We start from the raw sequence: 57,671 nt of genomic DNA on the forward strand, positions 1-57,671 counted from the left end.
TGTTCGTCCCACCATTCCTTTAGCCAGTGAAACATGATTATAACTCCACTTTTTCTGACTCATCAGCATGCCCCATCGTTAACCATAATCAGTAAGGAAAAATCATCAATGTAGGACAATGATAGCCCTTCTTTCCCCCCTTCTTACTTTAGAAGAAATCTTCTCTCAGATTATGGTGTTCCTGGCTCCGAAAACTTGGCTGACTTGTTGCTCTCAATATCGGCAAGATCATCTAAACTTCTGGTTCTTTTGAGCAAACCAAATCTCCCTAGATTGGGACTTACTCTTGCTGCATCTATACAATGAAGACCAAAGTCCGCGAGGACTTCCATTTGTTCTGGGGGTAGTTTCAATCTGTTTCTACTAAATTGATAATATGTCTTCTTTGCTTTGACTGAGTAAGTACTATCTGTTTGCATTTGCTGATTAATAAATTCTTTAATAACCGTAGGCAGCGGTTGGTCTACCAAAAGACAAGCACCCACAATAATATCGCGAAATTTCTTGCCACAACTACTTGTAATAGTATCGATAAAAAGTGTGCGATTGAGTGGATCCCTAACTTCACTTAACGAGAGTTGATGAGTTTCACCCTCCACTGTTGCTAGAGTGCGCAAACTACCTTCAGCATTCGAACGTTTTTCATTTTGTAATTCTCTGCGAGCTGTCAAATGCTTTGCCAGGGGTCCCAATTCGTCCTTACCAAGGCGAGCATAATTGCAAGCTACTAGTGCATCAACGGCTTGAGAGACAAGTGCCGTAAACTGCTCATCATTTAAAATGTGCTTTGGGTCTTCTTGATCAAAATTCAATAATTCACTCCATTTCTTTTGCTCGGCAACAGCTATAGCCACAGCCACTTGTGCGTGGATAAGGGATGTTGCCTTAATCTCAACAAGACTAAGGGTATCCCGAATGCCCTTCGCTGCATCAAGTTGCTCTTGGAGTTTCATTATTTCAATCTGAATATTTTCATCGTCTTCCGCTTCTGCCAGATTAGAAAGATCGTCTTGGCATGCATGAAGTTGTTTTTCTATCACAGGTATTTGACGAACTTTTTCAGGAAGCGCACTCCAAACCCATTGCTCAAAGAGTCGGTCAATGGTAGCTAGTTTACATTCATGAAAATAGAGTTCTAATTGTCTATCTTGCTCCTCTTTTGCGTCTAAATATTTAACCATAGGAAATTTAGCATGCCATGCCTTAAGCAGCTCATCCCCTGCGATAACTGCTTGTTCACTAGTTTCAGGCAGGGCTGTAAGGATGTATCCGATACCTGTTGGTCCACTATTATCGATAGCAACAATTAAAGAACGACAATCCCGGGCAGAAGCTCTCATGCCCGCTAACGTATCTTTATCAAATAATCGCAATTGTTTACCGCTGTTAAGAAAAAATGTAGGGGTCTCGGGGATGGTTTGAAGCACAGGGTCAACCAGAGCATCAACTTTGGCAAATAAACGCGTTGTATCTTTAATCTCTCTTTTTTGCTGCATATCAAATCCTCCAGTGAAACGACAGGTTATAGAGCACCCTGCGAGAAACTTATCTTTACTTACTAAAAATAGGCATAAATATGTCAAAAAATGGGGCTGAAAGGTAAGTAGATTTACATCTTAGCAGGTTTTAAAATTTAGAACAGAGCACGGTCTACTGTGGCTAAGCTCAACTTCTACCCGTTCTTGCTTATCAAAACACTGGATGGATGGGCACCCAATAAATATTCCGATTTTAACAAACAAGCTATTGATATGTTGTAATAAATAGAGATGTATATTTTAGTTAGATAAAGGGCGTTTCTTCACTACCCTGTGTTTCTATTTCCAACGAATAAAAAACAAAAAAGTAATTATGTTATTTTTTTCTAGGTTTATTTTAAATGGTCTTTAGAGAGTAAATTGGAAAATGTAATTTAATTAATTAGATTGATTTAATATAACGCATGACAAATATGATAGAATAATCCTCTTTTAACAAAATAGCGATGTATCGACGTGAAATCTACTGAGGATCCTACTTTTCCTGCAAGTATGGATAGGCTTTCTTTTTGTTCTTTGCCCTTGCGTGAGGAATTATTAACCAATATTTCTTCATTAAACTATAAAAATACGACACCCATCCAAGCGCAAAGTTTGCCTATTATGCTTAATGGGAGTGATCTCATCGCTCAATCTAAAACAGGTAGTGGAAAAACGGCTGCCTTTGGATTAGCACTATTGAATCTTTTGAAAGTAGAACTCTTTGCCGTCCAAGCTTTGGTTCTATGTCCAACACGTGAATTAGCCGAGCAAGTTAGCCAAGCCTTGCGACGCTTTGCTCGTCTTTTGCCAAATGTCAAAATTCTTAATCTATCAGGCGGTATGCCCATGAAACCGCAGCTTGATTCGCTAAGACATGGAGCCCACATAATTGTAGGAACTCCGGGGCGAGTACAAAAACATTTGACTAAAGAATCTCTGTCATTGCGTCATTTACGCATGTTGATTTTGGATGAGGCTGACAGAATGCTAGACATGGGTTTTTTTGATGCAATAAAAGAAGTCCTTTCTTTTTGTCCTCAAAAACGACAAACCTTGTTGTTTTCGGCAACTTATCCAGCGCAAATTAAACAACTTTCCAGCGAATTTCTGCACGATCCCAAACACATAATCATAGAAGAGCTTGAAAACAATCTTGATATTGAGCAATGTTTTTATGAGGTTTCAAATCAGGCCAACAAATTTTCGCTATTAAAGGCGCTATTAGTCCATCACCAAGCGAGTTCAACCCTCATTTTTTGTAATACTAAAGAACAAACCACGCAATTAACTAACCTGCTAAATAAAGAAGGTTTTAGTGCCATACCATTACATGGAGACTTGGAACAAATTGAGCGCGATCAAGCAATGATCCGATTCGTTAATCAAAGTTGCTCGATTTTGGTGGCTACTGATGTGGCAGCTCGAGGTTTGGATATCAAAGAATTACCCATGGTTATCAATTATGAACTTTCTTTTGAACATGATGTTCATATTCATCGTATAGGGCGTACTGGACGTGCGGGTAATAGTGGGATCGCATTAAGTATAACTACCCCCTCCGATGCCGAACGAATTTGTTTGATTGAACAGCATTTGGCAGAACCGTTGCGTTGGGGAAATATAAATACATTAACCAATTCTAACATCACGATAAAATTACCTCTCATGGTGACTTTATGTCTTAGCGCAGGAAAAAAGGATAAAATTAGTCCGGGTGATATTCTGGGTGCTTTAACAAAAGACGCAGGCATAGTGGGAGATAAAATTGGTAAAATCAATATTTCTGCACTTTATTCCTATGTGGCAATAGAACGAAGTCAAGCCGATAAAGCATTTCGCTATTTTCAAAATGGAAAATTGAAAGGACGACGAGTGGGTGTGAAACGACTCCAATAATCGATCGTTTTTTTCCTATCAGGCTAAAAAGTAGCTCTCGTTATAAGTTTAATTTTAATCCAATCTAGGACAGCAATAATATTATGCAAACAGGTACAGTAAATCGTTTCAACAAAATTAAAGGTTATGGTTTCATCACTGCGGATACTGATGGTAAGGAAGTATTTGTTCATTTTTCTCAAGTTCAAACACAAGGCTATAAGGAATTAAAAGACGGACAACGTGTTAGTTATATTTTAGAACATGGTGACAGAGGTGAATTTGCAACTCAGGTGAAGGTAATTGATTAAGTAGTTTTTAGAAGAAGACGACCAAAAGAGGCTGTGTACATGTTAGAAATTCGCAAGTTAAGTATGGGGTTTGGTAAAAAATCCTTATTTCAAGATGTTGATTTGATATTATTACCTACCAACCGGTATGGAATCGTGGGAGCAAATGGGACTGGTAAATCAACTTTTTTAAAAATTTTAGCAGGTGAAGAATCTTCTATCAATGGCACTGTTGAAAAAGCAAAAAGCCTTAACATTGGCATTTTAAAACAAGATCATTTCCGTTATGAGGAAGATCGCCTCATAGATGTGGTAATTCAGGGAAATAGTATCTTATGGGCAGCACTGACTGAAAAAGATAAATTATATACAAGCGAAAATTTCACCGAAGAAGATGGATATCGTCTCAGTGAATTAGAAGAAATTATAATGCAACAAGAAGGGTATGAAGCAGAATCCACCGCCAAAAATTTATTACTTGGGTTAGGTATCGCCGAAAAATACCATTATGGCCCTCTGATGGCTTTATCGGGAGGCTATAAATTACGTGTCTTACTTGCGCAAGTTCTTTTTCAAAAGCCCGATATTATGTTGCTTGATGAACCGACCAACCATTTAGATATTGTATCCATTGCATGGTTAGAACAATTCTTAAAAACATTCTTTACTGGTTTGCTAATTTTTATTTCGCATGACCGGGGTTTTCTCAATAATGTTTCTACCCATATCCTTGATATTGATTACGACACAATTCTTAATTATCCAGGAAACTACGATAAATTTGTGAAAGCTAAAGAGGAAAGGCTTTTTCTGAAACAATGTGAATTAAAAAATCAAGAAAAGAAAATTGAGGCCATGCAAACCTTTGTTGATCGTTTTGGAGCAAAAGCGAGTAAAGCAAGTCAAGCAGCTTCCCGGCAAAAAATGATTGATAAAATTCAGTTAGTAGAAATAAAGGACTCAAATATTTTTAAGCCTTTTTTTAATTTCCAACAAAAAAAGCCTACTGGTAAATCGGTAATTAACGTTTCGGATATCCATAAACACTTTAATGAAAAAATATTATTGAGGGGTGCAACATTCGCTCTAAATCGTGGTGATAAATGTGCAATTATCGGCCCAAATGGCATTGGTAAATCAACGCTATTAAAAATTTTATTAGATGAACTTAAACCCGATCAAGGTCAATTTGAATGGAGTGAAGCTGTAAATGTGGGCTATTTTTCTCAAGATTACCGTACGCAATTAGACCCGGGACAAACCGTTTTGCAATGGCTTGAAGATCATGTTGTTGCATCATCACAAGATATAAGAAAAGTATTAGGTCAAGTGCTCTTTCGCGGCTCCGATGTTGATAAAAAAATTGCTATGTTAAGCGGTGGAGAATCGGCCAGATTAGTAATGGCGAAACTCATTTTAGAAAAACACAATTGCCTTATACTGGATGAGCCGACAAATCACTTAGATCTGGAATCCATAGACGCATTAATCGAATCGCTACAAGCATTTCCTGGCACTGTACTATTTGTTAGTCATAACCGCCATTTTATAGATAGTATCTCAACACGCGTTTTGGTTTTAACTGAACAATACGGCGCACAGAATTACTTAGGAAATTATAAAGATTATTTAGAGCAATTTGGGAAGGATTATCTTACTAAAGCATAACCTTTAATCGAATTGCCCACATCGTTTTCTTTTAAATTACTCAAATTTTACGGGAACTATCTACCCTTGCTAATTACCACAACATACCGTCTAAAGAAATCTATACTTTTTAAGCTGAAATAATAAAGCTAAAGATTAAAAATACTTTGTAGTGACAAAGGTTCTGCGATTATTATCTCCTTTTCAACACGAGATAATTGTTTGATGTAGCGCTCTATTTTCAAAGCTTTTGCTTTACCCTCAGAAACTTCCCATGTTTGAGAAATTTTAATTGGTTTAAAACTACGCGTATATTTACACTTACTACTTCCATCCACATGAGATTTAAACCGCTTATCTAAGTTATTCGTTATTCCAGTGTAGTAAGTATTATTTGCACAAAGCAAAATATAAACCCAGTAAGATGCACTATCATTTCTGGTACTCATTTAGTGTCTGTCACTATAAGTCCTTAGTGTCTAATTAAGTGATTAATCAGACTTATTAATGCTTGTTGAGAGGGAGAGTCTATCACCAAACTCTTTCAATGTTAGTTTCTCACTAATAAGAGTTAACTACATTTTAATGTATCAGTTTTCATCCCATTCTTTTTAACAGAATAAATAATTATCTTATATATTGATGGGGCTGCTAGATGCTTACATCATAATATTGGTATATAATAAATATTTCCGTTAACTATGAAGCCTTCTGACGTAATGTTTCTACCGCTTGCAAATCTTCCTCTTGAACTAAACATTCTAATTACCCAATTTTGTCTAAAAATGACTGGTTCTCCCTTCGGCTAGTCAATTCAGCATGGAAATCTATAGTAAGCGCCGCAGCAACAGCTCACCTCGACTCTATACAACAAGATCAGTTATCTCAATTAATGTCTACCGACTATGAATTTCTTTTACAAAAATTAATAGAAGAAGTTAAGCGCCTTCGAAAGCAGTCGAATAGAGGAACCGTGAGAGATACAGAGGAAAAATTACAATTAATAGGTACGTCTATTCAAAATTTGCAGGAACCACTCGCTAAATTCTTATTACTCAAGGAGCAATTAGAAAATATAGACCTAGCTTTATCTAAGAAATATAGTTCTATCCACTCATTTTTTGCGAAAGAAATGGGCAGAAATAGCAATTATAAGCCACTGAAAGATATTATTAAGCCTGTACTTGAGACTTGCACTAATTTTAGTGAATCCCCTTGGTTTCAAAAAATGTTAATTTGCATTAAATTGTGCCCTGAACATCAAGTAAGTCAATCATTTAATCAAGCCATTTTGAAAGTGGCAGAACGAAAGGAAAGTATGGCTAATGTGGAGGTTAAAAAACATAATTCTAACATAATTAACATGTTCCCAAGCTTTTCTTCTGAAGAAAAAAGTATATCTATACCAGTAGACCTAAACCTCTCTCTTTTTTCAATACCGAAAATTACAATTACACCTGAATTAAAGCCCAATAGAAGTATAAAGCGAAATCCTTAATAAAAATCTTACCTAGGCTAGCGCATAGAAGTAAGATTTGATTATACGATTAGACTTAAGCGACTGAATTTAATTAAAAGACTTTACTTACTAATTCCGCAACAAGAGATAATCTTATTTGAATCCGATATGAATAAAAACAAACCGCATTCTTATGTAAAATTTTAGAATCTATTTTAAATAATTCATTAAAAATCATGCCTATTTCTTTAGAAGCTTGACTAAGAATATTATGATTATTCCCATCAATTAATTCATTAGCCACCAAAGGCTCCAATCCATCCAATGCTAAGAAGGCAAAGAGGCAAGAATCATTAATAGCTATCATCCTGTGCTACTCCAATAATTCTTGAATTGTTTTTAAAGGCAGAAATAATTTAAATTTGTTTTCTGGGAATGCTATGAACCCATAATGCTTATAAAATTTTATAGCATTATTATCTTTAGCCTGAACTATTATGGTATTAATTCCAATTTGCTTACTTACTGCTAAACTTCGCTTTAAAGCATCGACTAAAAGTAACCCCCCTAAGCCTTTCCCTTTATATTTTTCATCTACTGCCAATCTTCCCAATAAAACTCCAGGTACTAGTGGATATTTGGGCAATCTTTTTATTAAATCTTCCGGTAATTCTCCAGGAAATACTCCTATTGTTGAAATTGAGTAATACCCTAAAACGGTATTTCCAACTTGCTCAGTTAAAACATAAGTGGCAGACATATTTTTTTTTATGTCTTGGCTTGCTTGTGTCTGAAGATAGCGATCGAGTTCAATCCTTCCGCAAGAAAAATTTTTCCTATTATGTTTACCCAGTTGCTCAATTACATATTCTTCTTGTTCTTCTGTCATTTAGATTTAACATCCTTCTTATATCGTTTAGCGGCTTTCATCAAATTTTCACTGGGCTTAGGTGGATTTAATAAAGCGTGAATAAAAATAGCTCTATCAGCTTCCGATAATTTAAGTTGTTCATATTCCTCAATTACACGTCGTGCTGCTTCATAAGCTGAGTTCACGACAAAATCAGTAAGACTAATACCTCTAAGAGTGGCGGCATTTTTTAAAACTGATTTTTTTTCAGAGCTAATCCTAGCCTCCAATCGTCCGACTTCTTTTGAATGTTTAGATAAATGTACCATCGTTTGTATCTCCTATTTATATTTTATATTATACGGCAAATTGCCGTATTATCAAATTCTAACCTATAATTATATTTATAAGTGCCTAAATTTTTTATGAGGTTTCGTATGGCAAGAAAACGGCAACATTATCTCCCGACAACATATTTAAAGGGATTTTGCAATCAAAAAGGAATGCTGTGGACATATGATAAGCAAAAATATGATAACCCCTGGGAATGTAAACCAGAGAAAACCGCATTTGAAAAGTATTTATATAACTTTGAAGACACCAGCACTGAAAATCGAGAAATAATAGAAAAATATTTTGCAGAAGAAATAGAGGGGCCTGCTGCTGAACCTCTTGAAAATTTAAGAAATAAAATCTTTCCAGATAAGGATAGCCGGCAAAAGTTGGCGTTATTTTTTGGATTTTTACTAACTCGCTCTCCTATGCAACTTGCGAAATTGAAAAACCAAGCCGACCTTGAATTTGATGCGTTTATAAGGGCATGTACTACAGATAAAGAATATTTTGCGGAAGGTTATAAGAAAACTGGAATAACAGCCTCAAATGAAGAAATTGAAGAAGATAGATTGGCAATCCTCAATGGTGAGATATCTCTATATATTAATCGAAATAGTTCTTTAAATAACATGATGGCACTAGGCTTTATCTTTTCAGAATATTTTGTTGACATGAAGTGGGCTCTGATTGAATCTGTCGAAAATGCATATATTACTACAGATAATTTATTAAACATTTTAAACCATTCCAATCTGGAGCATCGGTTTGCAAATCTTTAACTTGAGCAAGTGGGTCACCTGCTAATAATGGGCGATGTTGATGAAGCCATCGGCCAACATGCCGAATTGTTGCCATCGTTCGATTAATTGAAGTGGCTTTATAAGGTTTTCCAGTTTTTTCAGAAACAGTTTTGCATAAATGTTTTTGAAAATGTTTGCTAACAGCCGGTGTCCAACTATCCACCAAATCATGCCCTACTTCCATTTGAAAGAAATTTATAAATTTGGACAAGTCTTTCATTTTGGCTTGTTCAGTTTTTTCAGGAGCCCCTTTCACATGTACTGAGTAATAATAAGACAACCAGGCTGATAGTGAATTTGTATCAAAATGAACATCAAGGGATGAAAAATCTTATCTATCACAAACCAAACTTTCGATTTTTCGAAATTTGCTCATCCAGTAAATTCATAGGGTCTCATTTTTATTTTTTCACCATTACACCCTGTTTGTGATGGATAAGGTACGCTATCTAGCTCAAATAATTATTTGAACTTTATATATTGAATTTACTAAATACAAATGAAGAAATTATGATTATTCCCTTGTCTCAATGCTCCCTTGTGTGTAGGCTTTGCCACATTTATAGTGTTTATAAAAGTTCTTAGAATGCAGTCAAACCATTTCTTTAAAAATAAAAAAGCTGATACTCCAATTATCGGGCGACACTCAAGAAAATCTGAATTAAAAAAAGAAAAATTAAAGCAAATCAATCGTTCTCTTTCATTTGATAGTTTTTTTACCAAAGCATTAGAAGAACCTAACTATAACGATAGTAGTTCAACTCACCCTATCGAAAACAGTTCTACTCATTGCGAGGATCCTTTTAATCACGATTGGGTAAATGTTATGTGGGGTTGGGCTAATGGTAAATTTTAGCCTGAGATGGCTTTCGCTGATTGATGCACAGGAAGTATATAATGGAAAAATTGATAAGTATCCAATTTAACTGAAAATTTTACTGCCAAATGTGTTTCAGACAATAAAGGATTTAAACTTGATATTAAAAAGTATCCGTTTTTTACCAGCAACAATTTCTGATATCCAAGACATATTGGAGTTAATGAAACGATCTAGATCACACTATCATCCAGGTAAAGAAGATTATATTAATGATTTTTGTTAACATTTGGGGACCACGAGCATATTATGTTGAAGATCATATATTAATCAAAGCACTCTTTTGTAATCAGTTTATTGAAATCATTGGCATGAGAGGGCCGACTATAAAGAGAGACTATGCAGAACTCGATCTCTTATTTCTTGACAGTCAATTTGTAGGAAAAGGGTATGGGCGTTTATTATGGAATGAAGTTATAAATACTTCCAAAAATCAAGACTGGAGGTTTTTTCGTTTTATTTCTGACAATATTCCCCAAATCATAGGGTTCTATAAATACATGGGGGCAAAACAAGTTGGTGAAATTAGTCTAATTACGGGAAATTTTCCAATTATGGAATTCTGGATTTAACGAACACAGGAATATATAAAATTAACTAATACGATAACTTTTTGCTTAGAGGCGGAACTATTTATTGATGGTAATGTAACCATCCCCTAAATAGTTGTATTCCTGATTAGAGTTCTCCAAGTTAAACTACCACTAAGGAGAACGAAGATGAAAAAATCGCGTTAGCGATTTCATCAGCTTAAAAGAATTCTGTGGTCTTATGGTCAAATAATACATCTGGGAACTACTGCCATTTTACAGTGTAGAAATAATTCTTCCAGCGTAATTCAGCAGTAGTGCTCTCTGATATTGAGGTCACTCCTGCAGGAGTCCCGGTATAAATTATATCACCCGCTTTTAAGGGAAAAAATTGGCTGATATAAACCAATAAATCTTCTGGGTACATCATCATATCCGTCCCTTTTGCGCATTGCCGGAGGGTTCCATCAAGGAGTAATTGGAATTCAGCACTCATATATTCATTAAATTGTTCATAGGGAATCCAAGGTCCAATAATAGCAGCATCTTTAAACACTTTTGATGTAGTCCATGGATGGCCTTGTTTTTTTAACTTTGCTTGACGTGCTCTTAGAGTCATTTCAAGACCAAGAGTTATATCTGCAATAGCGTTTCTCGCGTCTTCAATTGTCATTTTGTATCCATCCTGAGCTAGACGAAGCGCAATTTCGCATTCTGGTTGCACCTCAGTGTCTTCATGAGGGAAACCAACCTGGATTTGTTCTCCCCAACCAGAGACTTGTCTAAGAACACTCGCTGGTTTTAAGAAGAGTACCGGTTTTTCTGGTACTTCATCACCAAGCTCTTTGGCATGTTCAAGATAATTTTTTCCTACACAAATTATTTTATCAAAAGACATAAATTTTTACCTTACGGATTAAGGATTAACTATTAATAAACTTATAGGTAAATGAACTTTTATCATATTTTAATAACCCTATCTAGATTAAATCTTGACAAAGAAATGACTCACATCCTCAAAATTTAGAAAAATACAAAAGATAAAAGTTATCTCCATTTAAAACATCATTAGCATTAACTGCATTAGAAATTACGGCACATAAACGTTATTCATTTAGAGCTAAACAAAAATATGATGGTTGAAGTAAAACTTCAAACATCAAAAAATTTAACTTTTAAATAAATTTTTATAAACTCAGTTAGAAAATGAAATCCGTTTCAAAAGATAAGCAGCTCTATAGGCTTTTCCCACACATCCAATGACAATAGAAATGAAATGCCCAAATTCTAGAGGTTTGTGATAAAAAGGGTACGTTATATGTCTCAAATAAAAATTTTCATTAGTCTTAATTTAATTAGATTACCCGCCATCTATCACTTCACACCCACCTTTACCCTACGGAGGCGACACGAGAAATAAATCCATTTGCAATAATATCGAACCAACACTTCATAGCCTGACATCCATAGATCTTTCGACGCAAATTTCGTCTATTAAGGAAATTTTATGCTCCCTCAAATTCAAGATGAGGATTTAAAGCCTTCCATGTTTGCCCTCGAGATTAGAACACGCTCACAATTGATGCGACTCTAAATTCATGCTCCATAAATAGTTAAAATAAACCCTATTTGTATATATCTTAACCTTTTCTTAAGCTAACTATGCCAAAATAAACTCATGACATACCCCATGGAATAAAATCATGTTAGGGAAATATGAAATCAGTGCAAAAACATTAGAAAATAAGTATCAAAAATTTTGGTCCCCTGCAGATTCAGTCTTTGAAAACACCAAAAGGGTGTTAGAAAATTTTTGCGCCCGAGAGCTGTTAAAATGGGCCCCATCCATGTTTCAACGCGTGGGAAAACATCGTGGAGAACATGAAGTCCAACTCGTACAAAAAATTTTGAGAAATAGTTCAATATCCACCGCTGAAGAGCTAATACATGCTATTAATAAAGAGGTTAAGCTTTATGAGCCCGATAGTTCTTTGTTGCGCAGGATGCAATTTATTTGTAATAAATTGAATTTGCCTTATCAAATTAAAGCCGAAGAAAAAGGCATTTCTTTAGAGATTGAGGTTTCCAAAGCATTAGATGAGCACCTAAGTAATTCAATGCAAATCAATAACCCAGTAAGTTTATTGGATATTAATAATCCCGTGAGTAAAGAAGCTGCGTTATCCTCCACCTTATTAAACTCTTATAAAAAATATCCCTTATTAGACCAATATTCGGATCCTTCGACGGTTAGACAAGAAAATGATGATTATCAACAGGTAACCATTACGAAGGATCCTAATAATCTAGTAGATGGTGTGAACTACTTGTATGTAATAACAGAAAGTGGTGAAACCTGGTTTGCCCCACAATTTAGCAAGTCAAAAAAACTGACACACGGCGGGTTAATTCGTAAAGCGCTCAATATATCCGAGCATATGCCTACTCCGCCTGTTCTTGCAGGAGGAGCTGTCGTAAAGTATCAGAACAATTTTTTTATGAATCTGGCAAGTGGTCATTTCACACCCGAGGTGGAAGCCTATTTCCCCACTGCAGAAATTTTATTTAATAAACTTGGAAAAGATTTCACTATAAGTGTACAGATGCATCATTATAAGAGTTTAAGAGTGGATAGTTGCGATCAATTGGGTTTTGTTCAAGTAGCGAATACGCGCTCTTTTAAACTGGAACTCTTAGACTATATTGGTAATGAGTACAATTCTCCTGTAAATCGTGACATAGCAGTGAAATTATTTAACGCTATTAATATTGCCGGTGAGAAGTTTGATGCAGACGCCAACTTTGATAGGGAAGAATTACAAGGCTTGTTTAATGATGAAAAATTAATTGCTATTGTTCAACGCTATAAAGATTTCTGTCCTGAAATGATTCAAGAATTTAATCCTGATGATTCACCTACCCGTAAGTTTGGTTAAACAGGATTAGCACTGTCTATAAAATGATGTTCTAATTGAAAATGTGACGCCAAGTGATCCCCCAACGCCTGAATACCATAGCGTTCAGTGGCATGATGACCGCAAGCAAAATAGTGGATCCCTAATTCCTTTGCTTGATAATAGGTCCGTTCTGAAATTTCCCCACTAATGTAAGCATCTACACCCAGTTTACTGGCTTCCTCAATAAAATCCTGTGCCGCACCACTACACCAGGCAACGGATTGAATTAACTTGTTTGAGCCTTCTATGAATAAAGGTGCCCTATTCAACTTTGCCTGCAATTGCAGTAAAAATTCATTCGTAGCTTTAGGTTCATCAAGTTTACCCGACCAGAGAAGATTCGGTGTTTTACCAACATCATGCATTCTACAGGATTTAATATTGAAAAGTTTTGCCAAACAAGCGTTGTTTCCAATTTCAGGATGACAATCAAGTGGTAAATGATAAGCAAAAAGAGAAATATTTTCGCGAAGCAATTTGGCAATTCGCTGTCGTTTCATGCCAGTGATTACAGGCTCTTCACCTCGCCAAAAATACCCATGATGAACCAGTAAAACGTCCGCATGTAATAAAATTGCATGGTCTATTACTTCTGCAGAAGCAGTAACCGCCGAACAGATACGTTTAATGTTTTCCCTACCTTCAATCTGCACACCATTAGGGGCATAATCATTAAAATTATTGCACCCTAAAAATTCGTGCAGATAATGGGCGAGCTTATCACGCAAATTCACCGCGCGGAGGCCCTCTTAATATCGGCACCTAGCATCGATAATTTTTCTTCGATTCGCTCATATCCCCTATCCACATGGTAAACACGCTCAACAGACGTTTCCCCTTCAGCAGCGAGTCCTGCCAAAATTAAACTTGCAGAAGCACGTAAATCTGTGGCCATTACGGGAGCACCGGTTAATTTTTCAATCCCGGTAATCATTGCAGTATTACCATTCAATTGAATTTGAGCACCCATCCGTTGTAATTCCTGCACGTGCATAAAACGATTCTCAAAAATATTTTCAATAACCGATGAGGTACCGTCAGCAATAGTATTTAATGCCATAAATTGCGCTTGCATATCTGTGGGAAATGCAGGATAGGGTGCCGTCGAAATATTTACAGCTTGCGGACGAAGCCCATGCATGTTCAATGTGACCCAATCTTCTCCAATGGACAACTCTGCCCCTGCTTCTTCGAATTTGCATAACATCGACAACAAATTATCAGGTTTCACACGACGCACCGTTACTTTACCTCGAGTGATAGCGCCAGCAGTAAGATAAGTACCCGCTTCAATGCGATCTGGCATGACGGAATAAGCGCCCCCTGAGAGAGCAGGAACGCCTTCTACTTCGATAGTACCGCTACCAGCGCCAGTAATCTTAGCGCCCATATGATTCAGAAAATTAGCCAAATCAACGACTTCGGGTTCCCGTGCAGCATTTTTAATAAGGGTTTTACCTTCGGCAAGAACAGCTGCCATTAATACGTTTTCTGTACCGGTAACCGTAACTGAGTCAAATACCAGCGTTTTTCCTTGCAAACGTCCTTTTTTACAACGCGCCTTAATATAACCATTTTTTACTGTTATATCAGCACCCATTGCTTTCAATGCTTTAAGGTGTAAATCCACTGGTCGTGTACCAATGGCACAACCTCCTGGCAGGGAGACATCAGCTTGGCCAAAACGTGCTAATAAAGGCCCCAATACCACAATTGAAGCACGCATGGTTTTTACTAATTCATAAGGAGCTACATATTCATTAACCTGTGAAGCATCGACCTGTACATTCATTTTTTCATCAACAGTCAACTGGGCGCCTAGTTGCCCTAAAAGCTCCATCATCGTGGTAACATCTTTAAGATGGGGCACATTAGCAATGGTTACATTGTCGCTCGCAAGAAGTGTGGCCGCCATGATAGGTAATGCTGCATTCTTTGCTCCGGAAATAGTAACTTCTCCTTGCAAAGCCTTACCACCATTGATAATTAACTTATCCACGATTTTTCTCCCACTCTTCCTTTGTAAAAGTCTTCATACTGACAGCATGCAGACTACCGGATGTAATGTACTCTTTAAGTTTTCCATAAACCCATTGCTGCCTTGCCACCTTCGATTTCCCCAAAAATGCATCAGAAACAATAGTAAGTTGATAGTGGTAACCATCTCCTCCCACTTGAACAAAATCAACTTCTCCCGTTTCAGCAAGGCGTTTTTCTAATACCTCATTACTAATCATACAACTTATTCTCACTTTGCGTTTAATTCGTGTTTATTGAGTATGGCTTCTACCCCACAAAACTCTGCCAATGCATGAACCGCCTTGGGGACTCCTTCAATCTGGCAAATTTTGTTTTTTTGCGTACTTAATCTTTTAGCTTCAATTAACAGAGCAAGACCTGCACTATCACAGTGCGTTACTTCACTTAAATCAAATTTTATAACCTTCCCCCTCGCATCACGAAAATATTTAACTAACCGATCACGATCAGCCTGAACGGTTGAAAATGTCATCTCAGAGGACGGTTTGAATGCTTTGATTTCCACTTAAGCCGCCTTTTTTCCTGGTTGAGCACGCAATTGCCTGATAATTTCTTGCATGCTTGAATTTCTTAATGCTTCAGCAAATTGTGAACGGAAGCTTTGTAATAAACTGACTCCTTCCACGCTTAAGTCATAGATTTTCCAGTTGCCATTTTTAGAAACCAAACTATAACTTAAGGGTATATTTTGACCATTTGAGCGAATGATGACACTATTTACACGCAAAAACCGGTTTTCAAGAGAGCCACGGATCGGCAGAAATTTAATCTTTTCATCGGTATATTCAGCCAAAGGGGTCGCATAAGTACGAATCACCAGTTGAGTAAACTCTTGTGCGAATTGCTGTCTTTCACTGGGGGTGGCTTTATTCCAGGCTTGCCTGCCCAATACAGAACGGGACATTCCACTGACATCCACATTTGGCAAAAGATAACGCTGCACTGCTTGATGGATGATGCGGGGATTATTCTTTAGGTTTGCCTTGTTGTCTTTTAAAGTATCTATGATCTGATTTGCTGTATGCTCAAGCATTGGCAAGGGAGAGGACTGCGCCCACAACAATTGGGTAAGAGATAATATTCCTATAACAATTATCGATTTGATTGCTCTCATGGTTTATCCTATTTTTTATTAATATTGAACAAAAGTTGTCCTATTAAATTCTCAAGAATAACAGCTTCTTGTGTCTTAGCTATAACATCCCCTTCACGAAGATAAGGATGATCCTGCCCGTCATCTTCGAATCCAGGTACAATGCTAATGTAATTAGAACCTATTAATCCCTCAGTTAAAATACGGGCGGAAGTATCTTCGTAGGGAATCGGTTTATCATTGCGTAACAGCATGGTTACTCTGGCATTTAACTCACCAGGTTGCAGTTCAATATTGGTAACTTCTCCAATTCTTACCCCCGCCACAGTGACTGGCGCTCTTACTTTTAAACCGCCTATATCTGTAAATTCAGCGGTAACATGATAACCTTTGTTGGAAACTAATGTAGTAACCCCGCTTACTTTCATTACCAAAACCAATAAGGCAAATAAACCTAGCAACATAAAAATTCCTACGCTTATATCGATGTAACGTTGCCTATTATTCATTTACCAACCTCCAATCATCATAGCGGTCAAAATAAAGTCAAGTCCCAGCACTGCCAATGAAGAGTAAACGACGGTCCGTGTTGTTGCCTGACTAATACCTTCCGCGGTAGCAATACAATTAAAACCTTGAAATACGGCTATCCATACCACCACAAATGCAAATACAACACTTTTAATGATGCCGCTTAGCATGTCTAAGCGAAAATCAACAGCGGCTTGCATGTTAGACCAAAAACTGCCGGCATCAACACCTAACCAATCCACACCGACAAAATAACCGCCATAAATGGCAACAGCAGTAAAAATTAATGCCAAAAGCGGCAAAGAAATTAAACCTGCCAGAAAACGCGGATAAATCACCCTACCTAGAGGATCTACCCCCATCATATCCATACTTGCCAACTGCTCCGTTGCCTTCATTAAACCAATTTCTGCCGTTAACGCTGAGCCAGCGCGTCCTGCAAATAATAAAGCACTGATTACCGGACCAAGCTCCCTACCAATACTTAGCGCTAAAAGCTGTCCGAGCTGGCTGCTGGCTCCAAATTTTTGCAGTGTATTATACCCTTGCAAACCAATAACCATGCCAACAAATAACGCCGAAACAACAATTATCAAGCAAGATAAAACGCCAACAAAGTGAAGCTGTCTTTTTAAATCAGGCCAAAGTCTCGGCAAATCAGGGTTCCTGAAAAACATGCGTAGCAAAAAGGCTCCTGATTGGCCCATTGTTTGTAAATTTATTACGCCGCGTTGCCCTATGCGAGCTAACGTATCAAGCATCGAGTAACTCCTCTGTATAAGGACGTGCCGGATAATGGAACGGCACGACGCCATCAGCCTCGCCATGCATAAATTGTCTGACTTGGGGTTGGTCTGAATTTTTTAATTCAAGAGGCGTGCCATGTCCAATGACTCGTCCGCCGGCAATCAAATAAATGTAGTCGGAAATCGAACAGGTCTCTTCAACATCATGAGAAACGATAATCGTGGTCGTTTGTAAAAGCTGATTTAATCGCTTGATTAAACGAACAAGCACGCCCATGGAAATAGGATCTTGACCTGTAAAAGGCTCATCATACATCATTAATTCAGGGTCTAGCGCAATAGTACGGGCCAAAGCCACGCGTCTTGCCATACCGCCTGAGAGTTCATCCGGCATCAACTGCGCTGCCCCTCGCAACCCAACAGCTTCAAGTTTCATCAGCACCACATCACGAAGCATGGCTTCATTAAGATTGGTATGCTCCCGCAATGGGAACGCGACATTATCAAAAACTGACAAATCGGTAAAGAGTGCGCTGCTTTGAAATAACAATCCCATTTTGCGACGCGCGAGGTACAGCTCTTTTCTAGATAGCTTGTGGATATTAGCTCCGTCTACAAGGATAGAGCCTTCTTGCGGATTAAGCTGCGCCCCTATTAAGCGTAGGAGCGTTGTTTTACCACTACCACTAGGTCCCATGATAGCGGTAATTTTTCCTTGCTCCACTGTCATATTAATACCATCAAAAATACAACGTTCACCTCGAGCAAAGGTAAGATTAGTGATTTGCACCAAATTATTTTGCATGTATTTTTTACCGGCAAATAAGTGAAAAAGATAATTATACTTGATACGTATTATTTTGCGAATTAAATAAGGTACTCAAAGAGAGGAGGCTATTTGAGTCATAACAATTCCTTAATACTGCTTGGATATAATTATTATTAATCCTCGCGCAATGGTTTAAGTATGAAACATCTATATCAATTTCTAAAGACCTTCGCCCGGCTACCGGGTAAATTTGAAACCAATGAGGATAATAACCAGGCACAAGAATTATATTACTTCCTTGAATTGGGAACTACCTTCTTAAACTCAATTACGTCTACAGTGTCATTTGGAAGTTCACAAATACAAGAATTTGATAAATATTTTGAAGAATATGCAACCCATCTTTTGGGATTATCTCCAACCGTAAAAGGCCCAAGAACCTATCAATTACTGACAAAGGGCTTGGAAAATTTGGCGCTTGACTTAATCGAACTGCAACAATTAATTGCTAAGAAACAGACACAAGAATTAAGTAAACAGCCGCCTAATCCAAAAGAATTAGAGAATCTAGATAAGCAACAGAAACGTGTTGAATTGCTTGAAAGGAATCTAGCAGAGTTCCGAGGTAACGTGAAGGAAGAGGTTCGGTTATTTGAAGAAAAATTCCCAGATGCCACCTATCCCAATAAACCTTTAACAAAGGCCCAACCAGTCGACTTAAAATTTGGCACCAGAACGGATTCCATAGGACTAGACCCTTTTAATTTGAGAAGTTTCGCTGAGCAAGACATAGGGGAAAGATTAAAGCTACAGGCATTATTAGAAGAGCATACCAAGGCAGCGGGCTCTGACAATATACCTCACATCTTTCATACCATTTGGCTTGGCAGCGAATGGCCAGCAATGGGTATGCGCGAAATACCTCTATTAAGTAATGAGAAGGGCCCTTATATATTAAAGCAACTTGAAGCGAATGTTTCCTCAGTTAAAGAAACAAATCCCGATGCCTGCCATCTATTGTGGACTGATCGTGAAGACATTCCAGAGGCCATGCAAAATTGGTGCTCAAGCCGTAATATCGATATTGTTCAAATTCATAAAATTTTCCCGTTGAAGGGAGATAAGCTTGAACAGGAGCTCTATGCTATCTATCTGAATGAGAAATCAAGACAAAGTTATGCCGCAGCCGCAGATGTGTTAAGACTTATGATTTTAAGAACGTTTGAAGGGATTTATTTGGATGTAGACATTAAAGTAAGAGAACAACTAGGCGAAATCGCTGCAAAACATGGAATTCGCCTCAACATGGGACGGGTGGCCTATGCAGGTAAAGGAGTGAATCAAAAAGGATTATGCAATAATGATATTATGATGGCTAATGCGAATGGCAAAGAACTATTAGAGTCTTTTTGCCAGGAGCTAATTAATAATTATCATAAAACGTATGCAGAGATTTTTAAAGATAATGTTCCAGTAGATAATACTGTTATACGCTATGCAAAGTCTTTCAAAGATATCATCTATTATTTTCTTTTTAAAATGACTCCCGTTTTAACGACTGGCCCTGGTATCGTACTAGGGTATTTTAATAAAACCAAGGATAGTATCCCCTTTGAGGAGCATGCGCTTGACAGTAAGCCGTTTTATATGGAAAACATCCAAACTTGGATTTTTACAGAGAATGATTTGTATCACAAAAAGAATTTGGAATTTTATTTTGAAAATCGCGAATCTGCCATTAAACACATCATCACTTATGTTTTGCACGATCTAAGAAGAGAACCTCGTGCTCTTCGTTTAGACTATTATCAAACTGCTATCAAAAAATATGATATTGGTGATGAAATTCTTAAAGCGCTAATTACCCATGCTCCCGAGGCATTAAAACAAGTTGAACACATACAGGCATTTGGTGAAATGTGTCCGAATAGCACCGATAATGTATTGGCTGCCATTGATCAAGGAATATTTGAAAAATTAGATTCCAAAGCGTTCCAGCCTAAACTTAGCCCATCATCAGGGAAAGAGGAAAAATCAGAAGAAGAATCAGAAACTAAAATTTTTAATGAAAAAAAGGAATTTCTTGTAACGTTAAAGGACGAGGTAATGAAGTCCCATTGGAATACAAGGGGAAGAGATTTTCGTCTCTTGTATCGAATTGTCCCGGATGGAATTCAAAGCTTACGCAATATCTTAATTAAACTACCTGCAAAAGAAGAAAAAAATGATAATAAATTAATCGAAACGCTCTTTGAGCAGGTAGAGCATGTGCTAAAGCAAAAGCAGCAAGAATATAAAGGACCTGGTCGAAGACAAAAAGAAACTCGTGAATTTTACCAAGAAAAATACAACGAATGCCAAACTATTGTGTCAAAAGAAGGAAAAAGCCCTATTCTACTTTTACCCTAGGGCTAACCGAATTATTATACTCGTCAATTTCTACATGGCTTCAGTCAAGAATTGTACCTATTTTGCCACTAACTATGTTACACTCTTTCCCCTGTTCAAATGACACTAGAGAACATGAATTTTTGCAAATTAGGTCTTGCAGTCATTGAAACCGAAGCACAGGCAGTACTTGATTTAACGCAGCGTATTGATCAACGTTTCGAAACCGCTTGCGAGCTTTTACTGGCCTGCAAAGGGCGTGTTGTAGTAACCGGTATGGGTAAATCAGGGCATATTGGAAATAAAATTGCTGCAACCTTTGCCAGTACGGGTACTCCAGCCTTTTTTATGCATCCCGGTGAAGCCAGCCATGGGGACTTAGGGATGATTACACGGCAAGACACTGTACTTGCGATTTCCAACTCTGGTTTTACCCATGAAATTGTGACCCTGCTTCCCCTGTTGAAACGTTTGGAAGTTCCACTCATTACCTTAACCGGCAATCCGGAATCGGCCATTGCCAAATCAGCAGATGTAAACCTTGATATCAGTATTCGCCAGGAAGCTTGTCCTTTAGGTCTTGCCCCTACAACAAGCACTACTGTCTCCTTGGTCATGGGAGATGCTTTGGCTATTGCGCTATTGCAGGCAAGAGGTTTTAGTGCTGAAGATTTTGCCTTGGCCCATCCAGGCGGGGCTTTAGGTAGGCGTTTATTACTTCGTATTGATGAGCTATGGCATGAGGGTGATGGATTACCTTTGGTTAACGAGCAAGCAACCATTAGTGAAGCACTGATTGAAGTCACCGCAAAAAAGTTAGGGATGACTTGTGTAGTAGATACTCGCGGGTATCTTGCCGGAGTCTATACAGATGGGGACGTCAGAAGAACCTTAACGCAAAATTTTGACATTAATACAACCCCGCTGGCTGTAGTGATGAGTAAAAACTGCAAGACCATCAAAAAAGGGCTTTTAGCGGCTGAAGCATTGGCTATGATGCAAAAATACAGTATTACCTCTTTAGTGGTAGTTGATGATGATAATCGGCCAATAGCTGTTGTACATTTACATGATTTATTGCGTGCTGGTGTTTTTTAATACCCTGTTGCAATTAAATAGATGGGTTTTAGGTAAGAAAATGAATGAATTAATTGAAAAAGCAAAAAAAATTAAATGTCTAATCTGCGACGTTGATGGTGTTCTAACCGACGGTCTTTTGTATGTTGATAATTTCGGCAATGAATTGAAAACTTTTCATGTCCAAGATGGTATGGGGTTGAAGTTATTAATGTCAGCAGGTATTGAGGTGGCAATCATTACTACTTCAGTGAATGCAGTGATAGATCACCGCATGAAACAACTGGGTGTTCAACATTATTTTACAGGTCAGGTAGATAAACGAAATGCCTTTGAACAGCTCAAACAACGCCTGGGTTTTGAGGATAAAGAATTTGCCTATGTTGGCGATGACTTACCTGATTTACCCATTATACAACAAGTTGGCTTGGGGGTGGCTGTAGCAAATGCAGTTCGTCAGGTTAAAGAGTATGCAGCCTGGCAAACAGAGCAAACCGGAGGCCGTGGTGCCGTACGTGAAGTTTGTGAATTAATTTTAAACGCTCAAAATAAACAAGAAATCGCACTTACAAGGTATTTATCCTCATGAATGCAGCGAAACAAGCAGCCTGGTTATTCTGTGCCCTGATAGTACTTGCCTGCTCCGGATGGTATTTTGCAGGCTCAACTACCATTGTTAAACTTGATGATAAAACGCTGTCACAATCACCAGATACCCTCGTAACCAATTTGACAGTACGCCGTTTTGATGAAAAAGGTAAGTTAATTAACTATCTATACACACCGCAAATGCAGCATATTCCAGCTGAAAATACCAATTTGTTAAAAACCCCCAAAATAATAATCACCCAACCTGGACAACCCGCGTGGCAAATTAGTTCTGAACACGCAAAAGCAATCCATGGCAGTGAACAAATTACATTTATCCGTCATGTCGTTGTACACCAAAACAAAGGTGAACGGTCGCAAGAAAGTACGATGAAAACGGAGAAATTACTGTATTTTACAAAAGAAAAATTAGCAACCACTGATCTGGCAGTCAGTTTTGAACAACCAGGAAGCATAGTACATTCACAAGGGATGAAAGCTTATCTGGCGGATAAACGTGTGCAACTGAGTAAAGCCCATGCAACCTATGAACCCAAGCACGGTTAGGATAATCCATATACTCCTTGTTGTTATTCTGGTTTTTATTACAAGACTTGGTTTTGCAATGCCTGATGATCGGGAAAAAATCGCTGAATTATCCGCCGATTCTGCCGATTTAAATCAACAAACCCATCACGGCGAATACATTGGTAACGTTGAGTTTGATCAGGGCACATCTCACCTGCGAGCTGCCAGGGCAATTACTGAGGGTAATCAGCAAAATAAGTTGATCCTTGCGATTGCTTTTGGTGATGGCAAAGAACAGGCCCATTTTTGGACCCAAACAGCGCTTGATAAACCCCCATTACATGCTTACGCAGACACCATTCGTTACTACCCTGAACGTCATTTGGTAGAATTGATTGGAAATGCCCGGGTGACCCAGGGCGACAACTCCTTTACTGGTCCAAAGATTAGTTATGATACAGAAAAACAACACGTCATCTCTAAAGGTAACCCTAAGAATCGTACCACGATTGTCATTCATCCCGAGAAAAAAGCATGAGTGAATTGTTAGCAAAACATTTAAAGAAATCATTTAAAACACGAACTGTTGTTAACGATGTCAGTATTAAGATCCGTAGTGGCGAATGCGTGGGGTTATTGGGTCCTAATGGTGCCGGAAAAACAACTTGTTTTTATATGATCGTAGGCCTGCAATCTTGCGATGAAGGACAAATTATTCTTAATAACCAAGATATTACCAAATCACCGATGCACCAGCGTGCACGATTGGGAATCGGTTATTTACCGCAAGAAGCTTCCGTATTCCGAAAAATGTCTGTGTCCGATAATATTTTATCCATCCTACAACTTCGGAAAGATTTGGATGACCAAGGGCGCCAAACCAAGCTGCAAGAGTTAATGCAGGAATTCCACATTTCACACATTCAGAAAAGCCTTGGTATGAGCCTTTCTGGTGGCGAGCGGCGACGCGTTGAGATTGCACGTGCCCTTGCTATTGAACCCAATTTTATTTTGCTGGATGAACCTTTCGCAGGGGTTGACCCTATTTCTGTTCTGGACATTAAAAAAATTATACTTCATTTATGTGATAAGGGCATAGGCGTATTAATTACTGATCATAATGTGCGCGAAACTCTCGATATTTGTGAGCGGGCATATATTGTCAGCCAAGGAAAAATTCTTTGCGAAGGAACTCCTGAAACAATTTTAGGCAATCAGCAAGTCAGAGCTGTTTATTTGGGAGAAGAGTTTTCTTTATAAGATGTACTTCTCTTGCCATTAGGTTTTATCCATGAAAATTAAAATTGAATTTAATAATATTACTCTGCCTCCTTTTTCTACCTCCGGCGACTTGTTCCTGTCTCGTATACACATCTCTGAAAACCCAGTTCAGCTCTACTTTCCGACGTCCCGCGGCTTGACCGCGGGATCCAGTGTTTTAGCGCAAAATCCCTGGACCCCGCGGTCAAGCCGCGGGGCATCGGCAGAAATGTGTATAAGATTAAGCGACTTGGCCGCGGGCTCCAGAAATCTTGCCATATCACTGGATTCCGCGGATAAACCGCGGAACGTAGGCGTTAAGATTTTTTTCATCCTATCTCATACTCCCTCCCGTGACTTGTTCCTGACTCTTCTACACATCTCTGAAAACCTGGTCCAGCTTTGCTTTCCGACGCCCCGCGGCTTTGTCCGCGGGATCCAGAAGCACTGCGCTAAATCACTGGACCTCCGCCGACAAAGCCGCGGGGCGTCGGCAGAGAGAGGTGATCAAAGAGACAGCGACTTGTTCGCAGGATCTTGCCTTTTTTATAAATTAATATACCCAGACAATCATGCTCCTCATTATCGATAACTATGACTCGTTTACTTACAATCTGGTTCAATATTTTCAAATTTTAAACCAGGACGTTTTAGTCTATGCCAATGATTGCATTACACTGGATGAAATCCAAGCGCTTAAACCGCAATACCTTGTTATTTCTCCAGGCCCGAAAGGGCCACAGGATGCAGGTATCTCATTAGCAATTATTGAACGGTTTTATCAACAAATACCTATTCTGGGAATCTGCCTCGGCCATCAGTGTTTAGCCTATGCATTTGGCGCCGCAATTGTACGCGCCCCAATAATTATGCATGGTAAAACATCTCCAATTATCCATCATAAACAAGGACTTTTTCGTAACATCCCTAGTCCTTTTCATGCAACTCGTTATCATTCATTAACGATAGAACCCTCAACCTTACCCTCTTGTTTTTCTATTGATGCATGGGCTGAAGACACTATAATGGCTATTTCTCATCGTCAATATCCACTTTATGGGCTACAATTCCATCCGGAAGCCATATTAAGTGAACATGGTTTGCAATTATTAACCCATTTTTTAGAGCAACATGAATACCAATAAACTTTTTGAACAATTAATTGCTCGTGAAAATTTATCAACCTCACAAATGCAGAGTATCATGCAGGCTTGCATGCAAGGCGAATTGTCCGATGTACAAATCGCTACTTTTCTTGCATTAATGCGGGCAAAAGGTGAAACAGTCGAAGAATTAACTGCTGCCGCTACCGTTATGATGGAATTGGCCCATCATATTGATCTGGGAGATGATCTGATTGATATAGTAGGGACAGGCGGTGATGGCAAAAATACATTTAATGTCTCAACCATCAGTAGCTTTGTGGTCGCTGCTGCTGGTGTAAACGTGGCAAAACATGGCAACCGCTCCGTCTCCAGCCGTAGTGGAAGCGCCGATTTATTGCTGCATGCCGGATTTGAACTTAAGCTTAGCGATGGCCAGCTTAAAGAATGTATGCGTCAATGTCATGTGAGCTTTTTATTTGCCCCACATTTTCATCAGGCAATGCAATATGCGCGCAATGCTCGACAACAACTCGGTATTCGTACTCTATTTAACCTCCTCGGACCCTTAGTAAATCCAGCGCGTGTTAAAAAGCAAGTTGTAGGAGTGTTTGCAAAACACTGGCTTGAGCCCTTGGCTAAAGTACTGGTAAATCTTGGTAGTCAACGGGTTCTTGTTATTAACTCACGTGACGGTATGGATGAAGTGAGCATTTCAGCTGTTACTGACATTGTTGAATATCAAAATGGTCAGTATAAGCAGTGGAGTATTAATCCCAATGACTATGGCTGCTATCACCCCACTCTCGATAAAATAATCGTGGACTCTCCAGCCCAAAGCCTTACCTTGGCTAAAGAAGTATTCGAGGGCCAACAAGGCCCCGCCCGAGATATTGTTTTATTAAATGCAGCGCTTGCCCTTTATTGTGCTAACCCTAACGTAAGTTTTAATGAGGCCATTATGAAAGCTAAACAAACCATTGATAGTGGTGAAGCTGGTCGTCGATTTGAGCAATTAAAAAATTTAACTCATAGGGCAAAAAATGAGCATTCTTCATAAAATTAGTGAACATAAAAAACTGGAAATTACAAAAGCAAAGCAACAGATGCCTTTAGGAATCTTAATAAACCAGGAAATAGCTTCCATTAGAGATTTCATTGCACCTCTTAAAGCCAATAAACCCGCTATCATTGCTGAAATTAAAAAAGCATCACCCAGTAAGGGAGTCATTCGTGATGATTTCAATGTCGCTGAAATTGCCACAATCTATCAAAACAATGGCGCGAGTTGCTTGTCTGTCCTTACCGATGTTAATTTTTTTCAAGGCGATCCATCCTACATAGCTGTGGCTAAAAATAATTCGCAATTGCCGGTATTACGCAAAGATTTTATTATTGATCCTTATCAAATTTATGAGAGTCGTTTTTTAGGTGCCGATTGTATTTTATTGATTGTTGCCTTACTTGATGATTACCAACTAAAGGATTATTGTCAGTTAGCACAGGAGCTTGGCATGGCGGTTTTAGTTGAAAGCCATACCGATGAAGAGTTGCAGCGTGCCCTTAAACTTCCTACACCCCTCATGGGTATTAATAATCGCAGTTTACATAGCTTTACCACAGATATCCGTACCAGTATTGAATTAGCCCGCTCTCTCCCATCTGATAAAATTTTGATTACGGAAAGCGGCATTAATACCCATGAAGATATACAATGTATGTTAGACCATGGAATTCACTGTTTTCTGATTGGTGAGAGTTTAATGAGAGCGCCTGATATTGGAAGGAAGTTACGGGAGTTTTTAGCAGAATAACTAAATTGATTTATTGTTGTCGAATAAGAGTATTGGGTCGCTTTCGACCCAATACTCGAGCGAATCTCTCTAGTTTTGGATAAATACACTTCACCTTTAAAAGATTTATTTATTCAATGATTATCTAAAAAGTCTTTCTTAAACTGCCCTATTATTTGTATTACTGTGCTAAATTTAGCATAATGGCCAGCCTTTTTTTTCTTTTAGAGAGAGTATGACCGAGAACAAAATAACCGTTGAGCTCTTAAAACAACTAGTTAGCAAAGCGGAGCTTTGTCAGGAAGGTAATACAGCGAATTATATTCCTGAATTGGCAAATGTTAACGAAGACATTACTGCTATAGCAGTCCATCCTCTAAATGGCGAACCAATAGCTTTCAGTAACCAACCATTAGCGCCCGTCACTCTACAAAGTACGGGTAAAATGATTACGCTCATTGGACTACTTGAAGAATTTGGCGCCAACCAACTGTTTGAATGGGTTAAGGTAGAGCCCTCCGGGGATGATTTTGCCTCCATCACCCGTCTTGAGCAATTTGGTCCTAAGCCTTCAAATCCGATGCTTAACGCTGGGGCAATTACATTATGTTCCCATATTCCAGGGATTGGTGAGCAACAATTTGCCTGGCTGGAACAATGGGTATTAAAGCTTTTTAATCAAAAACTTAGTATTAACCCACTTGTTTTTGCTTCCGAGAAACGCACCGGCGATCGCAATCGTTCCCTCGCTTACTTATTAAAAAGCAGAAAGAATTTGGGGGCTGGGATAAATGAAACGCTCGATCTTTATTTCACACTTTGTTCTTATGAAGCCATGCTTGAACAAATGCTTTATTTACCTACGCTTCTTGCTAATGCAGGCAAGGACTTGGTAACAGGCGAGCAGGTTATCTCGGTGGAAACTTGTAAAATCACACTAGCTATTATGGCTACTTGTGGTTTGTACGATGAAACAGGAACCCATATGGTTAAAACAGGTATGCCCGCCAAAAGCGGGGTTTCTGGTTATACTATTGCAGTAGTTCCCGGGAAAGCAGGGATCGTTGTCTTGAGTCCACGAGTGAACTCCAAAGGAAATAGTATTCGCGGAGAAATTATGCTTGAAGAATTATCCAAAGCCACGAATTGGCATTTTGCATTGCCGCACTGCTAGAAGAAAATTTGTCTCTACGTCATTAACCACAATAACAGGTCGCTGACAAAGTCTTGAATGGATGCAAGACCACCTCCCCTTAGTCTTTGTTAAACGCTAAAGTTTTTGCTAAATTTCCTATTCTTTGTCATATTTTGGTGAATTTGCATATACTGTAAACTATGAATTCCACGTATTCCAACAACCTCGCATGGGCCCATCCTTTAGTCCAAGAATGGTTTGTCAAGAAATTCACTAAAGCAACCGAACCCCAAGAACAAGGTTGGCCCCAAATTTTAGCAGGCAAAACCACGTTGATTTCTGCGCCAACCGGTTCAGGGAAAACTTTTGCTGCGTTTCTGGTTTGTATTGATCAACTGGTTCGTCAGTCCATTGACAAAACGTTAACGGATCAAACACAAGTTTTATATGTCTCTCCCTTAAAAGCACTCACAAACGATGTGCAAAAAAATCTTCTGGGCCCTTTGGATGAAATTATGACGCTTGGTAAAGAGCAAGGTTATAATATGGATGAAATTCAAATCGCTGTACGAACCGGCGATACTTTGGCTCGTGAAAGACAAGCCATGTTGAAAAAGCCTCCTCATATTTTGGTAACCACTCCAGAATCTTTTTATCTATTGCTAACCGCAGAAAAGAGCCGCGCCATTCTTAAAGACATAAAGACAGTAATCGTGGATGAAATTCATGCGCTTGCAAACAATAAGCGAGGCACCCATTTATCATTATCACTGGAGCGGCTTGAGGCACTTACTTTAAGTTCACCTGTTCGGATTGGTTTATCAGCAACACAAAAACCCATTGAGCTTGTTGCAAATTTTCTTGCCGGCAATAATCGTGCTCAACCTGTCATTGTTAATATTGGACATATCCGTAAACTTGAGCTTTACATTGAAGTCCCCTCTAGCGAGCTAGCACCCGTGGCGTCCAATGAGTTGTGGGATGAAATTTATGATCGATTGGCCCTTCTTGCTCGACAAAACCGTTCCACTTTAATTTTTGTTAATACAAGGCGTCTGGCAGAAAGAGTAGCCCATCATTTGGCTGAACGTTTGGGACAAGAGCTTGTAGCCGCCCACCATGGAAGTCTATCGCGCAAATTACGATTAGCTGCCGAGACTCGATTAAAAAATGGTGAATTAAAAGCACTTGTAGCCACCGCTTCTTTAGAATTAGGCATTGATATTGGGGCTATTGACTTAGTTTGTCTGATAGGTTCCCCCCGTTCCATTTCAGTTGCATTACAACGCATTGGCCGTGCCGGTCACTGGCATGGTGGGCTATCGAAAGGTAAAATTTTTGCCACTACCCGCAACGAACTTTTGGAATGTGCAGCACTAGTTCGAGCCATACGTGAAAAGGAATTAGATCAGCTTATCATTCCTGAAACCCCTTTGGATATTCTCGCACAACAAATTATTGCCACTTGTGCAACGGAGGAGTGGCAGGAAGATCAACTGTTTGAATTAATAAAGCAAGCTTTCCCTTATAGAAATCTTACACGCGAGCAATATAATGAAATTTTAGAAATGCTGTCTGAAGGGATTGCTGGTGCACGTGGCCGCTATGGTGCTTATCTTTTTCGCGACCGGCTTAATGGCATGGTCAAAGGTCGACGCGGTAGTCGTTTAACAGCCATCACCAGCGGTGGGGCCATTCCTGAAAACGGTTTATTTACAGTCGTTGCCGAACCTAATGAAGTGATGGTGGGAACACTCGATGAGGATTTTGCTGTTGAAAGTAATCGAGGCGATATCATATTACTTGGCACTACTTCATGGAAAATCAAGCAAATAGAAAGTGCTAAAGGCCGCGTATTGGTTGAAGACGCACATGGTGCACCCCCCAGTGTTCCATTTTGGCGGGGTGAAGCACCATCTAGAACGGATGAGCTCTCACTACAGGTTTCTGATTTACGCAAAACAATTCATGAAATGCTTCCTCTGACGTTATCTCCTACGGAGGAAGTTGCTAAACAACCAGATACTTTACAGGCAATTAACTGGTTAAAAATGCATTGCGGGGTCAACGATGCCGGTGCCGAACAATTAATAGAATATATTTTAGAAGGACGTACGGTTTTAGGATGCGTTCCAACACAGGAAATAGTGATTGCGGAACGTTTTTTTGATGAATCAGGAGGTATGCAGCTCATTATTCACTCCCCTTTCGGCGCACGGATAAATAAAGCTTGGGGTTTGGCATTAAGAAAAAGGTTTTGTCGTTCGTTTAATTTTGAACTACAAGCAGCGGCAACGGATGATGGCATTAACATTTCACTAGCAGAACAACACAGCTTTCCATTAGCCGATGTCTTTAATTTTCTGCATCCTAACACGATAGTCGATGTGCTAACCCAGGCTGTTTTACAATCCCCTTTGTTTACTACACGTTGGCGCTGGGTAGCAACAAGGGCATTAGCCTTGGTTCGTTTTCGTAACGGACGGAAAGTTCCTCCTAATATTCTGCGGATGCTTTCTGATGATCTGTTAGCCGCAGTTTTTCCCGATGCTGCCGCCTGTCAGGATAATCTTGCCGGACATGATATTGAACTACCGAAACATCCTTTAATTATCGAAACGATGAAAGATGCCTTAACTGAAGCACTTGATATCGAAGGTTTTACTAAACTTCTTCAGGATATGATAAAAGGGACCATTCAGTGTTTGGCTGTCGATACACCAGTCCCATCGGTGTTTTCACATGAAATACTGAATGCCAACCCCTATGCATTTCTTGACGATGCCCCATTGGAAGAAAGAAGAGCACGAGCTGTCGAAATGCGACGAGTCCTGCCTGATTCGCTGTTACGCGAAGTGGGCGCTTTAGATCCTGTAGCGATTTCTGAAGTGCAAAAACAAGCATGGCCTGATGTTAGAAATGCTGATGAATTACATGATACTTTACAAAGTTTGACTACACTGCCTACCGATGTTCACTTTAGTGAACACCAAACTGTCCCTCCCGAATGGAAAATTTTTTTTGAACAATTAACAGCCTGTGGTCGAGCAGGCAAGGCTACAGCTGATAATAAAACATTCTGGATTGCTACTGAAAAAAAACAAAGCTTCCTTAAAATTTATCCCAATGCAGTTTTTTCCATACCGCTAGTTGATATTGAAGAAAAAATAGCTGGGCGTGAAGAAACAATTACCCATATGGTGAGAGGGTGGATGCAACATATCGGTCCTGTGAGCGCCATTGAATTAGCATCAACCTTGGGACTTAAACAAACTGAAATAGAACAAGCATTGATTACTCTTGAATCCGCAGGCTCTATTCTTCGCGGGCACTTTAGAGTTAACCATTCAGAGCTGGAATGGTGCGATCGTCGTTTACTGGCGAGAATCCACCATTTAACCTTGGGCAAATTACGCAAGGAAATAGAACCGGTGAGTCCTAGCCAGTTTATGGAGTGGTTAACTGCCTGGCAACATATCATGCCAGGAACACAGTTAAATGGTGAACCAGGGTTATTGGAAATTATCAAACAAATGCAAGGTTATGAAATCCCTGCTAATGCCTGGGAGAAGCAAATTTTTACCAAACGCATAAAAGACTACACTTCAGATATGCTGGATCGACTTTGTTTAATGGGTATTGTGGGTTGGGGACGGTTATCGCCACATCCAGCACTGTCAGGACAGGATATTTCAGAAAATGATTCTTTAAAACCCAAACGGGTCATCCCCACCAGCGTTGCGCCCATAACCTTTTTTGTTCGTGAAGAGGCGGACTGGATGCCTATAAGACTCCATCTGGAGGAAGAGACAATACCTGTTTTAAGTGCTGTCGCCCAAACTATTTATTTGTTCTTAAAAGAAAATGGAGCCTCATTTTTTGTTGATATTGTTCAAGGGATCAATCATTTAAAAGCTGAAATAGAAAGAGGCCTATGGGAATTAGTCTCAGCCGGTTTGATAACAGCAGATGGTTTTGACAATTTGCGAGCCTTAATCGATCCTCACCGGCGCTTAGGCAAAAGAAGCCGTAGTGTATTCAGGCAATCAACAGGTAGATGGTCCCTACTAAAATTCCGAAAAACCACCGATAAAGATAAAAGGCTTGAGGCCATATGCCGGGTCTTGCTAAAACGATATGGCATATGCTTCCGAGAGTTGCTGGCCAGGGAAAAAATTCTTCCTTCCTGGCGAGAGCTGCTAATTGGTTTTCGTCGCCTTGAAGCACAAGGAGAAATTAGGGGTGGTCGCTTTGTAAGTGGCTTTCTTGGCGAGCAATTTGCACTATCTTATGCGGTTGATTCTATACGCAGCATGAAAAGGAAATCCCCAAATGAACATAATATCAGCATTTCCGCGGTAGACCCACTTAATTTGATAGGAATTGTCTTGCCCGGTGAACGTATCCCTGCCTTTTCTGGAAAACATGTTATCTTAAAAAACGGGTTACCGTCATGAAAAAAGCCTTGTATTGAGGTCTGTAGTTTTTTCATCTTACTTTTATTGATAAAATAACAGTTTCGCCTTTAAGTGGGTTATGTATGCATCAAGATTTACCAGCCCTTACCGTCAGCCAACTTAATCGGCAAATTCGTTTTTGGCTGGAAAACGACGTTGGTGAGGTAGCGGTTCTTGGTGAATTATCAAATTTAAGCAAGCCAAACTCCGGCCATTTTTACTTTACCTTAAAAGATGCCTCAGCACAGTTACGGTGTGTTTACTTCCGCAACTATCATTCCCTGGAGAGCCGACATTTTAAAGATGGCCAACAGGTTTTAGCCCAGGGGAAATTAAGCCTCTATGAAGCACGGGGTGACTATCAGCTGATTGTTCACTCGTTAAGCGATGCGGGGCTGGGGGAACTTTATCGCCAGTTTGAGGCATTAAAAGCAAAACTGCAGTCCCAAGGATTATTTGACGCTGGAAGAAAGAAAGAAGTTCCTCGTTTTCCTTCTATTATTGGCGTCATTACCTCGTCAACTGGTGCCGCACTACAAGACATTCTTACCACATTGGCAAGACGCTATCCTCTTGCCACTGTAAAAGTATATGCAAGTGAGGTACAAGGCAAAGAAGCCTCAAAGCAACTTATTAGGGCGATTGACAAAGCCAATCATGATAACCAGGTAGATGTACTTATTCTAGCCAGAGGGGGCGGCAGTATTGAGGATTTGTGGGCTTTTAATAATGAGCAGTTGGCATTGGCCATCAGCAATAGTCAAATTCCTATTGTTACAGGCATTGGACATGAAACCGATTTTACCATTGCTGATTTTGTCGCAGACTTAAGGGCTGCTACCCCCACAGCAGCCGCTGAGGCCGTTACCCCAAACCAATTGGAATTAATAACGGCATTGCAATTATTGGAACGTCGCGCAATTTCCCTGATGGGTCAATTTACCCAGCATAAACAACTTCTTTTATCCAGTAAAATGGCCAAAATTTTATCCCCGCAACAGCTGATTGCCAAACACTGGCAAGCTATCGATTTTTTAGAGCGCCAACTTTACCAATCCATGCAGCATTTATTAAAAAAGAACAAGAACAAACTGGCTTTATTGTTTGCTAAATTACAGATCAATAGTCCTCAGGTTGTATTAAGGCAACTTCAAAATCAATTATTTTCCCTTGAGCAACAACTAACAAATCTCATGAGAGCGAGGCTAGCCGGTTTAAAACAAATTTTTAGCGCCAAACTGGCAACATTGCATGCGGTAAGTCCATTAGCTACACTGGATAGGGGATATGCGATTGCCACAGTAGATAAAAAAATCATCTACGATAGTTCTCAGGTAAATCCAGGTGACCTCATTGATGTACGCTTGGCCCACGGCAGTCTAAATTGCGAAATCATCAACATAAAAGGATAAGCTATGAAGGATTATTCTAAATTTTTTCGTTTAACTTGTTTTGCTTTATTGTTATTAGCTAATAATCTGTTTGCGAATTCCTTACCGGAAAACCATGCAGTAAACGGGGGCATTACTATTATTCCGGTTGACATTAAGCAAAAGCCCGAGGTTTATTACGATAATAAAAAAATTGCGGTGGTTCCCAGCACTAAACCCAATCAATGGCTACTAATTGTTGGCATACCCCTGGATAAAACACAACCAGTTCAAGAACTCATAATGAAAAAACCCCATCAGATGTCAATTCCTTTCCACATGACGGATAAGCATTATGCGACTCAATATTTAACGATTAAAGACAATCGCCTGGTTAATCCCTCTGCTGAAGAACAGGCGAGGATTGATAAAGAAAACAAAGAAATGCAAGCCTTATATGCCCAATATACCGCTGCAAATCCATTCTCTGCAAAATTCGCAGCTCCTGCACACGGCCCCATTACCAGCCTGTTTGGGTTAAAGCGTTTCTACAATAAGCAACCACGTCCCCCTCATTCAGGTTTAGATATTGGCGCACCGGCTGATACCTCTGTTCATGTCATTGCCGATGGTAATGTGGTCAGTGCTAAAGATTATTTTTTTACAGGCAATACGGTCATTGTTGACCATGGAATGGGCTTATTTTCTTTATATGCCCATTTGAAAGAAATGAACGTGAAAGTCGGTGATCATTTACAGCAAGGTCAACAGGTGGGAACTGTAGGAAAGACTGGACGTGCCACAGGCCCGCATTTACATTGGTCAATGGTTCTGAATCAAACATTGGTAGACCCTCTTCTTTTTGTGCCCGTGCGAATCATTACCGCTTTACCAGCAGCCAGTAACACTGCCCAGAAAACAACACAAAAAAATGAACTAACTACTCGTTAAGATGTGGAATTGAATATGCTTGAGGAAATTAATCGCAGCTTGAACATTATCATTCAACAGACGCAAGCCAATATGAATATTCTCATCATAATTCTGGGTATTCCTTGGCTAGTCTATTTTATTAACCTTTTTTTAAATAACCGCCTGCTTTATCTTGGCATTATTCCACGACGTTTTTATGGGCTTCCTGGTATTGTGTTTGCACCTTTATTGCATGCCAATTTTAATCACTTATTCTTTAATTCAATCCCCTTGGTCGTATTAAGTAATTTTATCCTGATCAATGGACTACTTTACTTTTTATACGTGACCTTATTCATTACGCTTTTAAGTGGCTTTTTAATTTGGTGTTTTGCTAAACCCGGTATTCATCTTGGGGCCAGTTCATTAATTACCGGTTATTGGGGATTGTTAGTCAGCGATATTTTGCAACAGGGCACTGTTACAGCAATTATTCTGGGTATCATTAGCTTATATTATTTTGCTGGAATTTTTTTAGGAATTTTTCCTAGCAAAAAAGGTGTTTCTTGGGAAGGCCATCTATTCGGACTAGTAGCCGGCTTAGCCACCAATTACCTTTTGCGTTTTTTTGGAATCGTCTAAAGTTCAAATTTAGAACCTAAACGATTTAATTTTGCATTGTGGTAAACTGTTTGTGCAATACTTATATCTTGAATTGCAAGTCCTACTGATTTAAAAACAGTGAGTCTTTTTTTGTAGTAAGTGGTATTTTTTGTAAGCATATGCCCTAATTCTTTTAGCCGTGTTTTTGTGAGTGCTTTATTGGCAATAGCATGAATAATCTCACCAGCCTCAGCTAACGCTGCTTCCTTTTGATCGACAATCACTAACGCTTTTGCTAATACATTGTTAGCAATTTCCCGCATTTCTTTTGTATGGGAACCAATGGCATTGATATGAACATTAGAACCAATATCTTGCAAATATATCAAAGGCTCCGTACTATTCGTTGCCGTACAAATTATGTCTGCCTCCGCTACCGCCTGTTTTATATCCTTACAAACCTTTACTTCAAAATGTTCGCTTATTGTGTCTGCAAACTGTGTCGCTCTTTCCCTATTACGAGAATATATAGAAACTTTCTCGATATCCCGCACTGTTGCCATCGCTTCCAGTTGAGTTACAGCTTGAACACCAGAACCAATAACTGCCAAATGTTTAGCATCCTCTCGCGCAAGGTATTTTGTTGCAAGACCTGAGACAGCCCCTGTTCGCAGGGCAGTTAAATAAGTCCCTTCCATAATAGCCTCTACTGCCCCGGTGGCCGCATCTAAAAGCAAAATAGTTCCATAAATACTGGGGAGATTTTTTTTTGCATTATTTGGAAAAAAAGAAACAACCTTTAATCCCAATGCCTCCAGATTGGGTAAATACGCAGGCATTGTTAATGTTAAAGCATTTTGATTCTGGATTGGGATGGGGGTTCTCATTGGCATGATCACTTCTTGTTTTGCCAATTGCTTAAAAGCGATTTCCATTGTGTCTATCGCTTCTTTCATGGAAATACATTCTTTAATGTCTTCCAGTTTTAATAAAGTTAGTGCCATACATCCTCCTAAACACCTATATCAAGCTTATACTATTTTCATAATTTTTTACCAAGTTCTTAAAAATAATCGCAAAATACAAAATCCTGCCATCTATTTACAGTTGTAGAAGAACCGTTCGTTGATAGTTCAACTAATCTTCGTGAGTATTGTAAACCCCCCATATTAGAGGCATCCTAAATTAGAGTTCATTGGCTGATTGTGATCCTCTCCCCAAAACTGATCCGGTATTAATTAGAAAAACCGGCACCTAACTGATGCTATAATTATAAAATTTCATCTTAGAGTTTAAAACATGATAAATCCAGATATCGAACTGAGCAGATCATTTCTTAAATCTGTTTTGTTGCCTGCACTTGAAGATCAAAGTTGTATTAAAAATCAAATGTATTTGAATATGGTCACTAGAAATCCGGCCGATGAAGATGAAGATGAAGATGAAGTTACAACAAAGAATGAGGAAGCCCGCGCAGGATGTAATGAACTTTTCTCCATGGGAAAAAATACAAAATCAGGCAATTATTTTGTCAGCTTAAATTTGGTGGGCCTACTCGTAAGCGCTGAGGATACCCCCCCCTTTTTTATAACAATTATTTCAAGAACAAATGATGCTCATCTGCTCCTTGATCGTGAATTAGATACAATAGCTAAGGAGTTTAAATGTGATTTTGAACATGATCTTAAATCCTACGAAGGCTATGAGTTTCAAAATTGGGTGAGCAAGATTCCCCTGGATATAGTGCATATTAATTTTTTAAAGCAACTGTTTAATGATAATGTCCATGTCTTGACCTTACTTGATACGGTAGCCTCCAAACTCTTCGTTTTCCAGGCCAAAAATAATGGATTTCGAACATTAATGGAGGTTCTTAAGAATATACAAAAAGCAAAAGAAATAAATAATATTGTTGAAATACAGCCCGAGACGCTATGTTTTAAAAACTCATCGCTGACTAAAATCGAATTTGAAAATATTACTGCAGAGGACTTAGGAGCACTTATATCGGAAAATGCCTATGTTTCAATGTTAATGTCTAAAGAAAATTATTTATTATTAAAGGAATATTTTCAACAGCTATCAAAACCTGATGTCATCAGAGTGGTCTCCGAAGAGCCGTTTATTGTTGAATTAAAATTTGTCAAAGTTAATGAAGCAAACCAAGTCATCATTGAGGATTTTTTTTATCAAGCCCCGCTTATGTCTGGTGTAAGTACAGCTCTGAACGAGCAGATAGATAATTTAACATCTATTTTTACCCAATTTTATGAGGCATCTGATAAAAAATTACTGCAGTTTTATAAAAAGCAATTTCAAGAACATGAAGCAAATAGTTTGATCACATTAAGTGCTTGCAAAAAGCCCCACATTTTTAATGGCGGTTACCAGATGGAGGTGGGGCTATATAAAATTCAATGTCAAGTCGATTACTTCATTTATGATCAAAGGGAATTTGGTGCGGAAGAAAGAATTTTAAAACTGGCAGGAGTTAAAATTCCTGAGGATATTCTGCGAGAAAGTGGCGATACGCTCTTAGCAAGAATGATGGGCGAGGCCGCTTTTAGGAGGGTAGTTACTCTTGATAAAGATAAGCCACCGATATACGCCGGTTGGGATTATGGACTTTGTTTTGTTGATTTGAATTTAGAAGTGAAAAAAATCTATTCTGATAGGGGCAAAGATCTTAAAAATGATGATCTCGCTTTGGCAATTCCCATAAAAAATTTAACGCTTTATTTTCTGCTGCGATATTTAGATACACTACAGCTTAACCAGGAAAATAATGCATTTCACGAGATTCTAAAATTAACGAGCAACTTTATCATTGATAATCAACTTGCATTGCCAGCTGACTATCACGAAATGTTTTTTGATTCTGCTTTAATTCCTCCTGAATATAAAGAGAAGATTCAACTAACTTATCAACAATTGCTTCAAGAGCAAGTACAGACACGTGAAGAATACATAAAGTTAGTGCAGGAAGAGGATAAGGAATGTGAATTTATTGATCTTAGTAGCAGCGACGATGATGAAGTAATAATGCTTATCGAGGACGATGAAAGTGACGAAGAAATAGAATCTGCTAAAGAATCGGATAATTCTCAAACAGTAAGCGGTAGGACACTTTTTAACAATAGAAAAAGCTCTAAAAATTCCACACCAGAAGATGTGGACGACGATCAATTTTCACCACCATAAAGGAGAGCATACTAAACTTAGTCCAAAATTGAATAGGAAATTGATGGGATTAATCAAAAATATGGACCAAGAACCATACGGCTTCCCGCTGAAGAATTTCAAAACATAGTCGAATTAAATGAATAATAGTTACAGCGACACCGCTAGAACTCATCCAAACAAATCCCTATGAAGGCCTGTTGACGATAATCTTAAAATTATATGCGCTCATCTTTAATGACTTTATAAATTAACAACCAGTCATGGACAATGGGGTATTTACGATAACCACTCTAACTTATAGAAATTTTTATAATCGATTTCCAAGATGATTTTCTGGCACCATACTCTGATGAAGAATAGCAATGATTAGTATTGAGTCTGGTATAGTAATGTAATAGATTGCATGACTACCATATAGAAACCGATAAATATCTTTTAAATCATCAGAACAGTTTTTTCCCATCAATGGCATTTCTGAAAGCAGCTGTAATGTTTTTTTTAACTCTTCCAGATAACTCAATGACTGTTTTGATCCCCAATGCTCTAAGATAAAACGTCGAATTTGAATAAGATCTTGTTGTGCTTGAGTTGTAAATTGATACGGGGGCATTATTAGTCAAATTTTCCATTTAATAAATCATCGAAAAATACATCCCCATCAATCATTCGACCAGCAGCAATATCTTCTTTTGCCTGTTCCACACGAATTTTCAAATATTGCATTTTGAGGGACTCTAAATTTAGGTAATCGTCAACAGATAATACTACGGCAACAGCTTTACCATTTCGATTAATTTGCACGGGTTCCCGCTGTACTTTAAGAAGTAGATCGCCAAAATGGGTCTTTGCTTCATTGGCTGATAATGATTCCATAAAAAACTCGATTATTTCGTTCGATATAATCATTATAGACGAATTAACAGATAATTTCATTAGGTTAAATCATTTTTTATGTTTTCAAATAATGATGAAGCCATTGCCCAACATGTCGAATGGTTGCCATCGTTCGATTAATAGAAGTAGCTTTATTTAATAGCAGTGAATTTAAAACATTCAAACAAATAACCCAAGGATTTAGAGCCTCTTTTGAAAAGAAGCTCATGCAAAAAAAATTAAATTACAATTTGTATTTCAATTAAAGAGTAAATGAGCTTTGATTTCTTGCTTTTTCTACCTGAGCATTTTCAATTATTTCGCTTAGCTTTCTTTGAACATCTTTAGCAGGTTGTAAATCACTTAATAAGAATTTCTCTTGCGTTAAAGGATTAGTTCTATAACCTTCTTTATCTACTTTCAAGTTAGTTAAGGTATCTAAATCAAATAAATCACCGTCTAATCTAACGGGCTTGTTAACAATTTTATGATTATAGGAATCTCTAAATTGTTCTAATTGTTTATTATCAATATTAAGCGCTGCTAATAGAGAAGTATTCGATTCCTGCTTGTCTAAAATGTTAATAAAAGATTTTAGTGCTGGACTAAATTCATTATTGACTAAAACAGCTGGTAAAAACTCAAGTTCTAAATTTACGCCACGCTGAATCCGAGATGTGTATTCATATTGAGAATTGGCCATAGTGATAAAGGCATCATTACCTAATTTCTTTAAATAAGAAAGAGGGTCATTCTTACCTTGTTTATATAAGGCCAGCATGATTTCTTTAGCAGCATAAGTATTGTCAAGGTATAAATGACGAGTAGTGGGATCTAAATCTAAAAAAGTTTGTAATGGATTTAAGAATTTTATTTTCTGGAAGAAATTAATAAGTTCGAATGAACTATAGTGATTATCTATTATTAGTTGACGGTTTTGTGGATCTATAGAAAAGAAAGTTACAAATGGATCTCTATGACCTAGCTTTAATAAAGACTTCATTACTTCAAAGCAATTATAATGATTGTTCACAAGCACATTATTCTGCTCAGGGGTAAGCGCTATAAACTTAGTAAATGCATTTTGATACCCCAATTTCGCAAAGCCTTTTATAACCTCTAACGAATTATAATAATTATTAAGGAGATCTGTTAATTTCGATGCTTCTATTGAAAGTAGTAATGGAAGGGCATCTTGATAACCAATTTTTATTAATCCTTTTAAACATTCACCTGCATTATAAGCATTTTCTAATAAAGTATTTAAATAAGTGGGCTCTATATTTTTTAAAGTAGTAAGCGGCGATTTATACCCTAATTGATTAAAAATTTTTACTAATTCTTTAATGTTACTTGCTTTTTTTACAAGTGTTACCAATTGGTCTTCTTCCCAATCTTGCAAGTCTTGTAAAGCATCTGCATGGCCGTGCTGCTTACAAGAAGATATTAATTTAGCAAAATCAGAAGCATTGTTTATGATAGCTAATTTTACTTTTTCTGAATTAAATCTATCTAAAGAAATATTATTTTTTACTAAAATTGCGCGAGCATAGCTGCGATATAATTCAGAGTCTTTTGCTTTATCAGAACAAATGCTCCAGAAAGTCTCCCGCGTTGACTGTGGCATATTCACTACAGCATTAGGGTCATCTAGAGAATATCGGTGCCCATCGATTTCTAATAGATTAGTGGAGCGATTTTCGTTAAATGTTATAGACGAGCCATTAGAAAAGACCACACTTGTTTGTCTTGAAGTATTAAAGAACCTTGTATCACTTAGTAGTTTTAATATGTCAGCCGTATTAGTAGCCATAGTGCTCTTCTCCAATTCTTATAGTTCTAATTAGGTGAGCTATGGATTTTATCTTAATTCTGCTCAACTAGAATAGAGTAATCATTTGATTTAAATTTAATATTTAAAAGTAATAGGTTCCCAGGCGCCATGAGAAATATAATTAACTTCATCACTGCCTGGCCATGGTGGCGAAACCACTGGCTTAAAGGCATTGAAAAAACATGGCATGGTTTAGTAAATCCAGGTATTTTAATCCCTGATGAAATCATCACATTAACGGATATTACCAACCAAGAGATAAAAGCCTCATCGCCATTGAAGAAAACACACATCACAGAAAAAATTACTTAGTCTTTAATAACTGGTGTTTTCTTGGAGAAATCTCAGTCACTCTATAGTATACTATTGCCCCTGATGTTTAGAGGTATATTCGTTTCTATGGTCAATTTCGTACTCGATCTTCCAAAGATCGAAAAGAAACAAGCTTGGGGCCAATTATATGGCTGCAGTCTTCCCTTGGCTATTGCTGAATTCTGTCAACAAAAAACAGGGATTACGCTTTTAGTTGCCCCTGATAATTTAAGTGCAGGACAATTATTAGACGAATTAGCTTTTTTTCTAAATCCAGAAAACGCGCCTGAATTATTATTTTTCCCCGATTGGGAAACACTGCCTTATGATCAATTCTCCCCCCACCAGGATATTATTTCTGAACGTTTGGCTTGCCTAAGCCGTTTACAACAAGTTTCTAATGCCATTGTTATAAGCTCTGTCAATACGCTCATGCATCGCCTATGCCCCCCGCAATTTTTGCATCATCATGCGCTGGTATTGAAGGAAGGACAGACCCTGAATTTAGAGCTTTTTCGCCACCAACTCCAGGAAGCAGGTTATCATTGTGTTAATAAGGTATTGGAACATGGAGAATTTGCTATTCGGGGGGCAATTATTGACGTTTACCCCATGGGTAGTACAACTCCTTTTCGCATTGAGTTATTTGACGATGTGATTGATAGCCTCCGTCTGTTCGATACCGAAACACAACGTACTATTACTAAAATTAGTGATATTGAACTATTGCCAGCACGCGAATTTCCGCTCAATGAACAAAGTATCACCCTATTCCGGCGGGCCTTTAGAGAACAATTTTCTGGCAATCCCAGTCAATGCCCTGTTTATGAAGCAGTCAGTGATGCACAGTATCCATCTGGAATCGAGTATTATTTGCCTTTGTTTTTCGAACAAACCGCCACTTTTTTTGACTATTTACCCCAAGAAGCAAGCATCTGTCTTATCGAAGATACGTCTGACCATGCAGAACAATTTTGGCATGAAGTAGAAACGCGTTATGAGCAGCGAAGTTATGATATTACCCGTCCGATTCTTAAACCAGCAAGCTGTTTTCTTACCCCAACAGAACTGTTAACCTGCGCAAATCAATATCAACAGATACGTTATTACCATAAACCTGTTGATAAAAAAGGCGTGGTATTTAATTTTAACATCGCCAAACCCCCTTCTTTACCTATCGAACGTCAAGCAGAGAAACCGCTTGCAAAATTAGGTGACTATCTTGCCAATGAAGGCAAGCGCTTCCTCCTTGTCGTTGAAAGTGCAGGACGACGCGAAGTGTTGTTGGACTTGCTGAAGGAAACTTCAATCATCCCCAAGGTACAATCTTCCTGGCAAGCGTTTCTTAATGATAATGCGCCTATCACTATAACCACCGGACCGTTAATTTTTGGGACTGAATTAACCGACCAACATATTGCCATTATCGTTGAGGCACAATTATTTGGTGAGCAGGCAGTACCCCAGCGACGAAGCACTCAAAAAACGGTTGACCCGGATTTAATTATTCGTGATTTGGCAGAGCTTCGGGTTGATACACCGGTCGTGCATTTGCAATTTGGTGTCGGCCGTTATAAAGGGCTGCAAACGTTAGATAGCAATGGTACATTGAATGAATTTCTGGTTTTAGCCTACGCAGGTGACGATAAAATCTATGTGCCCGTGACTTCTTTGCATTTTATCAGCCGTTATACTGGCATGGATAGTGAACATGCACCTCTTCATAAATTGGGCACTGATCAATGGCAGAAAGAGAAAAAGAAGGCTGCAGAAAAAATTCACGATGTCGCTATTCAGTTATTAGAAGTTTATGCGAAACGTGAAGCGAAACCCGGTCACGTTTATCAATTTCCGCAAAGTGATTATCAGCGATTCGTCAGTGGTTTTCCTTTTGCTGAAACCCCTGATCAGTTACAGGCAATTGAACAAATTATTCATGATATGGAATCTTCTCGTCCTATGGACAGGCTTATATGCGGGGATGTTGGCTTTGGTAAAACAGAAGTAGCCATGCGCGCTGCGTTTATTGCCGTACAAAATGGGAAGCAAGTTTGCGTGCTTGTCCCTACCACCTTGCTAGCAGCCCAGCACTTTGAAACCTTTCGTGATCGTTTCGCTGATTTTCCGGTAACGATAGAATTACTCTCTCGTTTTCGCAGTGGTAGAGAAACAGAAAAAGTCATCGAGTCATTAAAAAATGGCCAGACTGACATTGTGATAGGTACGCACAAATTATTTTCTCACACCATTGATTTTAAAAATCTGGGCTTGCTTATTATTGATGAAGAACATCGCTTTGGAGTTAAGCAAAAAGAACATATTAAATCATTACGGACCCATATCGATATCCTGTCAATGACCGCAACGCCTATCCCCAGAACATTGAACATGGCAATGGCAGGCATTCGTGATATTTCCTTAATTGCCACGCCACCGGCGAAAAGGCTGGCAATCAAAACCTTCTGGCAAGAAAAAAACGATTATATTCTACGTGAAGCAATACTCCGTGAAATTTTACGGGGTGGGCAGGTTTATTTCCTTCATAACAATGTACAAACGCTGGAGCGGGTCTGTCAGGAGTTACAGGCCTTAGTCCCAGAAGCAAAAATTCGCGGGGCCCACGGGCAAATGCGAGAGCGCGAACTAGAACGTATTATGTCTGATTTTTATCATCATCGCTTTAATGTGCTTGTTTGCACGACCATTATCGAAACAGGGATTGATATACCTACCGCAAACACCATTATTATTGATAGAGCCGATAAATTTGGCCTGGCTCAGCTCCATCAGTTACGTGGTCGCGTAGGGCGCTCTCACCATCAAGCTTATGCTTATCTATTAACCCCGAACGAAAAATTATTAACTCCCGATGCGGTTAAACGCCTTGAAGCTATTGTCTCTTTGGAGGATTTAGGCGCTGGCTTTACCTTGGCCACTCATGATCTGGAAATTCGAGGTGCAGGTGAATTATTGGGAGAAGATCAAAGTGGTAACATGCAAGCTATTGGCTTTACCTTGTTTATGGAAATGCTTGATAAAGCGGTAAATGATTTAAAAGCCGGTAAAACTCCAGAATTGGATACTCCCATGCAACAAGGGCCTGAAATTGATTTACGCATCAGTGCCATTCTCCCTGAAGATTATATTGCGGACATTCATACGCGTTTAATCATGTATAAGCGCATTGCCAATGCTAAAAGTAAGCAGCAATTACGAGATTTGCAGGTAGAAATGATTGACCGATTTGGTTTACTACCACAACCTGCAAAAAATTTATTATTGGTTACCGACCTTAAATTATTGGCAACAAAGCTTGGAATCAAGAAAATTAATGCCTTTCAGCAGCAAGGAAAACTTGAATTCGGTGAAGAACCTCAAATTGATCCAGGCGTATTAATCAATCTTATACAGGTTCATGCAAAACGCTATCAACTGGATGGGCCTACCCGATTAAAATTTACGCTGGATAGTACCGTGGCTGCTGAGCGCATCCATGAAATTCAATCATTACTTGTTAAACTGGCTAATAAAGAAATGGATTGGTGATTTTTTATTGTATAGGTATTGTTTTTTGGCATGCATTTATGGCATAATGTTCATTATTTGAACATGCAGGGCAGATGCAATGGCTTCCTATATTTTACCGAATGTAATGTATTCCCGATTTAAAATTTTTGCTTCTGCCTATTCAAGGTATTATGAAGGTAGCATTGACAGCAAAAAGTTAGAAAATTTGTATAACCTGTATAACTTGTGTAGTAAACAATACTTAGGATTAGGTAGTTTATTACGGTTCATTCCAGGTACAAATGCCTATCATGCAAGCCAGCAATTTTCTAAGGAATTAGAAGCGCAGTTTACTATCCTCAGAGATAAATTTAACGGAGAGCCAAAAGATTGGGTAAAACATGTACATTTGAATTTCTCTGCTTTTCAAAATTTGGTCAGGGCAGGCACTGTTTCCTATATTAATCCGGCAATGATTTTTTATGAAACCTTGGCTAGGGCTTCCTTTGAATTTAAAAGTCCAGGCATATCCTATTCTTTAAATCACAAAATCCCTCTTAAGCATTTATTTTTAGGTGCGCCTATCGTGAATATTTTTTTAAAACTGCAAGAAGGAAAAATTCACTTTCGGGATAATATTGTTAGCAATATTATTGCTAACTTGTTAAATCCTGCGAATATAGCCTTGGATACACTGCACTTTCTTCATCTTTCAGTGAATCGCCTACTTGAAATTGGCTCAGATTATACAGTTAGCAATACTAGTTCTTTATTAGGCTTAACACGTCTACTCCTAAAAGGTGTTGCAGGTTTTGCATTTGGATCCGTTGGCATTGCATTAAACATTATTAAAAGTTTAATAGATATCCCCGTTAAAATTATTATTCCCCCTGTGGCCGAAGGTATCCCTCATTTTGGCGAAAGTATTTATGATGCCCTCAACCATCGAAATACCGAGACGCTAGTAACCACTGTCGCTGATTTGCAACAGGCGAAAATATTAAGAAGACAAGCCAAAGGCCGGGATGATAATAGTTATACGGCTATAACGAAAAATGTCGGTTACACCACTGAATATGTGGGTATTACCAAAGCAGATTTATACGCGAATGCCGCTAATCCTAATCAACTAATAGCAATACGTGCCTCCAAAGACAAAATTCAAAATGTCTCTTCGCTGCTTAAAATAGCGTCTTTGTTTAAGGATCAAAAACAAGAAAACTCAACAGAGTTTGATGAAGCGGCTGTCGATGAAGCTAAAAAAATATTAAACCGACCTACAAACTAAGCTTAACAAAGTGAAGGATCACTTATAGAAGGATCGAGTTTTGTTTGCAAAAGATCAACTATGTCTAAAAAATATTTTTAGACATAGTTGATCTTCTAAATGTGGCCTACACCTCTCCTGTATTTTTTTTCGATGTTTTCCCCCAAAGAACTAGGTTACCTGAGGATAGTAAATGCCCTATCCAGGAATTAGAAAATTTTATTAAAATACTGTTATCCTGATGAAAATTAGGGAATAATTTTACCTAAGCGATTTTATAACAGTGCTCACTTAAGTGTATGAATACCTTCAATTTTGCACGCGCAAAAATCTAAGTTGGATATATACTATAAACGAGGACAATTAGTATAAGGTTTTTACCATGGACATGAAAAAAACTATTTTATCCGTTGCAATCAGTACCCTATTACTAAACTCAGTATATGCCAGCACTCAAGAAGGCGAAGCAGCCTATAATGAGAAACGCTACGAAAAAGCATTTATTCTCCTTTCCGATGAAGCAGAAAAAGGCGATCCCAAAGCGCAATACCTCTTAGGTCGCATGTACTATTATGGTCAGGGAGTCACTTATAATCCTGACAAGACCGAGCAATTGTTACTAGCAGCAGCGAACCAGGGCAACGTTGATGCGCAAGTATTATTAGCAGGCTTTTATTGGTATCAAGAAACACCAGACGGCTACAACAAAGCCCTGCAATGGTATGAAAAAGCTGCCGCTCAAAATAATGCTGATGCACAGTATGCCTTAGGCTATATGTATGATCACGCTACTGGCGTGCCTCAAAATTATGAAACTGCCATGTCCTGGTATAAAAAAGCAGCAGAGCAAGGAAATTCCGAAGCAGCCTTATCCATTGGTTTTATGTATGACACAGGAACAGGTGTTCCTAAAGATTTGGATGAAGCCATTAAATGGTATAGGAAAGCCGCGGATTTAGGTAACCCAGGCGCATTATATAATCTTGGCCTTTTACATAAATATGGCGAAGGGGTTGCGAAAGATGAGCCCAAAGCTTTTGAATATTTTGAAAAGGCAGCTGACAAAGGGCATGCAAAATCACAGCTCGAAGTAGGTTACTTCTACGACACGGGTAAAGCAGGCAATGCAGATTTGCAGAAAGCAGCCTATTGGTACCAAAAGAGTGCTGATCAAGGAAATGCCAATGCCCAATTTAATATAGGTGATATGTATTTATATGGGGATGGCGTTACCAAAAATTTGGAACAGGCGGTAAGCTGGATCCGTAAATCAGCAGAACAAGGTTATGGACGGGCGCAAAACAAAATGGGCGTTTTTTATAGAGATGGTCTTGGTGTAACTGCAAATCCTGTGGAAGCTTATGCCTGGTTTAGCGCAGCCGTCATTAATGGCTTTGCAGATTCAGGTAAAGCGCGCGATGAACTCGAAAAAACATTAACATCTGAGCAATTACAACAAGCCAAAGATTTAGCGAATAAATACGCTGAGCAATATAAATCCCAATAAATTATCAGTTCCTTAAAAAGACTGCGACAATGCAGTCTTTTTAAGCCCACACCACAGAATTGGGTTGTGTGATAGCTTCTTTAATTAAATCCCGATAATTCGCCTCGACAACCCGTCGCTTAACCTTTAATGTGGGTGTTAAAACGCCATTTTCGGGAGTCCATGCATCACTTACTACTATGATATGACTAATCTTTTCATAGTTCGCCAATTCACTATTTATCTTACGCAAATTTTCTTGCAAGGCTTGCTTGGTGCTTTCTTTATTTTGACTACGGCCTGATTCGCTGAGGGTAACAATCAAAACGTTATTAGGTAACTCCCGACCCACCATACACAATTGTTCAATTGCCGGATTTGTACCAAATCGTTTTTCAATGGGGGCTGGTACTATAAACTCCCCCTTTTGATTTTTAAAATTCTCAGAAAGGCGTCCTATGATTTTAACATTTTTATTCTCATCCAGCTCAGCAACATCCCCTGTATGCAGCCATCCATCATCAGTTAACGCAGCATTCGTTGCATCTTCATCTTTATAATATTCTTTCATCAAGCAAGGCGACTTAATCATTAACTCACTTTCCTCACCAATTTTTAGTTCAACTTTAAGTCTTGGGGTGCCAACATAGCCTGGGCGTCGCTGACCCAGCAAAGAAAAGGTGGCATAGGCCAAATTTTCCGTTTGCCCATAACCTTCCTGAATTTTTATGTCCAGATTATCAAAAAATTCAAGAATAGAGACGGGTAAGTGTGAAGCACCTGAGAAACAATTGGTACAACGCCCCAAACCCAGATGATGCCTGATTTTCTTCTTGATCAAAGTCGAAATGAAAGGGAGTTTAAGCAGCAGATTTAGTTTCTGCGGTGGAAGTTTTTGTTCTATTTTTTGCTGGAATACTCCCCAAATACGTGGTACAGCAGTGAAGAACGTAGGTTGGGCTTCTTGTAAATTCTCTACGAATTTATCCAAGCTTTCCACAAATGAAACATCGCAAGGGATGACAACACTACCTAATTGGATAGCGGAACGTTCATAGACATGGGCCAGTGGTAGATAAGACATAAGATGATAGTGTTGAACCTCTCGTATTCGCTTTATATCCTTAGGAAACAATTCAAGATAATTAGCAATAGTTCCATGGGTGTAGACAGCACCTTTGGGTTGCCCTGAGGTACCGGAGGAATAAATGATAGTATATAAATCTTCGGATGAAGGCTCTGAAATAATATCTTCGGCAGGCTGTTTTTTTAAAACGTCATCCCAACGATAGGAACAGCTTAAGTTTTCATGATAATCAAAACTGACTGTTAAAAGCTCATCAGGTATATAACCACGAACTCGCTGATGGTCATCAAGTTTCCCAACAAAGACTAATTTAATTTCAGCATGTTCCAGTACATAACTGATACTGTCCTCATGTTGGTTGGCAAATAGTGGAACATTCACCATTCCTGCCAAGCTAATTCCAAAGTCAGTAATGAACCACTCAGCACAATTTTTTGAAAAAATTGCGACACGATCCCCTTTCTTAAGGCCAAGCTCCTGGAGCATTTTCGCTACTTGCTTTGCTTGGCGCATGACCATTTGCCAGGTAAATTCATGCCATTTTCCATCACGAGGCTGCTTTAAATAGACTTTGTCAGCAAACTGTTTTTCGTTTTCCAGCAGAATTTGATTGAGAGATTTTGGCTGCTTTGTCATGGCTCGTATCCTCATTCCATTATGATAACTGAATTGATAAGTCTTTAATCAAGAGAAGCATTTATTGATTATCCAGGTATTAATACTCTAACCGTTTTATTAGCACTTGTTATGCCAACTTATTTGCTAGAACTTATCGCTTCCTGTTTTTCAGAAACAGGCACAATTTTTGAATAGAAGAAAACACAGCACTTAGAAAGGACGGCAATAATGAAAATTAATAAAACCTTGATAAAGCTATTTCCTCTCGCGCTTTATGCGTTAATCTCTCTTTACCATAGTGTCGTTATTTTATAATATCTACATCCACGCTTATGCGCAAAACCAGTTTGACTCTGTAGATGAGATGGCGTGGATAACCTAGCTCTTGATACATTTGCCCATTCTATTTCTTTTAAATCATTTATTAAACGACTCGAGTATAATAGATATAGTGATAGTCGTAGTAACAAGGCATTCAACGTATGAATAAAAAGCGCATGATTATTGGCATTTCAGGAGCATCTGGCATTATCTACGGGATACGTTTGCTCGAACTATTAGCAAAAACCGACTATGAAACCCATCTTATTGTCTCTAAAGCTGCTCAACAAACTCGCGCTTTTGAAACAACGTTATCTGCCAATCAATTGTCCGCATTAGCTACTGCTTCTTATTCGATTAACGACATTGCCGCCCCCCTTGCCAGCGGTTCATTTAAAACCACGGGAATGATAATTGCCCCTTGTTCGATGCGCACTTTGGCGAGTATTGCTTGTGGTACTACCTCAAACCTTCTCACCAGGGCAGCCGATGTCGTGCTAAAAGAACGCCGACGATTGGTATTATTGGTGCGAGAAACACCTCTGCATTTAGGACATATTGAAAACATGAAAAAAGTAACAGAAATGGGAGCCATTGTGGCTCCACCTGTTCCTGCCTTTTATAATCATCCACAGTCTGTAGACGACATCGTCACACACAGCATTGGGCGCACATTAGATTTGTTCGATATAGATATCGATGTGGTAAAGCGATGGAAAGAACCCGAATAATAGCTTAACGGGTTCCACCAATAGTTAGCGCATCAATTTTCAATGTAGGCTGGCCAACACCTACGGGTACAGATTGGCCATCTTTGCCGCATACACCAATACCAGCGTCTAATGATAAATCATTTCCAATCATACTTATTTTTCTCATTACTTCTGGCCCATTGCCTATAAGCGTAGCCCCTTTAACCGGTTTAGTTACTTTGCCATCCTCAATAAGATAGGCTTCGCTGGCAGAGAACACAAATTGCCCAGAGGTGATATCAACCTGGCCACCCCCAAAGTTAACCGCGTATAACCCGCGTTGCACGGAGCGAATAATTTCCTCGGGAGAATAGGTGCCCGCTAACATATAAGTATTGGTCATGCGGGGCATTGGCAGATGTGCGTAAGATTCACGTCGACAATTACCGGTTGGTTTCATACCCATTAATTTGGCATTTAATTTATCCTGCATGTAATTGACTAAAACACCGTCTTCTATCAGTGTTGTATATTGAGCAGGTGTCCCTTCGTCATCAATTGTCAAAGAACCTCGTCTATCTTTTAAAGTGCCATCATCAACGACTGTAACCCCCTTTGCAGCAACTTGTTGGCCCATACGCCCTGAAAAAGCTGAAAGTCCTTTGCGGTTAAAATCACCCTCCAACCCATGGCCTACGGCTTCATGAAGCAACACACCAGGCCACCCAGGACCTAGAACAACAGGCATAGTCCCTGCAGGAGCTTCTTCAGCCTCAAGATTAATTAGGGCTTCACGAACTGCCTCCCGGGCATACTCTAACGCACGTTCCTTCTCCAGAAAATATGAGTAGGCGACCCGTCCACCGCCTCCAGAACGGGCAGATTCTCTACGTCCGTTCTTATCTTCAACAATTACACTGACGTGAATGCTTACCAAGGGTCTGATATCAGCAGTCATTTGACCATTAAGACCAACAACCATAACGACTTCATAGCAACCACTTAAAGAAGCATTCACTTGAATTACCCTCGGATCAATTCGTCTTGCCTCTTTATCAATCGCTTCTAATAAGATTATTTTTTCCTGCTTAGTCATTCCTTCAATAGGATTAAGCGGGGCATAGCGAGCAACGGGTTTATCACTAATATGAATCACCTGAGCCTGTTTCGAGCTTGTAAAAGCAATCGAGCGTGCTGCATCTGCTGCACGTTCCATTGCAGGCAACAAAATATCATCACAATAAGCATATCCTGTTTTATCCCCGCTCACTGCACGAACACCCACACCACGGTCAATCGAGTAACTACCACTCTTTACTTCAGAGTCCTCTAAATACCACGATTCATAGCTAGTGCTTTGAAAATAAAGATCGGCATCATCAACGTGGTGGCTCATCATAGAGCGAATCAATTTATCGAGTGCCGATTCGTCTAAAGAGGCTGGTTTTAACAATAAATCTTTAGCAAGTGCTAATGCCTGAGTCATAATTTTACCTTTTATATTAAATCGTTAATTCATCAATTAATGCCCAAGAACATGGTGTTCATTACAGGGGAATTGTCGTCTTAATTGTTCTAGGCGTTGCAGATCAATCTCTGCGGTTACCATTCCTGTACCTGTTTTCTTTTCCGCCAATATCTTTCCCCATGGTTCAATAATCATACTGTGTCCATAGGTTTGGCGTCCGTTTTCATGCTCACCACCCTGATTAGGGGCGATTACATAACATAAATTTTCAATCGCCCGCGCCCTTAGTAGCGTTTCCCAATGCGCAGCACCGGTAACTGCCGTAAATGCTGATGGAATACTGAATAATTCAGCGCCTCTTAATACTAATTGTCGATATAATTCTGGAAAACGCAAATCATAGCAAACCGACAAACCTACACGTCCTAGTGGTGTATCCACCACAACAAGTTCATCCCCTCTTTCAATTGTAGATGATTCTTGATGTGCTTCTTGCTCAGAGACGCGAACATCAAACAGATGAATTTTATCATAGCGAGCTGCACACAGCCCTTTATCATCAAACACCAGGCAACTGGATCTTGCCCTTTCTTTAAGTCCTTTTAGTGGGATTGTACCCGCAATCACCCATAAACCATATTCTTTAGCCCAACGACTCATGTATTCTTGAATTTCTCCTGAACCATATCGTTCGGCCTTTTGTAATTTATCGATTTCGTTTCGACCCATGAAGGCAAAGTTTTCTGGCAAAACTAGTAACTCGACTTGCTCATCTTTGGCCTTATTAAAAAATTCCTTTATTTGCTTTAAATTGTGATCGACAGAAGCCGATGAAGTCATTTGAACAGCGGCAATTTTTGACATGCTAGATCCCAAATTACGAAATTAACCTCATTATCAGCGATTAATTTGCATGGTTTCAATGGTAAACAACAAGATAATTATTTTCATGTTCCAATTCAGCAATTAACAGGAAGAACCTTGCCAGTTATTTCACATCACTATAGACTTGAAAAGGCGGCAACTCGCCTATACATATGCTAAACTAGCAATATAAACCATTGGAGCTATTTGCATGAACAGAAATGACGTTACCTTATTAAGTCAACGCAGTGAAGCGGTGCTTGCGACGAATAAAGTCCTGCGCAACACCTATTTATTACTTGGGATGACTTTTATATTTAGTGCTTTGGCAGCTTATACAGCCTTTGCCCTTAATGCTAAACCACTAAATCCTCTGTTAATGATTGTCGGCGTTTATGGTTTAATGTTTTTAACACATGCCTTAAAAAATAGTGCATTAGGGTTAGTAGCCGTGTTTGCCTTTACCGGCTTTCTTGGATATACCTTAGGTCCTATTCTTAACTTCTACGTGGCCAACTTTTCAAACGGCCATCAACTTATTGGTACCGCCCTTGGTGGTACAGGCATCATATTCTTTGCTTTATCTGGATACGCCTTAACAACAAGAAAAGATTTCAGTTATCTGGGAGGCTTCCTTTTTGTTGGCGTTATGGTAGCTCTGTTGGCCATGATCGCAGGCATTTTCTTTCAAATCCCAGCACTGCAACTGGTTATTTCAGCAGCTTTTGTATTAATTTCTTCTGGTTTAATTTTATTCCAAACCAGTGAAATTATTCATGGTGGCGAAACTAACTATATATCAGCAACCGTTACCTTGTTTGTTTCCATTTACAATTTATTTGTTAGTTTACTTAATCTGTTAAGTGCTTTTTCAGGCCGCGATTAAAATCATCTCCTCAACTGGATCCCGGTGTTTGCCGGGATTTTTTTTATCCATTAAATAATGCTATTTTTAAATCTTTTGATTAAGCAGGGGATGTATATTTTATTAGTGTTCAACAATTGAAATCTCGTCTTTGCGAGCGTCAGCGAAGCAATCCAGTAACGCTCTCTTGAACAAAAATCTGTCCTGGAGAGCCTCACTCCGTTCGCAACAACGGCATAAAAATTTTCGCCCTGTGTAAAGACGTTATTACCCCCAATTTGCCCATTTAATACTCACTTAATATTAATTGATTAAACTCTATCTATAACACTCTGCTTTAGATTAGCTATGAAGTTAATTCAGGCCAATAATGCTTTAAAAGATTTAAATAGCTACATGGAAGAATATGTGGCCAAGTTAAATCGGCCTAAAAATAGCGAACAAATTAATACTGGTAGCAGTGAAAAATCACGAAAAGAACATGATGAATCTAGAAGAGAACGTGCTGCAACGACTATTCAACGAATATGGCGTAAAAGAAAAGTAAAGCAAGCGTTTGTAAAAAATCCCTATTTTACTTATCTTTCCCTAATTGAGCCTGGTGATGAACAACGCCTACTTTCAAGTATTATGTTTGGCAGACATGTTGCAGAACTTAATCCAACTTCTAAACATCGAATAAATAATCCATACATCCATAAAAAAGCATTTTATCATCGTGATGATAATCTTGCCGGTGATCTGCTCGATCAATTGCTACTAGAATTTAACATCTCCTCAGAAGATAAAGACAAGTACACATTTATTCCGGTCACTCTGTTACAAAATACACCTATTCTGGAGATATACCATAATTTTTTCCCTGGTACACCTGTAAAAATCATTCAGGATAAAGAGCATTCAGTCGGCCTTGTCGCTTTACCAAAGAACCACTTTAATAATAGCCAAATTCGTGTACTCAGAGCTGCAGGCCTTATTGCATCTCCATGGGAGATAGCAATAAATATTAAAAATAAAGACAGCGTTGTAGTGGAAAGCGAAATTAAGCTCGATGTTAACTTACCCAGAACATTTAAAGAATTAATTGACAGTACTATCTACCGTAAATTATCTTCCATTGCTAAAAATAATCATCACCCCACACAAAAATTAGCAATATGTTTACAAAAAATTTTAAAAGATTTGCCTAACAATATAAAGCCAGCAGCAATACAACGTATTGCCTGTATGGTAGACATGGCAAATACTTTTTATGAATATGATTATCCCAAATTTGCTTTTTCCGTATATGCAACTATCCACGAAATTAGTCTTTCCCTTTTAGAGCAAACGAAAACAGAAGATTTAGAACATGGCTTTGATAAATTTTTAAATGAGGCCCAGTACACGCTTGACAATTCATTAGCTTTAGATAGCGCTAACCTGGAAAATGCTACCTTCATGGCATGTCCCGCAATGTCTGGTACCAATGCGTACATGCTTGCTATGAAGCTGGCATTGCAAATGAACACAGCTTCAGGAAAACCACCTCTAGTTAAAGTGTTCAAACCGAGTTATTTTGAGTTTGACTACATTACTAAAACAACCCATAACTCCGATGCCGATATTTTTGTGTTATCAGCTGGACCAATCGTTAATCCAGAAGGTTTAACACCTGGTGTCGATATTAATAAATTCATAAAACGAAATATTATTGCTAAACAAAGACAAAAACCGGTCACCTTAATCGTGGATGCTACAACAGCGCTTTATAAAAATATGCATCTCGATCCGGAAGTACGAACATTGATTAATGAAGGGAAATTATCTCTTATTGTTCATGAAAGTCATCAAAAATTCGGAATGATTCATACTGATCAAGCTCAATATGGACGAATGTTTGCCATTTGTTCAAAAGAACAATTTGACAGTGATCTAATCAATGGGATGCAATCAAACTCAAGGGAAGATTATGCAAATCATCTGGATCTCCGCGTGGGTGCCTATATTAGTTCAATCTGTGGCGACACCTTAGAAGAAATTAAAGAACAACATTTTAACAACGGTGCTCTTTTAAGGAATATTTTAATTCAAACGTCACTTGCTTCTAGAGCGGTTGTAAAACATGAGGACATGCTCTCCAACCTTAATGAGCTTTATTTTGTTACATCCACACAAAAAGAATTGGGAAGAGCCTCACGGGGTGTTATCGAATTCCGAGATAGTTTTGGACATTTTGGTACAGCATTAGCACGAGTTCTTGATCAAATAAGACTGAGTCCGGATGCGTCTGATGATTTGGATTGTTTGGTTCAGGCGGCACAAATATTTTTAGCCTATCACTTTAACCCCCAAAATGCTCTGAAATTGCTTGTTACTCATGTTATGGATACAGATAAACTTTCAATATCGGAGCAAATTATCGTCACGGCCTTAGCAAATAATGTCTTAAGTTCCTTATCTAACCTAAATGAATTAGATCATTTGCCATTATTATTTTCTTTACATCACATAATGAAACAATGTGAGGCATTAAAAGGAAGACAATATTCTAATAACATTGCCAACTCCTATTTTAACTTTCGTCAAAAAATTATTGATACCTATGAGGTTAAAAATGCTAAAGAATTTTTTGAAATAACGAAGCTTTTATATAGCAAAAATATACAATTAACTTCAAAACATTTAACTCTATTGTCCAACAACGATTTGATTAGAAAGGTAATAGTTAATCATCATGACCAGTTATCAAATAATGCGCTTTTAGCAATATTAGACTTGGCTGAGGCTCCACTTAGTCCAGCCCAAATACAATTAATGATTGAAAATAAAAAATTTTGTGCTAGCGTGGAAAAAATTTACACAGCAGTGAATGACATTTTATCTCATCTAAAAAATACTCCTCATAAACACGAAGATGCGATAAAACATTCCAAATCCTATTTCCACCAATGCTTTACTGCCTTAGAAACATTTCATAATACAAGTTCAAAAGATTTAAATAGTAAAGAAACTTTAATAACAAACCTTAATTTGGCAAAAGATGATTACTGCAAAGAAATTTTAGGTAACGATAGAAGTGTCGTATCACAAACGGCTCGATATATACTAAAAGGGATTGTCAATTTTATTGCGGGACTTACGTTCGGTGTTGCTCACTATGTCCATTACAAAACGACTGGACAGACATTATTTTTCTCAAATACAAATAGCCAAAACAAATTAGAACGTTTTCACAAAAAGATATCAGAAGAAATAAATAACGAAAATATGGAGCCCACCTCAATCCAACAAAACACTTCATCTAAATAAAGAGACTATGACATAGTTTTGAAATTAGCCTATCGGACTACATAATATTGCATTAACAATACTATGCTAAGCTCATTAAACGTAGATAAGACAATGAATCTAAAATACTGGTGACGATAAAATGGCAAACCTACAACGCTTTCATGATGCTCAAAAAAGCGACTATCAGAAGGCTCATGATGAAATTGCATCCGGAAGAAAACAAAGTCATTGGATTTGGTATATATTTCCCCAACTTAAATCACTTGGACTAAGTGATACCGCTCAAAGATACGGCATCGCAGATTTCAAGGAGGCCTGTGATTATTTAAACGATCCCATCCTTTTCGAACGCTATCTTACAATGGTCAAATTGATTAATGACCAATTAGAAAAAAAGATTCATCCAGCTACACTAATGAATGGTGTTACTGATGCGCAAAAACTTGTTTCCAGTCTAACCTTGTATCATTCCGCAGCCGAATATTTA

The 57,671-nt window shown here is 38.6% G+C and carries 53 protein-coding genes (1 of these 53 running past the window's edge); 31 read left to right on the forward strand and 22 right to left on the reverse strand.

The genetic code is table 11. The annotated features are described in order from the left end of the window. Positions 1–170 precede the first annotated feature (170 nt). Positions 171–1,496: a hypothetical protein gene (locus Ljam_RS06375; protein ID WP_058449287.1), complete on the reverse strand. Its 1,326-nt coding sequence runs from the start codon at positions 1,494–1,496 to the stop codon at positions 171–173. Between the two features lie 534 nt (positions 1,497–2,030). Here Ljam_RS06375 and dbpA point away from each other — a divergent pair. The 3 genes from dbpA to Ljam_RS06390 all read left to right on the forward strand — a co-directional run bounded on the left by dbpA (position 2,031) and on the right by Ljam_RS06390 (position 5,353). Continuing rightward, on the forward strand, positions 2,031–3,416 hold the full coding sequence (gene dbpA, locus Ljam_RS06380) for an ATP-dependent RNA helicase DbpA (protein WP_058449288.1): 1,386 nt from the start codon (positions 2,031–2,033) through the stop codon (positions 3,414–3,416). A gap of 83 nt (positions 3,417–3,499) precedes the next feature. After that, positions 3,500–3,706: a cold-shock protein gene (locus tag Ljam_RS06385; RefSeq protein WP_058449289.1), complete on the forward strand. Its 207-nt coding sequence runs from the start codon at positions 3,500–3,502 to the stop codon at positions 3,704–3,706. Positions 3,707–3,745: 39 nt separating this feature from the next. Next, positions 3,746–5,353 (forward strand): ABC-F family ATP-binding cassette domain-containing protein, encoded by a 1,608-nt coding sequence (locus Ljam_RS06390; RefSeq protein ID WP_058449290.1) that lies wholly within the window; start codon positions 3,746–3,748, stop codon positions 5,351–5,353. 128 nt (positions 5,354–5,481) lie between these two features. On the opposite strand, the gene Ljam_RS06395 is transcribed toward Ljam_RS06390, so the two are convergent. Beyond that, positions 5,482–5,781 carry a GIY-YIG nuclease family protein gene (locus Ljam_RS06395; RefSeq protein WP_058449291.1) on the reverse strand — a complete coding sequence of 100 codons (300 nt, stop codon included), beginning with the start codon at positions 5,779–5,781 and terminating at the stop codon, positions 5,482–5,484. A 326-nt stretch (positions 5,782–6,107) separates the two neighbouring features. On the opposite strand from Ljam_RS06395, the gene Ljam_RS06400 reads away from it, so the two are divergent. After that, positions 6,108–6,830: a hypothetical protein gene (locus tag Ljam_RS06400; RefSeq protein WP_238583703.1), complete on the forward strand. Its 723-nt coding sequence runs from the start codon at positions 6,108–6,110 to the stop codon at positions 6,828–6,830. Between the two features lie 73 nt (positions 6,831–6,903). On the opposite strand, the gene Ljam_RS06405 is transcribed toward Ljam_RS06400, so the two are convergent. The 3 genes from Ljam_RS06405 to Ljam_RS06415 are packed head-to-tail and all read right to left on the reverse strand — an operon-like array spanning position 6,904 to position 7,970. Continuing rightward, a complete protein-coding gene (locus tag Ljam_RS06405) occupies positions 6,904–7,158 on the reverse strand; it encodes a hypothetical protein (protein WP_058449293.1) in 255 nt (84 codons plus the stop codon). A gap of 6 nt (positions 7,159–7,164) precedes the next feature. After that, positions 7,165–7,680 (reverse strand): GNAT family N-acetyltransferase, encoded by a 516-nt coding sequence (locus tag Ljam_RS06410; RefSeq protein WP_058449294.1) that lies wholly within the window; start codon positions 7,678–7,680, stop codon positions 7,165–7,167. After that, on the reverse strand, positions 7,677–7,970 hold the full coding sequence (locus tag Ljam_RS06415) for a type II toxin-antitoxin system TacA family antitoxin (RefSeq protein WP_058449295.1): 294 nt from the start codon (positions 7,968–7,970) through the stop codon (positions 7,677–7,679). The genes Ljam_RS06410 and Ljam_RS06415 overlap by 4 nt, the downstream gene beginning before the upstream one ends. Before the next feature lie 108 nt (positions 7,971–8,078). On the opposite strand from Ljam_RS06415, the gene Ljam_RS06420 reads away from it, so the two are divergent. Beyond that, on the forward strand, positions 8,079–8,756 hold the full coding sequence (locus tag Ljam_RS06420; protein ID WP_058449296.1) for a DUF4238 domain-containing protein: 678 nt from the start codon (positions 8,079–8,081) through the stop codon (positions 8,754–8,756). Here the strand turns inward: Ljam_RS06420 and Ljam_RS06425 are convergent. Further along, positions 8,692–9,057 carry a hypothetical protein gene (locus Ljam_RS06425; RefSeq protein ID WP_238583704.1) on the reverse strand — a complete coding sequence of 122 codons (366 nt, stop codon included), beginning with the start codon at positions 9,055–9,057 and terminating at the stop codon, positions 8,692–8,694. The two genes, Ljam_RS06420 and Ljam_RS06425, sit on opposite strands and share 65 nt — an antisense overlap. 306 nt (positions 9,058–9,363) lie before the next feature. Here Ljam_RS06425 and Ljam_RS06430 point away from each other — a divergent pair, with 306 nt between their 5' ends. Together Ljam_RS06430 and Ljam_RS06435 are read left to right on the forward strand one after the other, a co-directional pair. After that, positions 9,364–9,633, forward strand: coding sequence for a hypothetical protein (locus tag Ljam_RS06430; protein ID WP_058449297.1), 270 nt, complete (start codon positions 9,364–9,366; stop codon positions 9,631–9,633). A 233-nt stretch (positions 9,634–9,866) separates the two neighbouring features. Continuing rightward, positions 9,867–10,226 carry a GNAT family N-acetyltransferase gene (locus tag Ljam_RS06435; protein WP_058449298.1) on the forward strand — a complete coding sequence of 120 codons (360 nt, stop codon included), beginning with the start codon at positions 9,867–9,869 and terminating at the stop codon, positions 10,224–10,226. Between the two features lie 223 nt (positions 10,227–10,449). Here the strand turns inward: Ljam_RS06435 and Ljam_RS06440 are convergent, their stop codons facing one another. Beyond that, the gene (locus Ljam_RS06440) at positions 10,450–11,082 is read right to left on the reverse strand and encodes a fumarylacetoacetate hydrolase family protein (protein ID WP_058449299.1); all 633 of its coding nucleotides are present in this window, start codon (positions 11,080–11,082) and stop codon (positions 10,450–10,452) included. A gap of 805 nt (positions 11,083–11,887) precedes the next feature. Here Ljam_RS06440 and Ljam_RS06445 point away from each other — a divergent pair. Then, positions 11,888–13,120, forward strand: coding sequence for a DUF5617 domain-containing protein (locus tag Ljam_RS06445; RefSeq protein ID WP_058449300.1), 1,233 nt, complete (start codon positions 11,888–11,890; stop codon positions 13,118–13,120). Here the strand turns inward: Ljam_RS06445 and Ljam_RS06450 are convergent. The 8 genes from Ljam_RS06450 to Ljam_RS06485 are packed head-to-tail and all read right to left on the reverse strand — an operon-like array spanning position 13,117 to position 18,356. Continuing rightward, entirely contained in the window at positions 13,117–13,875 is a 759-nt protein-coding gene (locus Ljam_RS06450) for a Nif3-like dinuclear metal center hexameric protein (RefSeq protein WP_082651590.1), read from the reverse strand. The genes Ljam_RS06445 and Ljam_RS06450 overlap by 4 nt on opposite strands. Further along, positions 13,872–15,140 (reverse strand): UDP-N-acetylglucosamine 1-carboxyvinyltransferase, encoded by a 1,269-nt coding sequence (gene murA, locus Ljam_RS06455; protein ID WP_058449301.1) that lies wholly within the window; start codon positions 15,138–15,140, stop codon positions 13,872–13,874. Before murA ends, Ljam_RS06450 begins: the two co-directional genes overlap by 4 nt. Then, a complete protein-coding gene (locus Ljam_RS06460) occupies positions 15,133–15,378 on the reverse strand; it encodes a BolA family protein (RefSeq protein ID WP_058449302.1) in 246 nt (81 codons plus the stop codon). Before Ljam_RS06460 ends, murA begins: the two co-directional genes overlap by 8 nt. A gap of 11 nt (positions 15,379–15,389) precedes the next feature. After that, complete coding sequence (locus Ljam_RS06465; protein ID WP_058449303.1) at positions 15,390–15,686, reverse strand: STAS domain-containing protein; 297 nt, start codon at positions 15,684–15,686, stop codon at positions 15,390–15,392. After that, positions 15,687–16,295 (reverse strand): MlaC/ttg2D family ABC transporter substrate-binding protein, encoded by a 609-nt coding sequence (locus Ljam_RS06470; protein WP_058449304.1) that lies wholly within the window; start codon positions 16,293–16,295, stop codon positions 15,687–15,689. An 8-nt stretch (positions 16,296–16,303) separates the two neighbouring features. Further along, positions 16,304–16,783 carry an outer membrane lipid asymmetry maintenance protein MlaD gene (mlaD, locus tag Ljam_RS06475; protein ID WP_058449305.1) on the reverse strand — a complete coding sequence of 160 codons (480 nt, stop codon included), beginning with the start codon at positions 16,781–16,783 and terminating at the stop codon, positions 16,304–16,306. After that, on the reverse strand, positions 16,784–17,566 hold the full coding sequence (gene mlaE / locus Ljam_RS06480) for a lipid asymmetry maintenance ABC transporter permease subunit MlaE (RefSeq protein WP_058449306.1): 783 nt from the start codon (positions 17,564–17,566) through the stop codon (positions 16,784–16,786). It lies immediately after the preceding gene. Then, positions 17,559–18,356, reverse strand: a complete 798-nt coding sequence (locus Ljam_RS06485) for an ATP-binding cassette domain-containing protein (RefSeq protein ID WP_058449307.1) — start codon at positions 18,354–18,356, stop codon at positions 17,559–17,561. The genes mlaE and Ljam_RS06485 overlap by 8 nt, the downstream gene beginning before the upstream one ends. A gap of 162 nt (positions 18,357–18,518) precedes the next feature. Between Ljam_RS06485 and Ljam_RS06490 the strand changes: the two genes are divergently transcribed. From Ljam_RS06490 to Ljam_RS06560, 14 genes are all read left to right on the forward strand, one after another. Further along, positions 18,519–20,729: a glycosyltransferase gene (locus tag Ljam_RS06490; protein ID WP_058449308.1), complete on the forward strand. Its 2,211-nt coding sequence runs from the start codon at positions 18,519–18,521 to the stop codon at positions 20,727–20,729. Between the two features lie 114 nt (positions 20,730–20,843). Further along, a complete protein-coding gene (locus Ljam_RS06495) occupies positions 20,844–21,806 on the forward strand; it encodes a KpsF/GutQ family sugar-phosphate isomerase (protein WP_058449309.1) in 963 nt (320 codons plus the stop codon). A gap of 40 nt (positions 21,807–21,846) precedes the next feature. After that, positions 21,847–22,374, forward strand: coding sequence for a KdsC family phosphatase (locus Ljam_RS06500; RefSeq protein ID WP_058450753.1), 528 nt, complete (start codon positions 21,847–21,849; stop codon positions 22,372–22,374). Then, entirely contained in the window at positions 22,371–22,940 is a 570-nt protein-coding gene (lptC, locus tag Ljam_RS06505; RefSeq protein ID WP_058449310.1) for an LPS export ABC transporter periplasmic protein LptC, read from the forward strand. Before Ljam_RS06500 ends, lptC begins: the two co-directional genes overlap by 4 nt. Positions 22,941–22,998: 58 nt before the next feature. Then, positions 22,999–23,439 carry a lipopolysaccharide transport periplasmic protein LptA gene (gene lptA, locus Ljam_RS06510; protein WP_420795607.1) on the forward strand — a complete coding sequence of 147 codons (441 nt, stop codon included), beginning with the start codon at positions 22,999–23,001 and terminating at the stop codon, positions 23,437–23,439. Then, positions 23,436–24,161 (forward strand): LPS export ABC transporter ATP-binding protein, encoded by a 726-nt coding sequence (lptB, locus tag Ljam_RS06515; protein WP_058449311.1) that lies wholly within the window; start codon positions 23,436–23,438, stop codon positions 24,159–24,161. Before lptA ends, lptB begins: the two co-directional genes overlap by 4 nt. Before the next feature lie 572 nt (positions 24,162–24,733). Beyond that, positions 24,734–25,306, forward strand: a complete 573-nt coding sequence (locus Ljam_RS06525; RefSeq protein ID WP_058449313.1) for an anthranilate synthase component II — start codon at positions 24,734–24,736, stop codon at positions 25,304–25,306. Beyond that, positions 25,293–26,324 carry an anthranilate phosphoribosyltransferase gene (gene trpD, locus Ljam_RS06530; protein WP_058449314.1) on the forward strand — a complete coding sequence of 344 codons (1,032 nt, stop codon included), beginning with the start codon at positions 25,293–25,295 and terminating at the stop codon, positions 26,322–26,324. Before Ljam_RS06525 ends, trpD begins: the two co-directional genes overlap by 14 nt. Continuing rightward, positions 26,308–27,078, forward strand: a complete 771-nt coding sequence (trpC, locus tag Ljam_RS06535) for an indole-3-glycerol phosphate synthase TrpC (RefSeq protein WP_058449315.1) — start codon at positions 26,308–26,310, stop codon at positions 27,076–27,078. The genes trpD and trpC overlap by 17 nt, the downstream gene beginning before the upstream one ends. 214 nt (positions 27,079–27,292) lie before the next feature. Next, on the forward strand, positions 27,293–28,231 hold the full coding sequence (gene glsA, locus Ljam_RS06540) for a glutaminase A (RefSeq protein ID WP_058449316.1): 939 nt from the start codon (positions 27,293–27,295) through the stop codon (positions 28,229–28,231). Positions 28,232–28,392: 161 nt separating this feature from the next. After that, on the forward strand, positions 28,393–32,649 hold the full coding sequence (locus tag Ljam_RS06545) for a DEAD/DEAH box helicase (protein ID WP_058449317.1): 4,257 nt from the start codon (positions 28,393–28,395) through the stop codon (positions 32,647–32,649). Positions 32,650–32,732: 83 nt separating this feature from the next. Next, positions 32,733–34,061, forward strand: a complete 1,329-nt coding sequence (xseA, locus tag Ljam_RS06550) for an exodeoxyribonuclease VII large subunit (protein WP_058449318.1) — start codon at positions 32,733–32,735, stop codon at positions 34,059–34,061. Between the two features lie 3 nt (positions 34,062–34,064). Then, positions 34,065–34,970, forward strand: a complete 906-nt coding sequence (locus Ljam_RS06555; protein WP_058449319.1) for a M23 family metallopeptidase — start codon at positions 34,065–34,067, stop codon at positions 34,968–34,970. Between the two features lie 15 nt (positions 34,971–34,985). Beyond that, positions 34,986–35,573: a rhomboid family intramembrane serine protease gene (locus Ljam_RS06560; RefSeq protein WP_058449320.1), complete on the forward strand. Its 588-nt coding sequence runs from the start codon at positions 34,986–34,988 to the stop codon at positions 35,571–35,573. On the opposite strand, the gene Ljam_RS06565 is transcribed toward Ljam_RS06560, so the two are convergent. Then, positions 35,570–36,538 carry an ornithine cyclodeaminase family protein gene (locus Ljam_RS06565; RefSeq protein WP_058449321.1) on the reverse strand — a complete coding sequence of 323 codons (969 nt, stop codon included), beginning with the start codon at positions 36,536–36,538 and terminating at the stop codon, positions 35,570–35,572. The genes Ljam_RS06560 and Ljam_RS06565 overlap by 4 nt on opposite strands. 295 nt (positions 36,539–36,833) lie before the next feature. Between Ljam_RS06565 and Ljam_RS06570 the strand changes: the two genes are divergently transcribed. Continuing rightward, positions 36,834–38,735, forward strand: coding sequence for a hypothetical protein (locus Ljam_RS06570; RefSeq protein WP_058449322.1), 1,902 nt, complete (start codon positions 36,834–36,836; stop codon positions 38,733–38,735). A 289-nt stretch (positions 38,736–39,024) separates the two neighbouring features. Here Ljam_RS06570 and Ljam_RS06575 read toward each other — a convergent pair whose 3' ends face one another. The 3 genes from Ljam_RS06575 to Ljam_RS06585 form a co-directional block, all read right to left on the reverse strand. Next, the gene (locus Ljam_RS06575) at positions 39,025–39,327 is read right to left on the reverse strand and encodes a type II toxin-antitoxin system RelE/ParE family toxin (protein WP_058449323.1); all 303 of its coding nucleotides are present in this window, start codon (positions 39,325–39,327) and stop codon (positions 39,025–39,027) included. Positions 39,328–39,329: 2 nt separating this feature from the next. Further along, a complete protein-coding gene (locus Ljam_RS06580) occupies positions 39,330–39,590 on the reverse strand; it encodes a type II toxin-antitoxin system Phd/YefM family antitoxin (protein WP_058449324.1) in 261 nt (86 codons plus the stop codon). A 262-nt stretch (positions 39,591–39,852) separates the two neighbouring features. Continuing rightward, a complete protein-coding gene (locus Ljam_RS06585; protein ID WP_058449325.1) occupies positions 39,853–41,403 on the reverse strand; it encodes a hypothetical protein in 1,551 nt (516 codons plus the stop codon). A gap of 129 nt (positions 41,404–41,532) precedes the next feature. On the opposite strand from Ljam_RS06585, the gene Ljam_RS06590 reads away from it, so the two are divergent. From Ljam_RS06590 to Ljam_RS06605, 4 genes are all read left to right on the forward strand, one after another. Then, positions 41,533–41,736, forward strand: coding sequence for a hypothetical protein (locus Ljam_RS06590; protein WP_058449326.1), 204 nt, complete (start codon positions 41,533–41,535; stop codon positions 41,734–41,736). Positions 41,737–41,823: 87 nt separating this feature from the next. Further along, on the forward strand, positions 41,824–45,282 hold the full coding sequence (gene mfd, locus Ljam_RS06595; RefSeq protein ID WP_058449327.1) for a transcription-repair coupling factor: 3,459 nt from the start codon (positions 41,824–41,826) through the stop codon (positions 45,280–45,282). Between the two features lie 79 nt (positions 45,283–45,361). Continuing rightward, the gene (locus Ljam_RS06600; RefSeq protein ID WP_058449328.1) at positions 45,362–46,531 is read left to right on the forward strand and encodes a hypothetical protein; all 1,170 of its coding nucleotides are present in this window, start codon (positions 45,362–45,364) and stop codon (positions 46,529–46,531) included. Between the two features lie 361 nt (positions 46,532–46,892). Then, complete coding sequence (locus Ljam_RS06605; RefSeq protein WP_058449329.1) at positions 46,893–48,017, forward strand: SEL1-like repeat protein; 1,125 nt, start codon at positions 46,893–46,895, stop codon at positions 48,015–48,017. 40 nt (positions 48,018–48,057) lie between these two features. On the opposite strand, the gene Ljam_RS06610 is transcribed toward Ljam_RS06605, so the two are convergent. After that, a complete protein-coding gene (locus Ljam_RS06610) occupies positions 48,058–49,719 on the reverse strand; it encodes an AMP-binding protein (protein WP_058449330.1) in 1,662 nt (553 codons plus the stop codon). 464 nt (positions 49,720–50,183) lie between these two features. Between Ljam_RS06610 and Ljam_RS06615 the strand changes: the two genes are divergently transcribed. Beyond that, positions 50,184–50,753 (forward strand): UbiX family flavin prenyltransferase, encoded by a 570-nt coding sequence (locus Ljam_RS06615; protein ID WP_058449331.1) that lies wholly within the window; start codon positions 50,184–50,186, stop codon positions 50,751–50,753. Between the two features lie 4 nt (positions 50,754–50,757). Here the strand turns inward: Ljam_RS06615 and tldD are convergent, their stop codons facing one another. Next, positions 50,758–52,200: a metalloprotease TldD gene (gene tldD / locus Ljam_RS06620; RefSeq protein WP_058449332.1), complete on the reverse strand. Its 1,443-nt coding sequence runs from the start codon at positions 52,198–52,200 to the stop codon at positions 50,758–50,760. A gap of 36 nt (positions 52,201–52,236) precedes the next feature. Next, entirely contained in the window at positions 52,237–53,046 is an 810-nt protein-coding gene (locus tag Ljam_RS06625; protein ID WP_058449333.1) for a carbon-nitrogen hydrolase family protein, read from the reverse strand. Positions 53,047–53,257: 211 nt separating this feature from the next. Between Ljam_RS06625 and Ljam_RS06630 the strand changes: the two genes are divergently transcribed. The 3 genes from Ljam_RS06630 to Ljam_RS06640 form a co-directional block, all read left to right on the forward strand. Continuing rightward, the gene (locus Ljam_RS06630; RefSeq protein ID WP_058449334.1) at positions 53,258–53,932 is read left to right on the forward strand and encodes a Bax inhibitor-1/YccA family protein; all 675 of its coding nucleotides are present in this window, start codon (positions 53,258–53,260) and stop codon (positions 53,930–53,932) included. 327 nt (positions 53,933–54,259) lie between these two features. After that, the gene (locus tag Ljam_RS06635) at positions 54,260–57,202 is read left to right on the forward strand and encodes a hypothetical protein (protein WP_058449335.1); all 2,943 of its coding nucleotides are present in this window, start codon (positions 54,260–54,262) and stop codon (positions 57,200–57,202) included. A gap of 121 nt (positions 57,203–57,323) precedes the next feature. Further along, positions 57,324–57,671, forward strand: the start of a protein-coding gene (locus Ljam_RS06640; protein ID WP_058449336.1) for a DUF1810 domain-containing protein. It continues 627 nt past the right edge of the window; 348 of the gene's 975 nt are visible here — the first part of the coding sequence; the start codon lies at positions 57,324–57,326; its stop codon lies beyond the right edge, outside the window.

The sequence above is a fragment of the Legionella jamestowniensis genome (assembly GCF_001467745.1).
GTDB classification, from domain to species: Bacteria; Pseudomonadota; Gammaproteobacteria; order Legionellales; family Legionellaceae; genus Tatlockia; species Tatlockia jamestowniensis.

Bases quoted from the DNA above. Each gene is read 5' to 3' on its own strand.
- Ljam_RS06375 (WP_058449287.1), bottom strand. From the start codon at position 1,496: ATGCAGCAAAAAAGAGAGATTAAAGATACAACGCGTTTATTTGCCAAA.
- dbpA (WP_058449288.1), top strand. From the start codon at position 2,031: ATGGATAGGCTTTCTTTTTGTTCTTTGCCCTTGCGTGAGGAATTATTA.
- Ljam_RS06385 (WP_058449289.1), top strand. From the start codon at position 3,500: ATGCAAACAGGTACAGTAAATCGTTTCAACAAAATTAAAGGTTATGGT.
- Ljam_RS06390 (WP_058449290.1), top strand. From the start codon at position 3,746: ATGTTAGAAATTCGCAAGTTAAGTATGGGGTTTGGTAAAAAATCCTTA.
- Ljam_RS06395 (WP_058449291.1), bottom strand. From the start codon at position 5,781: ATGAGTACCAGAAATGATAGTGCATCTTACTGGGTTTATATTTTGCTT.
- Ljam_RS06405 (WP_058449293.1), bottom strand. From the start codon at position 7,158: ATGATAGCTATTAATGATTCTTGCCTCTTTGCCTTCTTAGCATTGGAT.
- Ljam_RS06410 (WP_058449294.1), bottom strand. From the start codon at position 7,680: ATGACAGAAGAACAAGAAGAATATGTAATTGAGCAACTGGGTAAACAT.
- Ljam_RS06415 (WP_058449295.1), bottom strand. From the start codon at position 7,970: ATGGTACATTTATCTAAACATTCAAAAGAAGTCGGACGATTGGAGGCT.
- Ljam_RS06420 (WP_058449296.1), top strand. From the start codon at position 8,079: ATGGCAAGAAAACGGCAACATTATCTCCCGACAACATATTTAAAGGGA.
- Ljam_RS06430 (WP_058449297.1), top strand. From the start codon at position 9,364: ATGCAGTCAAACCATTTCTTTAAAAATAAAAAAGCTGATACTCCAATT.
- Ljam_RS06435 (WP_058449298.1), top strand. From the start codon at position 9,867: ATGATTTTTGTTAACATTTGGGGACCACGAGCATATTATGTTGAAGAT.
- Ljam_RS06440 (WP_058449299.1), bottom strand. From the start codon at position 11,082: ATGTCTTTTGATAAAATAATTTGTGTAGGAAAAAATTATCTTGAACAT.
- Ljam_RS06445 (WP_058449300.1), top strand. From the start codon at position 11,888: ATGTTAGGGAAATATGAAATCAGTGCAAAAACATTAGAAAATAAGTAT.
- Ljam_RS06460 (WP_058449302.1), bottom strand. From the start codon at position 15,378: ATGATTAGTAATGAGGTATTAGAAAAACGCCTTGCTGAAACGGGAGAA.
- Ljam_RS06470 (WP_058449304.1), bottom strand. From the start codon at position 16,295: ATGAGAGCAATCAAATCGATAATTGTTATAGGAATATTATCTCTTACC.
- mlaD (WP_058449305.1), bottom strand. From the start codon at position 16,783: ATGAATAATAGGCAACGTTACATCGATATAAGCGTAGGAATTTTTATG.
- mlaE (WP_058449306.1), bottom strand. From the start codon at position 17,566: ATGCTTGATACGTTAGCTCGCATAGGGCAACGCGGCGTAATAAATTTA.
- Ljam_RS06485 (WP_058449307.1), bottom strand. From the start codon at position 18,356: ATGCAAAATAATTTGGTGCAAATCACTAATCTTACCTTTGCTCGAGGT.
- Ljam_RS06490 (WP_058449308.1), top strand. From the start codon at position 18,519: ATGAAACATCTATATCAATTTCTAAAGACCTTCGCCCGGCTACCGGGT.
- Ljam_RS06495 (WP_058449309.1), top strand. From the start codon at position 20,844: ATGAATTTTTGCAAATTAGGTCTTGCAGTCATTGAAACCGAAGCACAG.
- Ljam_RS06500 (WP_058450753.1), top strand. From the start codon at position 21,847: ATGAATGAATTAATTGAAAAAGCAAAAAAAATTAAATGTCTAATCTGC.
- lptC (WP_058449310.1), top strand. From the start codon at position 22,371: ATGAATGCAGCGAAACAAGCAGCCTGGTTATTCTGTGCCCTGATAGTA.
- lptA (WP_420795607.1), top strand. From the start codon at position 22,999: ATGCCTGATGATCGGGAAAAAATCGCTGAATTATCCGCCGATTCTGCC.
- lptB (WP_058449311.1), top strand. From the start codon at position 23,436: ATGAGTGAATTGTTAGCAAAACATTTAAAGAAATCATTTAAAACACGA.
- Ljam_RS06525 (WP_058449313.1), top strand. From the start codon at position 24,734: ATGCTCCTCATTATCGATAACTATGACTCGTTTACTTACAATCTGGTT.
- trpD (WP_058449314.1), top strand. From the start codon at position 25,293: ATGAATACCAATAAACTTTTTGAACAATTAATTGCTCGTGAAAATTTA.
- trpC (WP_058449315.1), top strand. From the start codon at position 26,308: ATGAGCATTCTTCATAAAATTAGTGAACATAAAAAACTGGAAATTACA.
- glsA (WP_058449316.1), top strand. From the start codon at position 27,293: ATGACCGAGAACAAAATAACCGTTGAGCTCTTAAAACAACTAGTTAGC.
- Ljam_RS06545 (WP_058449317.1), top strand. From the start codon at position 28,393: ATGAATTCCACGTATTCCAACAACCTCGCATGGGCCCATCCTTTAGTC.
- xseA (WP_058449318.1), top strand. From the start codon at position 32,733: ATGCATCAAGATTTACCAGCCCTTACCGTCAGCCAACTTAATCGGCAA.
- Ljam_RS06555 (WP_058449319.1), top strand. From the start codon at position 34,065: ATGAAGGATTATTCTAAATTTTTTCGTTTAACTTGTTTTGCTTTATTG.
- Ljam_RS06560 (WP_058449320.1), top strand. From the start codon at position 34,986: ATGCTTGAGGAAATTAATCGCAGCTTGAACATTATCATTCAACAGACG.
- Ljam_RS06565 (WP_058449321.1), bottom strand. From the start codon at position 36,538: ATGGCACTAACTTTATTAAAACTGGAAGACATTAAAGAATGTATTTCC.
- Ljam_RS06570 (WP_058449322.1), top strand. From the start codon at position 36,834: ATGATAAATCCAGATATCGAACTGAGCAGATCATTTCTTAAATCTGTT.
- Ljam_RS06575 (WP_058449323.1), bottom strand. From the start codon at position 39,327: ATGCCCCCGTATCAATTTACAACTCAAGCACAACAAGATCTTATTCAA.
- Ljam_RS06580 (WP_058449324.1), bottom strand. From the start codon at position 39,590: ATGGAATCATTATCAGCCAATGAAGCAAAGACCCATTTTGGCGATCTA.
- Ljam_RS06585 (WP_058449325.1), bottom strand. From the start codon at position 41,403: ATGGCTACTAATACGGCTGACATATTAAAACTACTAAGTGATACAAGG.
- Ljam_RS06590 (WP_058449326.1), top strand. From the start codon at position 41,533: ATGAGAAATATAATTAACTTCATCACTGCCTGGCCATGGTGGCGAAAC.
- mfd (WP_058449327.1), top strand. From the start codon at position 41,824: ATGGTCAATTTCGTACTCGATCTTCCAAAGATCGAAAAGAAACAAGCT.
- Ljam_RS06600 (WP_058449328.1), top strand. From the start codon at position 45,362: ATGGCTTCCTATATTTTACCGAATGTAATGTATTCCCGATTTAAAATT.
- Ljam_RS06605 (WP_058449329.1), top strand. From the start codon at position 46,893: ATGGACATGAAAAAAACTATTTTATCCGTTGCAATCAGTACCCTATTA.
- Ljam_RS06610 (WP_058449330.1), bottom strand. From the start codon at position 49,719: ATGACAAAGCAGCCAAAATCTCTCAATCAAATTCTGCTGGAAAACGAA.
- Ljam_RS06615 (WP_058449331.1), top strand. From the start codon at position 50,184: ATGAATAAAAAGCGCATGATTATTGGCATTTCAGGAGCATCTGGCATT.
- tldD (WP_058449332.1), bottom strand. From the start codon at position 52,200: ATGACTCAGGCATTAGCACTTGCTAAAGATTTATTGTTAAAACCAGCC.
- Ljam_RS06625 (WP_058449333.1), bottom strand. From the start codon at position 53,046: ATGTCAAAAATTGCCGCTGTTCAAATGACTTCATCGGCTTCTGTCGAT.
- Ljam_RS06630 (WP_058449334.1), top strand. From the start codon at position 53,258: ATGAACAGAAATGACGTTACCTTATTAAGTCAACGCAGTGAAGCGGTG.
- Ljam_RS06635 (WP_058449335.1), top strand. From the start codon at position 54,260: ATGAAGTTAATTCAGGCCAATAATGCTTTAAAAGATTTAAATAGCTAC.